Source organism: Serratia sp. NCCP-200 (assembly GCF_059697885.1).
In genome coordinates this window covers 1-57,671 of the sequence record NZ_BAAKUJ010000006.1, presented here as the reverse complement: position 1 = coordinate 57,671, position 57,671 = coordinate 1, and the positions used below count along the sequence as shown (strand labels likewise).

At 55.9% G+C, this 57,671-nt stretch carries 49 protein-coding genes (1 of these 49 running past the window's edge); 25 read left to right on the top strand and 24 right to left on the bottom strand.

Annotated features, from left to right (window positions below; translation table 11 throughout):
* Together AC6HVW_RS18940 and AC6HVW_RS18935 are read left to right on the top strand one after the other, a co-directional pair.
* Positions 1 to 452, top strand: partial view of an isochorismatase family protein gene (locus AC6HVW_RS18940; RefSeq protein WP_071682708.1) — the 3' portion only. 100 nt of this gene lie to the left of the window's left edge; only the last 452 of its 552 coding nucleotides appear in the window; its start codon lies beyond the left edge, outside the window; its stop codon occupies positions 450 to 452.
* A 2-nt stretch (positions 453 to 454) separates the two neighbouring features.
* Positions 455 to 1,372, top strand: a complete 918-nt coding sequence (locus tag AC6HVW_RS18935) for a GlxA family transcriptional regulator (protein ID WP_071682707.1) — start codon at positions 455 to 457, stop codon at positions 1,370 to 1,372.
* Here AC6HVW_RS18935 and AC6HVW_RS18930 read toward each other — a convergent pair.
* Positions 1,369 to 2,361: an acyltransferase gene (locus tag AC6HVW_RS18930; protein ID WP_071682706.1), complete on the bottom strand. Its 993-nt coding sequence runs from the start codon at positions 2,359 to 2,361 to the stop codon at positions 1,369 to 1,371. The two genes, AC6HVW_RS18935 and AC6HVW_RS18930, sit on opposite strands and share 4 nt — an antisense overlap.
* 354 nt (positions 2,362 to 2,715) lie before the next feature.
* Here AC6HVW_RS18930 and AC6HVW_RS18925 point away from each other — a divergent pair, with 354 nt between their 5' ends.
* Positions 2,716 to 3,960 carry an MFS transporter gene (locus AC6HVW_RS18925; RefSeq protein WP_071682770.1) on the top strand — a complete coding sequence of 415 codons (1,245 nt, stop codon included), beginning with the start codon at positions 2,716 to 2,718 and terminating at the stop codon, positions 3,958 to 3,960.
* A gap of 45 nt (positions 3,961 to 4,005) precedes the next feature.
* On the opposite strand, the gene exaC is transcribed toward AC6HVW_RS18925, so the two are convergent.
* The 8 genes from exaC to fdnG form a co-directional block, all read right to left on the bottom strand.
* Positions 4,006 to 5,544 (bottom strand): acetaldehyde dehydrogenase ExaC, encoded by a 1,539-nt coding sequence (gene exaC, locus AC6HVW_RS18920; RefSeq protein ID WP_497569597.1) that lies wholly within the window; start codon positions 5,542 to 5,544, stop codon positions 4,006 to 4,008.
* 211 nt (positions 5,545 to 5,755) lie between these two features.
* Positions 5,756 to 7,597, bottom strand: coding sequence for a selenocysteine-specific translation elongation factor (gene selB / locus AC6HVW_RS18915; protein ID WP_071682704.1), 1,842 nt, complete (start codon positions 7,595 to 7,597; stop codon positions 5,756 to 5,758).
* On the bottom strand, positions 7,594 to 8,985 hold the full coding sequence (gene selA, locus AC6HVW_RS18910) for an L-seryl-tRNA(Sec) selenium transferase (protein ID WP_071682769.1): 1,392 nt from the start codon (positions 8,983 to 8,985) through the stop codon (positions 7,594 to 7,596). Before selA ends, selB begins: the two co-directional genes overlap by 4 nt.
* Positions 8,986 to 9,056: 71 nt before the next feature.
* On the bottom strand, positions 9,057 to 9,707 hold the full coding sequence (locus AC6HVW_RS18905; protein ID WP_071682703.1) for a DcrB-related protein: 651 nt from the start codon (positions 9,705 to 9,707) through the stop codon (positions 9,057 to 9,059).
* A 192-nt stretch (positions 9,708 to 9,899) separates the two neighbouring features.
* Positions 9,900 to 10,829 carry a formate dehydrogenase accessory protein FdhE gene (fdhE, locus tag AC6HVW_RS18900; protein ID WP_071682702.1) on the bottom strand — a complete coding sequence of 310 codons (930 nt, stop codon included), beginning with the start codon at positions 10,827 to 10,829 and terminating at the stop codon, positions 9,900 to 9,902.
* The gene (gene fdoI, locus AC6HVW_RS18895) at positions 10,826 to 11,464 is read right to left on the bottom strand and encodes a formate dehydrogenase cytochrome b556 subunit (RefSeq protein ID WP_021181336.1); all 639 of its coding nucleotides are present in this window, start codon (positions 11,462 to 11,464) and stop codon (positions 10,826 to 10,828) included. Before fdoI ends, fdhE begins: the two co-directional genes overlap by 4 nt.
* Positions 11,461 to 12,372 (bottom strand): formate dehydrogenase subunit beta, encoded by a 912-nt coding sequence (gene fdxH, locus AC6HVW_RS18890; RefSeq protein ID WP_021807291.1) that lies wholly within the window; start codon positions 12,370 to 12,372, stop codon positions 11,461 to 11,463. The genes fdoI and fdxH overlap by 4 nt, the downstream gene beginning before the upstream one ends.
* 12 nt (positions 12,373 to 12,384) lie before the next feature.
* Positions 12,385 to 15,432 (bottom strand): formate dehydrogenase-N subunit alpha, encoded by a 3,048-nt coding sequence (gene fdnG / locus AC6HVW_RS18885; RefSeq protein ID WP_080661084.1) that lies wholly within the window; start codon positions 15,430 to 15,432, stop codon positions 12,385 to 12,387.
* A gap of 173 nt (positions 15,433 to 15,605) precedes the next feature.
* Between fdnG and fdhD the strand changes: the two genes are divergently transcribed.
* The 5 genes from fdhD (at position 15,606) to AC6HVW_RS18860 (ending at position 20,955) form a co-directional block, all read left to right on the top strand.
* Positions 15,606 to 16,433, top strand: a complete 828-nt coding sequence (gene fdhD / locus AC6HVW_RS18880) for a formate dehydrogenase accessory sulfurtransferase FdhD (protein ID WP_039996103.1) — start codon at positions 15,606 to 15,608, stop codon at positions 16,431 to 16,433.
* A 128-nt stretch (positions 16,434 to 16,561) separates the two neighbouring features.
* Positions 16,562 to 17,185: a superoxide dismutase [Mn] gene (gene sodA, locus AC6HVW_RS18875; protein ID WP_186486348.1), complete on the top strand. Its 624-nt coding sequence runs from the start codon at positions 16,562 to 16,564 to the stop codon at positions 17,183 to 17,185.
* Positions 17,186 to 17,431: 246 nt separating this feature from the next.
* Positions 17,432 to 19,354, top strand: a complete 1,923-nt coding sequence (locus AC6HVW_RS18870; protein WP_071682700.1) for a methyl-accepting chemotaxis protein — start codon at positions 17,432 to 17,434, stop codon at positions 19,352 to 19,354.
* A 100-nt stretch (positions 19,355 to 19,454) separates the two neighbouring features.
* Positions 19,455 to 20,126 carry a 6-hydroxyaminopurine reductase gene (gene yiiM / locus AC6HVW_RS18865; protein ID WP_071682699.1) on the top strand — a complete coding sequence of 224 codons (672 nt, stop codon included), beginning with the start codon at positions 19,455 to 19,457 and terminating at the stop codon, positions 20,124 to 20,126.
* Positions 20,127 to 20,175: 49 nt separating this feature from the next.
* Positions 20,176 to 20,955 (top strand): class I SAM-dependent methyltransferase, encoded by a 780-nt coding sequence (locus AC6HVW_RS18860; protein ID WP_186486349.1) that lies wholly within the window; start codon positions 20,176 to 20,178, stop codon positions 20,953 to 20,955.
* Between the two features lie 319 nt (positions 20,956 to 21,274).
* Here AC6HVW_RS18860 and AC6HVW_RS18855 read toward each other — a convergent pair whose 3' ends face one another.
* On the bottom strand, positions 21,275 to 21,637 hold the full coding sequence (locus tag AC6HVW_RS18855) for a YibL family ribosome-associated protein (protein ID WP_024483275.1): 363 nt from the start codon (positions 21,635 to 21,637) through the stop codon (positions 21,275 to 21,277).
* A 67-nt stretch (positions 21,638 to 21,704) separates the two neighbouring features.
* Positions 21,705 to 23,174 carry an aminotransferase-like domain-containing protein gene (locus AC6HVW_RS18850; protein ID WP_071682697.1) on the bottom strand — a complete coding sequence of 490 codons (1,470 nt, stop codon included), beginning with the start codon at positions 23,172 to 23,174 and terminating at the stop codon, positions 21,705 to 21,707.
* A 136-nt stretch (positions 23,175 to 23,310) separates the two neighbouring features.
* Here AC6HVW_RS18850 and AC6HVW_RS18845 point away from each other — a divergent pair, with 136 nt between their 5' ends.
* The gene (locus AC6HVW_RS18845; RefSeq protein WP_021181345.1) at positions 23,311 to 23,919 is read left to right on the top strand and encodes a LysE family translocator; all 609 of its coding nucleotides are present in this window, start codon (positions 23,311 to 23,313) and stop codon (positions 23,917 to 23,919) included.
* Here AC6HVW_RS18845 and AC6HVW_RS18840 read toward each other — a convergent pair.
* The 10 genes from AC6HVW_RS18840 to AC6HVW_RS18795 all read right to left on the bottom strand — a co-directional run bounded on the left by AC6HVW_RS18840 (position 23,916) and on the right by AC6HVW_RS18795 (position 36,895).
* Positions 23,916 to 24,473, bottom strand: a complete 558-nt coding sequence (locus AC6HVW_RS18840; RefSeq protein ID WP_024483278.1) for an MltR family transcriptional regulator — start codon at positions 24,471 to 24,473, stop codon at positions 23,916 to 23,918. The two genes, AC6HVW_RS18845 and AC6HVW_RS18840, sit on opposite strands and share 4 nt — an antisense overlap.
* Positions 24,474 to 24,637: 164 nt before the next feature.
* Complete coding sequence (locus AC6HVW_RS18835; RefSeq protein WP_071682696.1) at positions 24,638 to 25,786, bottom strand: mannitol-1-phosphate 5-dehydrogenase; 1,149 nt, start codon at positions 25,784 to 25,786, stop codon at positions 24,638 to 24,640.
* A gap of 62 nt (positions 25,787 to 25,848) precedes the next feature.
* On the bottom strand, positions 25,849 to 27,765 hold the full coding sequence (locus AC6HVW_RS18830; RefSeq protein ID WP_071682695.1) for a PTS mannitol transporter subunit IICBA: 1,917 nt from the start codon (positions 27,763 to 27,765) through the stop codon (positions 25,849 to 25,851).
* Positions 27,766 to 28,331: 566 nt separating this feature from the next.
* Positions 28,332 to 28,616, bottom strand: a complete 285-nt coding sequence (locus AC6HVW_RS18825; protein ID WP_071682694.1) for a HigA family addiction module antitoxin — start codon at positions 28,614 to 28,616, stop codon at positions 28,332 to 28,334.
* Positions 28,616 to 28,894, bottom strand: coding sequence for a type II toxin-antitoxin system RelE/ParE family toxin (locus tag AC6HVW_RS18820; RefSeq protein WP_059199241.1), 279 nt, complete (start codon positions 28,892 to 28,894; stop codon positions 28,616 to 28,618). The genes AC6HVW_RS18825 and AC6HVW_RS18820 overlap by 1 nt, the downstream gene beginning before the upstream one ends.
* A gap of 267 nt (positions 28,895 to 29,161) precedes the next feature.
* A complete protein-coding gene (locus AC6HVW_RS18815) occupies positions 29,162 to 29,881 on the bottom strand; it encodes a DUF3053 domain-containing protein (protein WP_071682693.1) in 720 nt (239 codons plus the stop codon).
* Positions 29,882 to 30,079: 198 nt separating this feature from the next.
* Positions 30,080 to 32,149, bottom strand: a complete 2,070-nt coding sequence (glyS, locus tag AC6HVW_RS18810; protein ID WP_071682692.1) for a glycine--tRNA ligase subunit beta — start codon at positions 32,147 to 32,149, stop codon at positions 30,080 to 30,082.
* 8 nt (positions 32,150 to 32,157) lie between these two features.
* The gene (glyQ, locus tag AC6HVW_RS18805) at positions 32,158 to 33,066 is read right to left on the bottom strand and encodes a glycine--tRNA ligase subunit alpha (protein ID WP_021181351.1); all 909 of its coding nucleotides are present in this window, start codon (positions 33,064 to 33,066) and stop codon (positions 32,158 to 32,160) included.
* A gap of 283 nt (positions 33,067 to 33,349) precedes the next feature.
* A complete protein-coding gene (locus AC6HVW_RS18800) occupies positions 33,350 to 34,093 on the bottom strand; it encodes a helix-turn-helix transcriptional regulator (RefSeq protein WP_071682691.1) in 744 nt (247 codons plus the stop codon).
* Between the two features lie 813 nt (positions 34,094 to 34,906).
* A complete protein-coding gene (locus AC6HVW_RS18795; RefSeq protein ID WP_071682690.1) occupies positions 34,907 to 36,895 on the bottom strand; it encodes an autotransporter outer membrane beta-barrel domain-containing protein in 1,989 nt (662 codons plus the stop codon).
* Between the two features lie 193 nt (positions 36,896 to 37,088).
* Between AC6HVW_RS18795 and AC6HVW_RS18790 the strand changes: the two genes are divergently transcribed.
* From AC6HVW_RS18790 to ghrB, 14 genes are all read left to right on the top strand, one after another.
* On the top strand, positions 37,089 to 37,661 hold the full coding sequence (locus AC6HVW_RS18790) for a DNA-3-methyladenine glycosylase I (RefSeq protein WP_071682689.1): 573 nt from the start codon (positions 37,089 to 37,091) through the stop codon (positions 37,659 to 37,661).
* Positions 37,658 to 38,104, top strand: coding sequence for an N-acetyltransferase (locus tag AC6HVW_RS18785; RefSeq protein ID WP_071682688.1), 447 nt, complete (start codon positions 37,658 to 37,660; stop codon positions 38,102 to 38,104). Before AC6HVW_RS18790 ends, AC6HVW_RS18785 begins: the two co-directional genes overlap by 4 nt.
* A 76-nt stretch (positions 38,105 to 38,180) precedes the next feature.
* Positions 38,181 to 38,912 carry a MurR/RpiR family transcriptional regulator gene (locus AC6HVW_RS18780; protein ID WP_497569596.1) on the top strand — a complete coding sequence of 244 codons (732 nt, stop codon included), beginning with the start codon at positions 38,181 to 38,183 and terminating at the stop codon, positions 38,910 to 38,912.
* A gap of 176 nt (positions 38,913 to 39,088) precedes the next feature.
* Entirely contained in the window at positions 39,089 to 40,597 is a 1,509-nt protein-coding gene (locus AC6HVW_RS18775) for a PTS transporter subunit EIIC (protein ID WP_071682686.1), read from the top strand.
* 26 nt (positions 40,598 to 40,623) lie between these two features.
* Positions 40,624 to 42,060 (top strand): 6-phospho-beta-glucosidase, encoded by a 1,437-nt coding sequence (locus AC6HVW_RS18770; protein WP_071682685.1) that lies wholly within the window; start codon positions 40,624 to 40,626, stop codon positions 42,058 to 42,060.
* 278 nt (positions 42,061 to 42,338) lie between these two features.
* Positions 42,339 to 42,998 (top strand): OmpA family lipoprotein, encoded by a 660-nt coding sequence (locus tag AC6HVW_RS18765; RefSeq protein ID WP_071682684.1) that lies wholly within the window; start codon positions 42,339 to 42,341, stop codon positions 42,996 to 42,998.
* 118 nt (positions 42,999 to 43,116) lie between these two features.
* Positions 43,117 to 44,124, top strand: a complete 1,008-nt coding sequence (locus AC6HVW_RS18760) for a LacI family DNA-binding transcriptional regulator (RefSeq protein ID WP_021181360.1) — start codon at positions 43,117 to 43,119, stop codon at positions 44,122 to 44,124.
* Between the two features lie 129 nt (positions 44,125 to 44,253).
* Positions 44,254 to 46,380, top strand: coding sequence for an alpha-galactosidase (locus tag AC6HVW_RS18755; RefSeq protein ID WP_497569595.1), 2,127 nt, complete (start codon positions 44,254 to 44,256; stop codon positions 46,378 to 46,380).
* A gap of 82 nt (positions 46,381 to 46,462) precedes the next feature.
* Positions 46,463 to 47,734 carry an MFS transporter gene (locus AC6HVW_RS18750; protein ID WP_071682682.1) on the top strand — a complete coding sequence of 424 codons (1,272 nt, stop codon included), beginning with the start codon at positions 46,463 to 46,465 and terminating at the stop codon, positions 47,732 to 47,734.
* 70 nt (positions 47,735 to 47,804) lie between these two features.
* On the top strand, positions 47,805 to 48,839 hold the full coding sequence (locus tag AC6HVW_RS18745; protein ID WP_071682681.1) for a LacI family DNA-binding transcriptional regulator: 1,035 nt from the start codon (positions 47,805 to 47,807) through the stop codon (positions 48,837 to 48,839).
* A gap of 156 nt (positions 48,840 to 48,995) precedes the next feature.
* Positions 48,996 to 49,754: a sugar phosphate isomerase/epimerase family protein gene (locus AC6HVW_RS18740; protein WP_497569594.1), complete on the top strand. Its 759-nt coding sequence runs from the start codon at positions 48,996 to 48,998 to the stop codon at positions 49,752 to 49,754.
* Positions 49,754 to 50,698 (top strand): sugar kinase, encoded by a 945-nt coding sequence (locus AC6HVW_RS18735; protein ID WP_497569651.1) that lies wholly within the window; start codon positions 49,754 to 49,756, stop codon positions 50,696 to 50,698. Before AC6HVW_RS18740 ends, AC6HVW_RS18735 begins: the two co-directional genes overlap by 1 nt.
* Positions 50,699 to 50,820: 122 nt before the next feature.
* Positions 50,821 to 52,089 (top strand): MFS transporter, encoded by a 1,269-nt coding sequence (locus AC6HVW_RS18730; RefSeq protein ID WP_024483300.1) that lies wholly within the window; start codon positions 50,821 to 50,823, stop codon positions 52,087 to 52,089.
* Between the two features lie 81 nt (positions 52,090 to 52,170).
* Complete coding sequence (gene ghrB / locus AC6HVW_RS18725) at positions 52,171 to 53,145, top strand: glyoxylate/hydroxypyruvate reductase GhrB (RefSeq protein ID WP_071682679.1); 975 nt, start codon at positions 52,171 to 52,173, stop codon at positions 53,143 to 53,145.
* Between the two features lie 3 nt (positions 53,146 to 53,148).
* On the opposite strand, the gene AC6HVW_RS18720 is transcribed toward ghrB, so the two are convergent.
* The 3 genes from AC6HVW_RS18720 to AC6HVW_RS18710 are packed head-to-tail and all read right to left on the bottom strand — an operon-like array spanning position 53,149 to position 53,883.
* Positions 53,149 to 53,346: a hypothetical protein gene (locus AC6HVW_RS18720; RefSeq protein ID WP_021181368.1), complete on the bottom strand. Its 198-nt coding sequence runs from the start codon at positions 53,344 to 53,346 to the stop codon at positions 53,149 to 53,151.
* Between the two features lie 11 nt (positions 53,347 to 53,357).
* Positions 53,358 to 53,645, bottom strand: a complete 288-nt coding sequence (locus tag AC6HVW_RS18715) for a type II toxin-antitoxin system RelE/ParE family toxin (RefSeq protein WP_497569593.1) — start codon at positions 53,643 to 53,645, stop codon at positions 53,358 to 53,360.
* Entirely contained in the window at positions 53,635 to 53,883 is a 249-nt protein-coding gene (locus AC6HVW_RS18710; RefSeq protein WP_021181369.1) for a CopG family ribbon-helix-helix protein, read from the bottom strand. Before AC6HVW_RS18710 ends, AC6HVW_RS18715 begins: the two co-directional genes overlap by 11 nt.
* 187 nt (positions 53,884 to 54,070) lie before the next feature.
* Here AC6HVW_RS18710 and AC6HVW_RS18705 point away from each other — a divergent pair, with 187 nt between their 5' ends.
* Positions 54,071 to 56,137: an alpha-amylase gene (locus AC6HVW_RS18705; protein WP_497569592.1), complete on the top strand. Its 2,067-nt coding sequence runs from the start codon at positions 54,071 to 54,073 to the stop codon at positions 56,135 to 56,137.
* A gap of 134 nt (positions 56,138 to 56,271) precedes the next feature.
* Positions 56,272 to 57,522, top strand: coding sequence for a valine--pyruvate transaminase (locus tag AC6HVW_RS18700; protein WP_186486401.1), 1,251 nt, complete (start codon positions 56,272 to 56,274; stop codon positions 57,520 to 57,522).
* Positions 57,523 to 57,671: the final 149 nt, after the last annotated feature.

Here is a 57,671-nt window from a genome sequence, read left to right as displayed (position 1 = left end):
CGCGCCTGATCACAGGTTGCCAGCAGCAAGGGGTGCCGCTGGTCGACGTGTTCCATGTCTCGCCTGAGGGGCCGTTCTCTTTGGCGTCTGGGTATGTGAAACGCCTGCCGTTTCTGAGCCATCAGGCTGACGTTACGGTGCAAAAGCGAGTGCACAATGCGCTGACTGAATCTGGCCTGGATGCCTGGCTGCGTGAACGCCAGATCAACCATCTGATCATCAGCGGTATCCGCACCGAGCAATGCTGTGAAACCACCACCCGCGTCGCCTCGGATCTGGGTTATAAAGTGACGTTTGTGACCGAAGCCACGCTCACTTTCCCAATGCATCACCCGGACGGCAGCCTCTTTACCCCCGAGCAGTTAAAGCGGCATACTGAAACCGTGCTGGTCGACCGCTTTGCCACCATTGCCAGCGTCGATGAAGCATTGGCGCAACTTTCGCAGGAATAATCATGCCCAAGGCCGTTTACTTTCTGATGCTCCCCAACGTGCTGTTACTGGATGTCAGCGGCCCGGCAGAGGTATTGCGGCTAACCGGGCAGTTCCAGCTGCACTATGTCAGCCCGGTGCCGCAAATTTCCTGTTCCATCGGCATGACCATCGGCCAGCTCGCCCCCTTGCCACAGCGGTGGAACGAAGGGGATATTCTGGTGATACCGGGAGTGGCGGACTCAACGCATTACTTTGCTACCGAGGAAGCAGCTCTGGCACGCAATTGGCTCCAGGCATTGCGCCCGGCTTTGGCCCAGCGGCAGATAGATCTGGTATGCGTCTGTTCCGGTGCGCTGTTGGCCGCCCAGGCAGGATTGCTCGACGGCTATCATTGCACCACTCACCACGCCGTGATCGAGCGCTTGCGCCAACAGGCACCGGCAGCGCTGGTGAAGGAAAATCGTATTTTTGTTGAGGATCGCGGCGTGTTTACCAGCGCTGGCATCACCGCCGGTATCGATTTGGCCCTGCACCTGGTCAATCAGCACTGTGGGGCTGACCGCGCGCTGGAGATTGCCCGTGAGATGGTGGTGTATTTCCGCCGCTCCGGCGACGATCCGCAGCTTTCCCCGTGGTTACGCTATCGCAATCATCTGCATCCAGCCGTGCACCGGGCGCAGGATGTGATGGCCGCCGAGCCGGAGGCCGAGTGGTCGGTCCCTCAAGTAGCGGAGAAAGCCCACGTCAGCAGCCGCCATCTGGCCCGGCTGTTCCGTCTGCATATCGGCCTCAGCGTACGGGAATATCATGAGCAGCTGCGGCTGGCGGTCGCACAGCAACGCCTGCAACAAGGCTACGGCCTGGAAAAAGCCGCGCTAACCGCAGGCTTTTCCTCTGGGCGCCAACTGCGGCGGGCACAGCAGCGCTGGCAGGCTTAAGACACCAGCCGCCGGGTATCCACTTTCTGTAACCCCATCGACAACAGCAGGCTCACGCCAAGCGCCATGCCAAACACCCAGAAGATATCCAGCAGCGGGTAGGCCGGAAACTCCCAGTGGCGATTACGCATCACGTTAACGATCAGGGCGTGGAAACCGTAGATCGCCAGCGAGTGGCGGGAGATCACGCCTAGCCAGCCGATTGGATTCGGCAGGCAGTTTTTGCACCACACCAGCAGCGAGACCGCCGCCACAAATACCAAGGGGCCGGTGTACATATAAAACGTATCGGCAAAGCTGCCGTTGATAAACATCTGGCTTTTGGTGCCACGGATAATCAGTACCACGCTAGCGACAAAGCCCAGCACCGCCAACAGACTGAGACCACGCCGCTGGGTAGCCATCATGCCGATCGCTCGCCCTGCCAAGGCATACAGCAGGTAATAGAAGGTATCGCCAAAGATGTACAGGTTCACCGGTAGTAGCTGGACATTATCCAGGGTCAGCTTGCTGGTATTAGGGTTGGCGATAATCGCCAGAATGACAATCACCCCGGCCAGATAGCGGCCAGAAACCGGTTTGACGCTGATCAGCGGCGAAAGCAGGTAGACCACCGCAATGGCATAAAAGAACCACAGGTGATAAAACACCGGCTTTTGCAGGATGGTACGCAACGAGGGCCAAAAGCCGATACGAGTAAAGCAGGCAATATAAATCAGGGCAATGGCGCTGTAGAACAAAATACAGCAGGTAATGCGGATAAAGTGTTTTTGGTTGGCACTGCGCTCACCAAAAAACAGAAAGCCGGAAATCATAAAGAACAGCGGCACCGAAGCCCGTGAAAGCGAGTTCAATACGTTAGCCATATCCCAGTTATGTTCACCCACAGCCACACCGTTGGCGACGTAGTAGGTGGTAGCGTGGATCATCACCACCATCATGCACGCCAGCGCACGCAAGTTATCTATCCAACCAATTTTATTGCTCATTGCTGCCCGTCAGTTGCCTATAATTCTGTCATATACCCTATGGATTTCGAGCTGCAGCTAGGCGCCCAGCTATCTCATCCCCAGGAGCTTACTTTAGTAAGTGACTGGGGTGAGATAGTGCAGGTAACAACGCTGCAGCTTGAAAGACGACGGGTATAGAGAAATGTTAATCAGAGGTTATAGCTCAGGGGGGCACAGCACAACGCTTAAACGCGCTATTAAGAATGAGCCTAAAATCACCTTATGATTGCCAAGGTGAACAATTGGCGGCAAAATAGCCGCCACAACTCGCTCAGTTTGCGCTCTCCCGCCCTGGCAGTTCCTTATTTCTTCTTTACTATCAGTAAAATAAAAATGAAAACATCATTACCCCCTGCGGCACTTCTGGGCCGACAGGCGCTTTTATTCCCACTTTGTCTGGTGCTGTTCGAATTCGCGACCTATATCGCCAACGATATGATCCAGCCCGGTATGCTGGCGGTCGTGGCCGATTTCAACGCCGGTGTGGAGTGGGTGCCCACCTCAATGACCGCCTATCTGGCTGGCGGCATTTTCCTGCAGTGGCTGCTTGGCCCGCTGTCAGATCGCCGTGGCCGCCGCCCGGTGATGCTGGCCGGGGTGCTGTTCTTTATCGTCACCTGCCTGGCCATTCTGCTGGTCACCAATATCGAACAGTTTATCGTGATGCGCTTCCTGCAAGGGATCGGCCTGTGCTTTATCGGTGCGGTGGGCTATGCCACCATTCAGGAATCGTTTGAAGAGGCGACATGTATCAAAATCACCGCGCTGATGGCTAACGTGGCATTGATCGCCCCGCTGCTGGGGCCGTTGGCCGGGGCTGCCTGGGTTCACGTCGCCTCCTGGCAGAGCATGTTTGTACTGTTTGCCGCGCTGGCCGCGATTGCCTTTGTCGGCCTGTGGAAGGCCATGCCTGAAACCGCCACGCTGCGGGGGGAAGCCTTCTCGGCGGCCAACCTGTGGCGGGACTATCGTCAGGTGCTGGTCAATCGGCGCTTTATCTGTGGTTCATTGGCTATCGGCTTTGCCAGCCTGCCGCTGTTGGCCTGGATTGCCCAGTCTCCGGTGATCCTGATCAAGGGTGAGTCACTCTCGGCGCTGGACTATGGCCTGTTGCAAATCCCGGTGTTTGGCGCGCTGATCCTCGGCAACCTGACGCTGGCCCGCGTGACTGGCAAACTCAGTATTGAACGCCCGATCAAGCTGGGCGCATGGCCGATGCTGCTGGGCCTGCTGCTCGCCGCGCTGGCCACGGTATTTTCCGCCCATGCCTACCTGTGGATGACCGCCGGGCTGAGCCTTTATGCTTACGGCATTGGTTTGGCGAACGCCGGTCTGTATCGCCTGACGCTGTTTTCCAGCAACGTGAGCAAAGGTGCCGTTTCGGCCGTGATGGGCATGCTGAGCATGTCGGTGTTTACCATCGGGATCGAGCTGGCCAAGGTGGCCTATGTCTGGGGCGGTAACGGATTATTCAGCCTGTTCAATCTGGTCAGTGGCCTGTGTTGGCTGATGTTGACGGCGCTGTTCCTCAGCAAACACCGTGGTGGCGCCACTCCCGCACCGAGTGCCACAGTGTAATGGTTAATCAACCCTCTCCCTTTGGGAGAGGGTTGGCGTCAGGGGTCAGAACAGCCCCATCGGTTTCTCAGAGTAGCTCACCAGCAGGCACTTGGTCTGCTGATAGTGCTCCAACATCATCTTATGGGTTTCCCGCCCGATCCCCGACTGTTTGTAGCCGCCGAACGCCGCATGCGCCGGGTAGGCATGGTAGCAGTTGGTCCAGACGCGCCCCGCCTGAATGTTGCGCCCCATCTGGTAAGCAATGTTGCCGTTGCGGCTCCACACACCGGCCCCCAGGCCAAAATCGGTATCATTGGCCAACACCAGCGCTTCATCCATATCCTTGAAAGTGGTCACCGCCAGCACTGGGCCAAAAATCTCTTCCTGGAATACCCGCATGCTGTTCTTACCGAACAGAATGGTGGGTTCCATGTAGTACCCCTGCGCCAACCCGCCATCCAGCGCCTTGCGTCGGCCACCGGTCAGCACCTTGGCACCTTCCTGCTTGCCGATCTCGATGTAGTTGAGGATGGTCTTCATCTGGCCTTCGGAAACCTGCGCCCCCATTTGGGTGTTGGCGTCCAGCGGGTTGCCGCTACGGATGCTCTCCACCCGTTTGATCGCCCGCTCCATAAAGCGCTCGTAGATCGATTCCTGCACGAGTGCCCGGCTCGGACAGGTACAGACTTCCCCCTGGTTGAAGGCAAACAGCGCAAAGCCTTCCAGCGCCTTGTCGAAGAACGAGTCCTCTTTATCCATCACGTCGGCAAAGAAGATGTTGGGTGACTTGCCACCCAGTTCCAGCGTCACCGGAATGATGTTCTGGGTGGCGTAGCCCATGATCTGGCGCCCCACTTCGGTCGAACCGGTAAAGGCCACTTTAGCGATGCGCTTGGAGGTGGCCAGATATTCCCCGATTTCACCGCCTGCGCCGTTGACCACGTTGATCACCCCTGGCGGCAGGATGTCCTGGATCAGTTCCATCAGCACCAACACCGATAGTGGCGTCAGCTTGGCCGGTTTCAGCACGATGCAGTTACCCGCTGCCAGCGCTGGCGCCATCTTCCAGCACGCCATCAGCAACGGGAAGTTCCACGGAATGATTTGTGCCACCACGCCCAGCGGTTCGTGGAAGTGATAGGCCACCGTCTCTGAGTCGATCTCACTGATGCCGCCTTCTTGCGCCCGTACGCAGGCAGCAAAGTAGCGGAAATGGTCGATAGCTAACGGAACGTCGGCATTGACGGTTTCGCGGATCGGTTTGCCGTTATCCCAGGTTTCTGCCGCCGCCAGCAGGTCGATATTCTGCTCCATGCGATCGGCGACCCGGTTAAGCAGGTTGGCACGCGCCTGTACCGACATTTTCCCCCAGGCCCCTTTGGCATCGTGGGCCGCATCCAGCGCCAACTCGATATCCTGGAAGGAGGAGCTGGCCACTTCGCACAGCGTCTGGCCGGTGATCGGCGTCAGGTTGGTGTAATACTCGCCCTGTACCGGCGCCACCCAGGCACCACCGATAAAGTTGTCGTAACGTTTTTTCAGCTTGAGAGGAAACCCGGTGTTTTCAGGCGTGAGGTGACTTGCCGTAGTGGTATTCGCCATTTGTATCTCCTTTTAACGTGGCTGCAACCTTACCGCCCGCAGACGGTAAGCAGGTTCACGGCACCATGGCCGCAGATCAAACTTAAGAAGCGGTGAACGATCTCTAGCCGGAATGATAGGGGTTTATGAGGAGAAATGGCGAAACAATGCTCAAACGCATGAAGGGTGTCACAATCTTTTAAACTGGGTGCAACAATATGCACCCATAATTTCAACCACCAAACAACCCGCGATCCCGTAGCAGATGCTGATTTCCCTTGCGCCGGGTAAAGCCGCTGCGATCGAAGAATTCCAATACCTGGATCGCCAGCTTGCGGCCAACCCCCAGCCGATCGCGGAAATCACCGGCATTGGTGCTGCCTTGCGTGGCGTCCAGCTCGCGGATCATTGCGGCAAACTGTTCGATACGCTGGCTGAGGTAGTAGCGATCGACCACCACGGCGGTGACGTAGCCAAGCTGTGCCGCCTTGCGCAACGCGGCGCGAACGCTGTTTTCCTCTTCGCCCAACGAGGCGGCCAGATCGCGCACCCACCAGGGATCGTCACCAAACAGCGGCTCAATGCGGCTCCACAGCGCCTGTTGCTCGCTGCTGAACGCCAAACCGTGGTCTGGCAGATGCAGCCAGCCGCGCGTATTGCGCAGCAAACCCGCCGCCAGCAGCCGATCGATCATCATAAATACCAGCGGCTCATGCAGCGCCGGTAACGCCATACGGCGCAGACGAGCGCGCCCCAGGCCTAGCTGATCGGCATGTTGCTGATGGTATTCGGCCAACACCTGCAACAGGCGTTGCTCATGCGCTTGCACGTTGGTTGGGGCTAGCGCCATGTCGCCGGAGATCATCAGGGCATAGCCCGCCAGCAGTTCCTGCAGGCCCTCATCCGTCAGTTGCCGTGCCCAGGCAAACGCGGCCAAATCCAGTGCGCCACCCGGCAAACGCAAATCCAGCACCTGCCCATCGCTGGATGCCTGAGCCAGCGCGGTCAGCCAGGCCAGATATTCCGGCTGACGCTTGCCACGTTTCGGCGAGGAGAGCCCCAGCACGCGCGCAGCGCCCAACGTTTGGCGCGCGCTGATATCCCGCAGCACCAACCGATCGTTTTCCACCAGCCACAGCGGACGATCGAGGATCAGCTCCGCCAGGTTATCGGCCAGTAGCGCAATACGCCCGGTGATATGGCTGGCGGCATGGTGAATATGCAGCGACTGCCAGTGCTGTATCGGCGCATCGGCCTCTATCACCACCAGAATACGCTCTGCCGCCGCTGGCGGTTGTTGCGCCAACAGCCAGTCGCCCCGCGTTAGCTGGTCTTTGCTGACGTCACCGCTGATATTCAGCGCAATGCGCTGTCCGGCAACCGCCTGTTCTGTCGCCTGATTCTGCGCATGCAAGCCGCGCACCCGCACTGGCACGTCCGCACCGGTCAGCCACAGCGTATCGCCTACCGCCACGCTGCCGCCCAGCGCCGTCCCGGTCACCACCAGCCCGGCACCTTTGACGCTGAAGGCGCGATCCACTGCCAGGCGAAAACGACGGGATAGTAAGTGCTCACCGGGTTGCAGCGCCAACAGATGCTGGCGCAGCTCATCAATGCCTTCTCCCAGGGCCGCCGCAGTAACAAACACCGGCACATCATGCCAGCCCTGCTGCGCCAATTCGGCCAACACCTGGGTTTGCACTTCGGCGATTCGCGCAGGCTCCACACGGTCGGCTTTGGTTAACGCCACCGTCAACTGCGCTCTGCCGCTCAGGCGCAGGATCGCCAGGTGCTCGCGGGTTTGTGCCATTACGCCATCGTCGCAGGCCACCACCAGCAGCGCATGGTCGATACCGCCAATGCCCGCCAGCATGTTAGCGAGGAATTTTTCATGGCCGGGAACGTCAATGAACCCCAGCACGCGGCCATCGGGCTGCGGCCAATAGGCATAACCAAGATCGATGGTCATGCCACGGCGTTGCTCCTCCGGCAGGCGATCGGCATTGATGCCGGTGATCGCCTGCAGCAGGGTAGTTTTGCCGTGGTCGACATGGCCAGCGGTGGCGATAATCATGCGCTCAGCGCCTCAACCAGTGCGCCCTCCTGTTCCAGGCAACGCAGATCGAGCCACAGTTTGCCGTCGTTGATACGGCCAATGACCGGCTGCGGCAAGCTACGCCACTGCTGGGCCAAGCCTTCTAAGGTTGCGCCCCGGCCATCTAGTGGGGTAAAGGTCAATGCGTAGCTCGGCAGGCGATCTACCGGCAACGAACCGCTGCCAATCTGTGACCAGCACGGCTCACTGCGCAGCTCGAAGCGGCCAGCAAACCGCGGAGCCAACTGGCTTTGCAAACGTTCGGCAGTTTCCTGCATCTGTTGCTGTGGGCGGGTCAGTAAGCGCAAGGTAGGTAAATGTTCTGCCAGTAACTCTGGCTGTTGATACAACCGCAGCGTGGCTTCCAGCGCCGCCAGCGTGATTTTGCCGACGCGCAGGGCGCGCTTGAGTGGGTGCTGTTGCAAACGGGCGATGAGTTCTTTTTTGCCGACGATAATCCCGGCCTGCGGCCCGCCCAGCAGTTTATCACCGGAGAAGGTCACCAGATCGACACCTGCAGCGATCAAGCGTTGCGGCATCGGTTCGGCTGGCAAGCCGTATTGCGCCATGTCGATCAGCGAGCCACTGCCCAAATCGGTCGCCACAGGAATGCCGTGTTCGTGGCCCAACACCGCCAGTTCACTTTCATCAACCGCAGCGGTAAACCCTTGAATACTGTAATTACTGGTGTGCACCTTCATCAACAGGCCGGTTTGCTCGTTGATGGCGGCACGATAATCTTTCAGATGTGTACGGTTGGTGGTGCCGACTTCCACCAGTTGGCAGCCAGCCTGGCGCATGACGTCCGGGATGCGGAACGCGCCGCCAATCTCCACCAGCTCGCCACGTGATACCACCACTTGCTGGCCCGGTGCCACTGCCGCCAGCATCAATAGCACCGCCGCCGCGTTATTGTTGACGATGCAGGCATCTTCCGCCCCGGTGAGCTGGCAGAGCAAATCCGCGATGGCCCGATCGCGATGCCCACGGCCTGCGCCATCCAAATCGTATTCCAGCGTCACGGCACTGCTCATGGCACTGACCACCGCATCCACTGCCGGTTGCGCCAACAGCGCTCGCCCCAGGTTGGTATGCAAAACGGTGCCGCTGAGGTTAAATACCGGTTGCAACGCCGGGCGCTGCTGTTGTTCCAGGCGTGCCTGTAGCGCCTGCGGCCAGTCCTGACACCAGGCGGGCAGCTGTTGCTGCGTCTTGATGGCTTCACGCGCCTGTGCCTGCATCTGGCGCAGTAGTTCGCTGATAAGCGTCTGGCCGTGTCTGGCGACGGCGGGTTCAACCGCAGGATCGCGCAGCAGGCGGTCGATGGCAGGTAACTGGCTGTATAGGTGCTGGGATTCAGTGCTCATGGTCACTCGATTTTTCAGTGTCCGGTTATCGGCAAACTGGCTTATTGGCGTGCCGAGCTAAACCAGTCAGGTTATTTAACCTGCATGGTATCAATAATTCGCTGTACCAGGGCATGATGTAGATCCGGTGTTTTAGCTGGTGTTAACAGCTGCAACGTCACGACCCGTTTATTGAACACCGTCAACACGATGGTGGAAACCAGTTTTTGCCCGTTGACCGTCTGTTCAGTATCCAAACGATGGAACTTCTGCTTACCGACGGTGAAATTCTCTTCTTTGGTTTTCTTGATGTTCTGATAGCGGTCGGACAGCTCGGTAATGATGCTTTGCGTCAGCTCTTTGAGCATCGCATCGCTGGTATTGATCTTCATGTCTGCTGGCGGGATCACTTCCGAAGCGACAGTGCGCTGGCGTGATTTGCTGTCGAGAAACAGCTGAATGGTCGACTTGTCGTCGTTGATGATGCCGCTCAGCTTGGTCTGATCGCTGAAGCCCGGCGGCAGTTCAAAGGTGATTTGGCCTTTTTGCAGCGAGACGTTCAGGCCTGGGACGGGCTTGGGTTCTTCCACCGGCGGCGCTGGAGCTGGCGTTACGGGTTGTGTCACTACCGGTTTTGGCGCGGGGGCGGTGACTTCCGGCTTTTTGCTGTCCTGATTATCGCAGGCTACCAGCCCGGTAAGCAGCACGGCTAGCGCCGCGCCTTTGGCAAGGGTCTTCAACATCATGTCTTCCTTTCGCGTTACGCGTCTTGACGTAACGGTAGCAACTCGCTTGCCGGTTTGCCAGATGTCTAATCCGAAAGTCGCTGCGGCCCCCTCATGCCCCCTCTCGCTAGGGAGAGGGGGCTGCAAAAGTGATGGAGTTGAGTTGAGCAATTACCGTGGCAAGGGTCGAATAAAAAAACCCAACTGTCATTATTCCCCAGGGAACAGGAACGGGTTGATACTGCTGCGCGCAAAGCCTTCCTCTTCCATCTTGGCATCGAGGATAAGCGAAGCCAGATCGTCGGCCACCGCCTCGACCTTCGGGTCCTTCTCCTGATAGAGGATCTTCAGGTAGGTGCCGCAATCGCCACAGCTTTCCGCTTTCACCGCCGCCTGCTCACTTTCCAGTGACCAGTAGTTGAGATCGCCGGTTTGCTCGCAGTTGCTGCATTTCACCCGCACCACGTGCCATTCGCTCTCGCACAGGTTGCAGTGCAGATAGCGCAGGCCGTTCACGGTACCAAGATGCACCACGCTGGAAACCGGGATACTGCCGCACACCGGGCAGAACTGGCGATGCTCGCCGTACTCGGCCCGGGCCTTGCCAGGGATCTGGCTGGCCATCTGCGTCCAGTACAACGACAGCGCTGCCCAAAGGAACGGGGCTTTGTCGCTGCCTACTTTGGCAAACTCGCCTTTCAGCAGGGCGCTGGCCAGCAGCTCCAACTCATGGGACGAGGATTTCTCCAGGTTATCCAACACCGCCAGCACGTGTTCCGGTGCCTGCGGGCGCAGTTCTGCGATCAGCGATGCCAACAGCTTGTGCCAGTGTTCGCTGCGTGGATAAACGCTGATGTCCAACGGCGGCTTGCCGCTGGCGGCGCTCTGGGTCAGTGTTTCGCCGAGATCCAGCTCCAGCGGATTATCGTGGCAGGCGTTGTGCTGCGCCTGTGCAATGCTGGCGGCAAAATTGAGATAGTCACCCAGCGGATGGTCTGCGGCCAGTTGCTGCAGACGTTCGGCTCGGCGGGTATAAAGGCTCTTCAAGTTGGCGAAAAGTAACGGCGGAATAGTTTCCGCCGTTGAAGACTTTTCACGCTGTGCCCCTAACTGCTCTTTAGGAACGATGCGGATACTCATCTGGGTTTGTCTTCCTGTTGTTTCTCGCGGACCTCACGGTACCAGCGCGGGTGATGCTTCTTGGCCCAGGCAGCCGGCACCCAACCTTCCACCATCGCGGTAATGGTGCCTTTTACCCACAACGCGGCGTAAATGTGCACCATAATCACGATGATCAACCCCACCGCTGCCAACGAATGCACCACCAACGCGATGCGGATCAGCGGAATGGAGAAGGAGGGGGCAAAGTATGGCCGCCAGATAACGATACCACTGGCCAGCAACAGCACCAGACTGATAATCGCCGCCCAGAATACGCACTTCTGACCGAAATTATAACGCCCAGTGTCACCCACTTCCTCATTCATGGCGATTTTGTGGATGTTTTTCGCCCAGACGATATCTTCCCGGTTGATCAGGTTATGCTTCCAGTAGCGCAGGAACATCAGCAGGAACGCAACGAACATCAACACCCCGGTGAAGGGGTGAAGGATGCGTGCCAACTGTGGCGTACCAAAGATATTCATCAACCAGTTAAAGGACGGGAACAGGAACCCCAGCCCGCTGATGGCGGCAAAAATAAAGCAGAACGCCACAATCCAGTGGTTAATCCGCTCCGGCGCGCTGTAGCGCTGAATTGGCTTTTCCTTCCTCATTTGCGCGTCTCCTCATCATGATGCTCGTCCTTCGGATCCTGCTCTTCCTCTTCTTCAACGCGGTTTGGCCCCACGCCAACGTAGTGGAAGATACTGGCCGCGAAGGTGGCAGCAAACCCGATGGCAGCCAACGGTTTCCAGACCCCTTTCCAGAAGGTCACCGCCGGGCTGATGGTCGGGTTATCCGGTAAACCGTGATACAGCTGCGGTTTATCGGCGTGATGCAGTACGTACATCACGTGGGTGCCGCCCACGCCTGCCGGATCGTATAGACCGGCATTCTGGTAGCCACGGGTTTTCAGTTCATCGACACGTTCCGCCGCGACATTTTTCATCGCTTCTTTGGTGCCGAAGTGGATCGCCCCGGTCGGACAGGTTTTCACACAGGCCGGTTCCTGGCCAACGCCAACGCGATCGACGCACAGGGTACATTTGTACACCCGGTTGTCTTCTGCATTCATGCGTGGCACGTCGAACGGGCAACCAGCGATGCAGTAGCCGCAGCCGATGCAGTGTTCGGACTGGAAATCGACGATGCCGTTGGCGTACTGGATGATGGCCCCTTCCGATGGGCACGCCTTCAGGCAGCCCGGATCGGCACAGTGCATGCAGCCATCCTTGCGGATCAGCCACTCCAGCTTGCCGTGCTCCTCAACTTCCGAGAAGCGCATCACCGTCCACGATTTGGCGGTCAGATCGGCGGGGTTATCGTAAACCCCGACGTTGTGCCCCACTTCATCGCGGATATCGTTCCATTCAGAACAGGCTACCTGGCAGGCTTTGCAGCCGATACAGGTCGTGACATCGATCAGCTTGGCCACTTCTTCCTGGTGATCGCGCGCGCGCGGTGCCGGGGTGAAGCCATTGGTGGCGGATTTACGAATGATGTCTTGAGATTGCATTGCCATAATTCGTCTCCGTTACACCTTTTCCACGTTAACCAGGAACGCCTTGAACTCTGGCGTTTGCGTATTGGCGTCGCCGACAAACGGCGTCAGCGTGTTGGCGATAAAGCCTTTCTTCGCCACCCCTTCGTAACCCCAGTGGATCGGGATGCCGATGGTGTCCACGTCCTGGCCATTCACCTGCAGAGTCCGAATACGTTTGGTCACCACTGCCTTGGCCTTGATATAGCCACGGTTGGAGCTGACTTTGACCGTATCGCCCTGCTTGATGCCTTTTTTCTCAGCCAGTTTTTCACCAATCTCGACAAACTGCTCCGGCTGGAGGATCGCGTTGAGCAACGCATGTTTGGTCCAGTAGTGGAAATGTTCGGTCAGGCGATAGGTGGTACCGACATACGGGAACTTGTCGGATTTGCCCATCGCAGCCAGATCGTCTTTGAACACGCGCGCCGCCGGGTTGGACACCACGTTCGGGTGCAACGGGTTGGTGCCGAGCGGCGTTTCAAACGGCTCGTAGTGTTCAGGGAACGGTCCTTCCGCCATTTTGTCGATGGCAAACAGGCGGCCCATGCCTTCCGGCTGCATGATAAACGGCCCAACGTCACTGCCCGGTGCGGCGGCGCTGTAGTCCGGGATATCCACCCCGCCCCACTTGGCACCATCCCATTCCAGCAACTGGCGTTTGGCATCCCACGGTTTACCCGCTGGATCCGCAGACGCACGGTTATACAGGATGCGGCGGTTCAACGGCCATGCCCAGGCCCAGCCCAGCGTGTTGCCAAGGCCAGAAGGATCGGCGTTATCACGGCGCGCCATCTGGTTGCCCGCTGGCGTCCAACTGCCTGCGAAGATCCAACAGCCACTTGCCGTGGTGCCGTCATCACGCAGGTGCGCAAAGGTACTGAGTAGTTCGCCTTTCTTCACCAACACTTTGCCGTCTGGATCGAGAACATCCGCCAGCGCCCGGCCATTGCTCTCCATCGCCACTTCTTCTGGCTTCGGATTTTCCGGGGTCAGGTAATCCCAGGACATGTTCAGCAACGGCTCAGGGACCGCACCGCCGTCACGGGTGTACATTTCGCGCAGGCGCATCAGCAGCCCCGCCAGAATTTCACCGTCGTTCAGCGCTTCCCCTGGGGCATCGGCCCCTTTCCAGTGCCATTGCAGCCAGCGGCCAGAGTTCACGATCGAGCCGTTCTCTTCGGCAAAGCAGGTGGATGGCAGGCGGAACACTTCGGTCTGGATTTTCGATGGATCAACGTCGTTAAACTCATCGTGGTTCTGCCAGAAGTTGGAAGTTTCGGTGTTCAGCGGATCGATGGTCACCAGGAACTTCAGCTTGGCCAGTGAGGCCACCACTTTGTTCTTGTTCGGGAACGACGCAACCGGGTTAAAGCCCTGGCAGATATAGCCATTCACTTTCCCCTGCGACATCATCTCGAAATACTGCAGCACGTCGTAGCCTTTGTCCCACTTCGGCAACCAGTCAAAGCCCCAGCTGTTATCTTTCTGCGCTTTGTCGCCGTAGAAGCTCTTCATCATGCTGACGAAGAATTTCGGGTAGTTGCTCCAGTAGTTGACCTGGCCCGGCAGCAGCGCCTTCGGCGTGTTGGCTTTCAGGTAGGTTTCCAGATCGGCCTGCTTCTCGGAAGGCAGCGTCATGTAGCCCGGCAGGCTTTGTGACAGCAGACCCAAATCGGTCAGACCCTGGATATTGGAGTGACCACGCAAGGCGTTCACACCACCACCTGCCATGCCCATATTGCCAAGCAGCAGTTGGATCATCGCCATGGTACGGATGTTCTGCGCACCGACCGAGTGCTGTGTCCAGCCTAGGGCGTAGAGGAATGAGGCCGTCTTGTCGTTGGCGCTGGTTTCGGCGATATATTCGCACACCTTGATGAAATCTTCGGTTGGCGTGCCGCAGATGTTGGTTACCACCTCTGGCGTATAACGGCTGATGTGTTTTTTCAGCAGGTTCCACACGCAGTTCGGATCCTGCAGCGTAGTATCACGCTTGGCGAAGCCATTCTCGTCGAGCTGATAGTTCCAGGTGGTTTTATCGTATTTGCGATTTTCCGCGTCGTAGCCGCTGAACAGGCCGTCGTCGAAAGTGAAGTCTTCCCGCACCAGCAGGCTGGCGTTGGTGTAGGCGTCCACGTATTCGCGGTTAATCTTGTTATTGGTGATCAGGTACAGCAAGACGCCCGACAGGAAAGCAATGTCGGTACCTGAACGGATAGGCGTGTAGAAATCCGCCACGGATGCAGTACGGGTAAAGCGCGGATCGATGACGATCAGCTTGGCTTTATTATGAATTTTGGCTTCCATCGCCCAGCGGAATCCCACTGGATGCGCTTCTGCCGCATTACCACCCATGACAATAATTAAGTCGGCGTTCTTGATATCAACCCAGTGGTTGGTCATCGCACCGCGACCAAATGTTGGAGCAAGACTTGCTACCGTTGGTCCGTGTCAGACACGCGCCTGGTTGTCTACGGCAAGCATGCCGAGAGCGCGACTAAATTTTTGGGTCAGCATACCGGTTTCGTTGCTGGAGGCCGAAGCACACAGCATCCCGGTCGAGAGCCAACGGTTTACCGTTACGCCAGCGGCGTTGGTGGCTTCGAAGTTGGCATCGCGGTCTTCTTTCATCAGTTTGGCGATGCGGGTGAAGGCGTCGTCCCAGCTGATGCGTTGCCACTTGTCTGAGCCTGGAGCGCGATATTCAGGGTATTGGAGACGGCTTTCGCTGTGGATGAAATCCACCAGACCTGCCCCTTTCGGGCAAAGTGCACCACGGTTTACCGGATGGTCTGGATCCCCTTCGATATGGAAGATGCTCTCTTTGGCGTTTTTGGCGCCATCACCAAGGCTGTACATCAACAGCCCACAGCCGACGGAACAATACGTGCAGGTATTACGGGTTTCACGGGCGCGCAGCAACTTGTACTGCCGGGTTTCCGCCAATGCCACCGCCGGGCTAAAGCCCAGTGCAGCTACCGTGGTTCCTGCCATACCGCCAGCGCAGATCTTAAAGAACTGCCTTCTGCTGACCTGCATGGGGGGTCTCCTTTCTCTCTCGTGTTGTCACATTGTTTCAAATGACGCTTTCCCCCTCAAAGCGGGAAGCGCTAAAATCACTATTCTTATGTGGGTATTGGCCAAATGGGCCGCAACGGCGCCGCAATAATACCATAGCAGGCGTAGGGTTGTTACAAACAGGTGCCAGGAAAGTGAACAAAATTAACCAAGAGCAGCCCACAAATGTGAACGCGCTCACGGGCCTGATCCAGGCTCCGGTGTACCAGCGCGGGCAACTGACCACCAAAGAGCAAGATTGGCTCGCCGAAGAGGTGCCGGTCGCGTTGGTGTATAACGGCATTTCTCACGTGGTGATGATGTGTACGCCAAAGGATCTAGAGGCGTTCGCCCTCGGTTTTTCCCTCTCGGAAGGGATTATCGACTCGCCACGGGATATCTTCAGTATAGAGGTTAATCCCACCTGCAACGGCATGGAAGTACAAATCGAGCTTTCCAGCCGCCGCTTTGCCGGGCTGAAGGAGCGCCGCCGGGCGATGGCGGGCCGCACAGGTTGCGGCGTTTGTGGCATCGAACAGTTGGCGGATATCTTCCGACCGGTCACACCGCTGCCCTTTACCCAAACCTTCTCATTGGCCAATCTCGATCGCGCCCTTGACCAGCTACGTCAGGTGCAGAACGTCGGCCAGTTGACGGGTTGTACCCACGCCGCAGGTTGGATCTCACCGCAGGGTGAACTGCTGGGCGGCTGCGAAGACGTTGGCCGCCATGTGGCGCTGGACAAAATGATCGGCATACGCGCCAAACAGGGCTGGCAGCAAGGGGCGATCCTGGTTTCCAGCCGGGCCAGCTATGAGATGGTGCAAAAATCCGCCATGTGCGGTGCCGAGATCCTGTTTGTGGTCTCTGCCGCCACCTCGCTGGCGGTGGAAATCGCCGAGCGCAGCAACCTGACATTGGTTGGTTTTAGCAAGCCAGGCAGGGCAACGGTGTTTACACACCCGCAGCGTATTACCGATTAAGACTTAATCCATACAGTCTGTAGGGCATTGATAATCATTTTCAATATCATTTAATTAATTATAATGCATCATACTGCTTACGCGGTGCTCACATTTTGCGCCGCCCTACACTACTGGAGATGATGATCATGAGTTATTCACTGCCATCCCTACCTTATGCTTACGACGCACTAGAACCGCATTTCGACAAGCAGACGATGGAAATCCATCACACCAAACACCACCAGACCTACGTCAACAATGCCAACACCGTGCTGGAAGCTTACCCTGAGCTGGCTTCGCTGAGCGTAGAAGAGCTGATCCAGGATCTGGATAAAGTCCCTGCAGACAAGCGCACCTTTATGCGCAACAACGCAGGCGGCCACGCTAACCACAGCCTGTTCTGGAAAGGTCTGAAAACCGGCACCACGCTGGATGGCGATCTGAAAGCCGCTATCGAGCGCGATTTCGGCAGCGTAGAGAAATTCCAGGAAGAGTTCGAGAAAGCCGCCGCCACCCGTTTCGGTTCTGGCTGGGCTTGGCTGGTGCTGAAAGGCGACAAGCTGGCCGTGGTGTCTACCGCTAACCAGGACAGCCCGCTGATGGGCGAAGCCGTCTCCGGCGCTTCAGGCTTGCCAATCGTTGGCCTGGACGTGTGGGAACACGCTTACTACCTGAAATTCCAGAACCGTCGCCCTGACTACATCAAGGCATTCTGGAACGTGGTGAACTGGGACGAAGCAGCCAAACGCTTCGCCGAAGCCAAGAAATAATTTGGCGTTCCCCTATGGATTTCAAGCTGCAGCTAGGCGACAAGCTTACTCATCCCCAGGAGCTTACTTTTCGTAAGTGACTGGGGTGAGTAAGTGCAGGTAACAACGCTGCAGCTTGAAAGACGACGGGGATATCTCTGATGATGCCCGCTGATGCGGGTATCTTTTTGCCCATTTCCCGCTAAAGTTTAACCGCTTCTTGCCGATGCTTTGTTCAATTGTCTAACGCCTAAAGAGGGATAAATCATGGCGGCATTGCAAGCTTTGGCAGGAAAAATCGTTCATCTCACCGTAGGTAAAAAGCTCGGACTCGGGTTCTCTCTAATGTTGATACTGGCGATCGTTATCGCTGGTACCGGGATAACCTACCTCAATCTTATCGAATCACGCAGCGACCGCATCGATTTCAGCTATCAGTTAACGGGCGAAATCAGTCAGGCTAAATACACCCGTGCCATGTTTAGCCAAAATTACAACACCGACTACCTTGAACGTAACCGCAAACATATCGAAAACGCGTTGCAACTGGCCAGCCACGCGCAAAACCTGAATTGGGATGCGCAAAGCCGCAAGGATCTGGAGCTTTTGGTGGTGTTGCTGGGTAACTATGAGCAACAACAGAAAATGTTTGCCAAAGCCGTGGTGGATAAAGACGCGGTACGAGCCAGCTGGAACATGTCCGAAGTTCAGGACAGCCTGAGCCAGGTTGAACGTCAGTTGGGGGCTACCGATCTGCAACTGGCGTTTATCCAGTTGAACCAGAAGCTGACCCAGATCCGCTACTATGCCCGTGGCCTGGTGCTGCAACCCAACCGCGACTCCGAAATCCCATTGCTCAGCGCCATCGACGACGCCCGCAGCGCCGCCAACACGCTCAGCCAACGCCTGAACGAGTCACAACGCCCGTTGCTCCAACCTCTGTTGACCGTGCTTGACGAGTATAAAGGCCACATCGCGGCCTACCTGCCCGCCGTTGAGAATGAGATCAAGATCAGTAAACAGCTCGGCGGCTACGCTGACGAGATCGGTACGCTGGTCAATAATTTCATGAAGGATGAGCTGACGCAGACCCATAACAATATCAATACCGCGCAATGGCAGATGGGGATCACCACGGCGATCGCCATTCTTGCTGGCCTGCTGATATCATGGCGTATCACATTGCAGATCACTCGCCCCCTCAACAGCACCCTGGAACTGGCAGAACGCATTGCCAAGGGTGATCTACGCCAGGCACAAACCAGCACTCGCCGTGATGAACTGGGCCAGTTGCTTAACGCCGTCGCCGCTATGAGCCAGAACCTGCGCGATATGATTGAGAAAATCCAGATGGGGGTCAGCCAGGTCTCCACCGCCGCCGGGGAAATCGCTGCAGGCAATACCGATCTCTCTTCACGTACCGAACAGCAGGCCGCCGCGGTGGAAGAAACCGCCGCCAGCATGGAACAGCTCACCGCCACGGTGAAGCAGAATGCCGACAACGCCCATCACGCCAACCAGCTGGCGACCGATGCCTCACAAACCGCACAGCAGGGCGGCAAACTGGTCAGCAACGTCGTCAGCACCATGCGGGATATTTCCAACAGTTCGCAGCGGATCGCCGAAATTACCACCCTGATCAACGGCATTGCCTTCCAGACCAACATCCTGGCCCTGAACGCCGCCGTAGAGGCCGCCCGGGCGGGTGAGCAAGGGCGCGGTTTCTCGGTTGTCGCCAGCGAAGTCCGTAATCTGGCCCAGCGCAGCGCCCAGGCGGCGAAAGAAATCGAAGGGTTGATTACCGAGTCGGTCAACCGGGTACAGAGCGGTACCGCACTGGTGGAAGACACCGGCAACACCATGGAGCAAATCGTCCGTTCGGTCACCCACGTGCGCGATATCATGGCTGAAATAGCCGCCGCCTCCGATGAACAGACCAGAGGCATCGCACAGATTGGTCAGGCCATCGTGGAAATGGATCACACCACGCAGCAAAACGCCGCGCTGGTGGAAGAGTCTGCCGCCGCTGCCGATTCACTGGAAGAGCAGGCTGAGATGCTGCTGCAAAGCGTCTCGGTATTCCGTTTGGCGGACAAGGCTGCACCAGTGGAAACCAAAACCACCCAGCTCAAATCACCATCAATGGCTAAACCGAGCACCAGCGCCGAAGACAACTGGACGACCTTCTAACCCCTCCGCCCGCCCGGTGATTTCCGGGCGGGTTATTCTGTTCCTCCCCCTCGACTCAGGCTATGCTAGACGGCATTAACGAGCGTGAATGGAGGCCAGCATGCACCACCCAGACGTCTATCTCGGTTCGATTCAACCTTATGAAGGTGGCCGCCCCAGCGCTATCGCCAAACGCCTGGTGGAGGGTACGCTGAAGCTTACCCCATTGGGTCTGGCGGGCGATGAGCAGGCAGAAAAAAGCTACCACGGCGGGCCTGACCGCGCCCTTTGCCACTACCCGCGCGAGCATTACGACCACTGGCGTGAACAGTTCCCCGCTCAGGCAGAACAGTTCTGCGCACCTGCCTTTGGTGAGAATATTTCGACCCTCGGCCTGACCGAGCATAACGTGTTTATGGGGGATATTTTCCGCTGGGGAGAAGCGCTGATCCAGGTAACCCAACCGCGCTCTCCGTGTTTCAAACTCAATTACCATTTCGCTATCGACGATATTTCGGTGCTAATGCAGCAAACCGGCCGCTGCGGCTGGCTGTACCGCGTGGTGTCGGCCGGATCGGTCAGTGGCGACCAACCGCTGGAACTGGTGACCCGCAATAGCGACGTTTCCGTCGCACAAGCGATCGGCATCGCCTGGCACATGCCGTTCGATGAAGAGCAATACCTCCGTTTACTGTCGGTCGCGGGGCTGTCGGCCAGCTGGAGCAAAACCATGCTGACGCGCATCACCAGCGGCAAAATCGAAGACCTCAACCGCCGTCTGCTTGGCCGTTAACCGGCGCCAGGCAAAAGACATCCATCGAGCTGGATTAGGGAGTTGCGTTATGGCTACATCACCTCATTCCATTCATCACGCGGCTGCGGCTGGCTATCAGGCCAATGCGGATCGCTATGTTTTAGGTCGTCCGGATTATCCAGCGGAGATCGCCGATTGGCTGCGTGAGGTACTCGAGCTACAGCCCGGTAAGACCGTCATCGATCTGGGCGCAGGCACCGGCAAGTTCACTCCGCGCCTGCTGGAGACCGGTGCCAACGTCATCGCCGTTGAACCGGTGGCGCCGATGCTGGAAAAGCTGGCGGCAGCATTCCCTCAGGTGAAAACGCTGGCAGGTACCGCCGAATCACTCCCGCTGCCGGATGAGTCGGTGGATGCCGTGGTGTGCGCGCAATCCTTTCACTGGTTTGCCACACGTCAGGCGCTGGCGGAAATTCAGCGCGTGCTGAAACCCGGCGGCAAGCTTGGTCTGGTGTGGAATATGCGCGATGCGCGGGTTGGCTGGGTGCGCAAACTCAATCAGATAGTCGATCGCCACGAAGGGGATGCGCCGCGTTTTTATACCGGTGAATGGCGCAGGCTGTTCCCTTACCCGGGTTTTGCCCAGCTACAGGAGCAGGTGTTTATGCTGGGGCATAGCGGAGCGCCGGAAGATGTGATTTATAACCGTGTGCGATCCACCAGCTTTATCGCCGCGTTGCCGCAACAGCAGCAGGAACAGGTGATCGAACAGATCCGCCAGTTGGTGGCAGAGGAAGAGGAACTCCGGGGGAAAGAAACGCTCACGGTGCCTTACCAGACCTGCGCGTTCTTTACGACCAAGGCCTGAGCATGCCCCTCACCCTAACCCTCTCCCACAGGGAGAGGGGACCGATCGAGTTAGGCTGAAAGTAGCGTGACTCTTCATCAGCACCGGCTGATTCACCTTGGTTGAGGGGGCGATCGCGGTTGCTGAGATTACCACCGTTCTCTCAACAGAGCAGGGGCTATCCGCTCCTAAGGAGAGGGGACCGATCGAATTCGTTAATTGCTTTGCGTAATACCTTGCCTTTCTGGTTCTGCCCCCCTACTTTCCGAAGTTACGCGGACTAACTACGCACTCGGGACAGCTCCCTCTCCCTGTGGGAGAGGGTTGGGGTGAGGGGTAATCAGAACGCTTTTTTGGCGTAGCCGGTAACCACTTTCAGGCCCATCTCGCGGCCAAGTGCGGTCATTGGATGCACCACGATCAGGCCACGGGCGCTTTTCTTCAGCGTGCCCATATCCGCCTGCTCTTTCTTGGTGATCTCACGACTGAACGGCAGTTGGCTCAACTTTTGCGCTTCCGCACTCAGTTTTTCCACGCGCACGTTTTTCAGGCGCTCAATCTCGGTCTTCAGCTTCTCTTTTTCTTTGAGATGTTGCGCAATCAGGTCGGTGTTACCCTGCTGGATCACCACGGTGTCTTTGTGGTTCAGTGCGTCCAGCAAATCGCTCAGGCGCTTAATCTCGGCTTTTTCTTTCTCTTTCATCGTCTCTGGCCTGTTTTGTTCTATGGCGTAAAAAATATTTCGCTAGTGTAGCAAAATGCACGGCAGGTTACTCCTCACCTTGCGCAATTCCCGCAGGCAGGCCGCTCATCTCGCAGGCTTTTGCCCCCACCCGCGCCAGCGCCTGGGTGTAACGGGCATTAAATGGATAGCAGCAGGAGAGCCGCAGCCCATTATGATAACGCCCACTGGGAGAATATAGCGTACCGGGCGTCAGGCAGATCTGCTCATCCAGCAACTGATGGAATAGCGCCACCGTGTCCACCCCTGCTGGGAACTCGACCCAGAACACAAACCCACCGGCAGGCTGAGTCGCTCTTGTCCCGCGCGGGAAATGGCGGGCAATCAGCGCCCTGGCCTCTTCCACCTGCGCCGCATAGCGTTTGCGCAAATTGCGCAAATGATGATCGTATCCCCCCGCCTCCAGGAACATCGCCAGCGTTTCCGACAGCAAGTGCGACTCCGACATCGAAGACACCGCCTTCAGCTTGCGCAGCGCCTCACTGAACCGCCCGCCGACCACCCAGCCGATGCGGAAATCCGGTGCCAGCGTTTTGGTGAAGCTGGAGCAAAACAGCACCCAGCCGTCGCTATCGAACGCCTTCACCGCTGGACTGAGCGCGCTGCCAAATTGCAGCTCGGCATACAGCCCATCTTCGATCAGTGGCACTTGATGATCGTTCATCAGGCGTGCCAGCCGTTTTTTCGACGCCAGCGGCATAGTGCAACCCAGTGGATTCTGTATCGTCGGCATAGCGATGACCGCATTTAGCCGTTTCTCCTGCAACAGTAATTCCAGCGCATCCAGCGACAGGCCATGCTGCGGGTCGGTGGGGATCTCCAACGCTTTCAGCCCCAGGCTGGCAAGCAACGGCAACAGGTAAAAATAGGTCGGCGACTCCAACCCCACGCAATCGCCCGGCTTGGTGGTAACCCTGAGCGCCAGTTGCAAGGCTTCCATGCAACCGTGTGTCAGCGTGATGTCACTCGGCTCCAGCAACATGCCCAACGTCATCGAACGCCGGGCGATCTGCTGGCGCAACCTCAGGCTTCCCGGCGGCAAAGCGTATTGGCCAATCAGATTAGGCTGGCGGCGTAACTGTGATGACAACATCCGCCCCAGCTTGCCACCGGGGTAAAAATCCACGGTTTGCGGACAGGCGAGCGACAAATTGGTGAAGGCCGGGTTCTGTTGGGCGGCGAAAACCGTATCGATCAGGGCCAGCACATCATCCGCCGGTTGCTCTACCCGATTACTGGGTGCCGACGCCGTTTTCAACGCAGGCAAGGTCGCCCGCACGTAAAAGCCAGACTGTGGCCGCGCCTCGATCAACCCCCGGTCTTCCAACTGGCGATAGGCTGCCACCACGGTATTGATGCTGACGCTGTGGCTCTGTGCGCAACGGCGCACCGAAGGCAGGCGGCTACCGGGCGGTAAAGTGCCACGATGGATAGCGGCCGCTAATGTCTCCGCCAGTTGCAGGTAGCGGGTTTCGGGGATCTCGTCGAGCAGGGTCACAATTTCTCTCCAGGCTATGGGTACAGTTTGAAATTAGCGTAACTGTAACCATGACAATAGCTGATTTCTGGTTCTGTCACCATCGCCCCACAGCCCTTATGCTGGTGATCACTCCCAATCATGTATGGAAAACCTTATGCTGGACTCTGCTTTTATCAGTTACGTGACCGTGATGTCGATTACCCCTGGCCCCAATAACCTGCTGCTGGCTTCGTCCGGCGTCAATTTCGGCCTGCGGCGTACCTTACCGATGATGTTTGGTATCAGTCTGGGCTGTGCGACACAGTTAGCCCTCACCACGCTATTGCTGGCGTTGATCCTTAACTGGGCCGATACCATCCGCTTTCCGCTGGCGGTAATGGGCTGTGCGTACCTGTTGTGGCTATCGTGGAAACTGTATAAGGCGGCTTCGCCGGATGCTAAACAGCAGGCGCGGCCAATGCGCTTTATCGGCGGAGCCTTGTTCCAGGCGGTGAACCCGAAAGCCTGGCTGATGGCCATCAACGTGGCGATCCTGTTCACTCCCCATGAAGGGGCGACGCTGCATCAAACGCTGTTAACCATCGCAGGCTTCACTGCGGTGAATGTTCCCTGCATCTTGATCTGGGCGTTGATGGGCGATCGGCTACGCCACGCTCTGCGTGTGACCTGGAAACTGCGGTTATTTAACGGCGTGATGGCGGGCTTGATGGCAACAACCGCATTATGGCTGCTGTTTGACGAGTGGCGTGCGCTGATGGCTTAAGGTTTTTGAGCACCGAGCGGGGAGAGCCGGGAGGGCTGCTTGGCGCCGATTTCCGCCAGCAGCTCGGTAATCGACAGCACCATGGTAGAACGCACCATCTGCTGGTAACGCTGGTGTTGCATGGCGATCAACGATTCATCCGCCTCGCCGGGCTGTAGAAACGTGGGGACCGGCGGCAACGCGCTGACGCAGTGAAGCTCACCGAAGGGGCCGAGTATCTCATCATCAATAAAGCGATATTCCGAACCGTCGTGGTTCAGCTCTTCACGCATCGCCATCAGCAGTTCGGCATCTTCGTATTCATGGCGGGAAATCACCCCCAGCCCGTACATCAGCTTCAGACGTACCGAAAGTTCACCGAGCGGCCCGGCACCGGACAACAGAGGTTCTACGGCATATTTCACCGCATAGTCATCTTTACGGAAAACCTGTACCACCAAGACGTTAAGCGCTTCTGCCAACAGCTCGACCGCTGCGATCAGAAAACTGCGCACCGTCTTGCCAGCGTTCAGCTTTTCCAGAACCTTGTTTTCGAATGCCTGTGTCTCGATCATCTTCGCTTTTCGAATCGCATGGGCGGTGTGGTCATTCGAGCGCCTCCCATTAACCACAGGAAGTGAGCCCGAATGGGGGGCAAAGACGCCTTGCCCCCTCACCCTACCCCTTATCCGTGGGGAAAGGGAATGAGTTTGCTTACACTGGTTTGATATCACAGCGTTTACTGCAAGGCGTTATACACAGCAACCGCCTCTTCCACAACCTTGCTGTCGGCCGGTAAACCGGAAATTTGCGCCAGCGCGGCTTTTGGACCCAGTTTGCTCAGCAAGTCTACCAGTTCTTGTGCCTGTGGGTCCTGTTCGCTGCGGTAGCTCATGGCGGCGGCAATTCCCTTGATCAGGTTGGCGTGCGGCAAGCCGTATTCCAACGTTCCCATCAGCGGCTTGATCAGGCGATCGCCCGCGCTCAGTTTGCGCAGCGGCTGACGGCCTACGCGCTCAACGTCATCGTGCAGATACGGGTTTTCGAAGCGGGACAGGATTTTGTTGATATAGGCGGCATGCTTGCCGGCATCAAAACCGTAGCGCTTGATCAGCACCGCACCGCTCTCTTCCATCGCCCCTTTGACCACCTGGCGGATGACCGGATCGAGGATCGCATCACGAATGGTCAACAGCTTGGCGCGCTGGCCCAGGTAGGCGGTGATCGCATGGCCGGTATTGAGGGTAAACAGCTTACGCTCAACAAATGCCATCAGGTTGTCGGTCAGTTCCATGCCGGCGATGGCTGGCGGTTGCCCCTTGAATTGGGTCTGGTCGACAATCCACTCGCTGAAGGTTTCCACCGTCACTTCCAGCGGATCGTTGCTGCCCGCCTCGGCTGGCGGCACGATACGGTCTACGGCAGAATCGACAAAGCCGATATGCTGCTCAACCCAGGCCTGTTCATCCTGTGGCAGCGAGTCGAACACGTGCTGTTTGAGCTGGCTGGTGCCGCGTACCATGTTTTCACAGGCGATGATATTCAGCGGTTGAGTATTGCCTTGCTGATGGCGCAGGATCAGGCCTTTGGCGATAGTCCCGGCAATTCTGGCGAGGATCTGCGGGCCAACGGCGGTCGTGACAATATCGGCCTGGGCTATCAAGGCCACCGCCTCTTCGCTACCGCTGTTGACGGCACTGACGTTATTCACCTCTTCAACGCGCGCCTGCTCACCCACCACATGTACCTGATAGCTTTTGCGTTGGTTCAACGCGTCCAGCACCGTCTGGTTAACGTCAGCAAAAGTCAGTTCGGCGTGCGCGTCGGCAAGCAGTTTGCCAATAAAGCCACGGCCAATATTGCCGGCTCCGAAGTGTAATGCTTTCATATTCCACCCTTTCTTAATGTAGAAAGGTGCAGCAAGCTGCACCCTTTAAAATAATTCTGTTATCAGGCCTTTTTGCCGCCCAGCAAATCCAACACTTCCTGGACGCTGGTGGTATTCGCCAGCCGCTCGATGACGGTTTCATCATCCAACGCATTTGTCAGGCTGGTGATCACCTGGATATGCTCGTTGTTACGCGCCGCGATACCGATAACCAGGCGCGCCACCTCATCCTCTTCGTCACCGAAACGTACGCCCTGCGGATACTGGCAGAACACCACGCCGGTACGCAGCACACGGTCTTTGGCTTCGATGGTGCCATGCGGCACGGCAATGGATTCGCCCAGATAGGTAGAGGTCAGCTTTTCACGTTCCAACATGGCCGGAACATATTCTGGCTCGACATAGCCGCCCTTCACCAGTTGCTCACCGGCAAAACGAATCGCCTGCTCTTTATCAATGGCCTGCAAGCCGAGGAACACGTTGCTTTCACCCAGTTTGAACAGGTTCTGTTCGCTGGCGTCAAAGCTGTCATCCAGGGTAGAGATAACCTTCTGCTCGGTTTCGCTGGTCTTGTTAGCAGCCACCAGGCGAGCGGTCAAATCGCTGTACAGATGGCTGTCCAGGAAGTTGGTCAGCGAGATGTGCTGAGCCTGCGGCGCATGGCGCATCGCACGCTCGGTCAGATCGCGGTGAGTGATCACCAGATCCACATCTTCCGGCAGGCTGTTGATCGCACTATTGGTTACCGAGATATTCTTCAGCCCCGCGTCCGCCACTTTCTTGCGTAGCACGCCAGCACCCATAGCGCTGGAACCCATACCCGCATCGCAAGCCACGATGATTTTACGCACGGTGCTCAGATCGCCGTCTACCGCTGCGTTTACCGCGGCACCGCCTTTAGACTGGGCTTTCATGTCCTGGATACGGCGGGTCGCCTCTTCCAGATCGTCTTCCTCTTTCACTTTTGAGGTTTTCAGCAGGAAGGCTGAAACCACAAAGGAGACCAGGAACGCCGCAAATACCGCCGCCAGGTTAGCGAAGTAGGCGCCTTTTGGCGTCATCGCCAGCACCGCCAGGATAGAACCAGGGGAAGCAGGAGATACCAGGCCGCCGTTCAGCAGGGTCAGGGTGAATACGCCGGTCATACCGCCCAGAATAACCGCCAGGATCAGGCGTGGATTCATCAGCACGTATGGGAAATAGATTTCGTGGATACCACCCAGGAAGTGGATGATCGCCGCACCGCCAGCAGACTGCTTGGCACTACCACGGCCGAAGAACATATAGGCCATCAGCACGCCCAAACCTGGGCCTGGGTTGGCTTCGATCAGGAAGAAGATTGATTTACCGGTTTCCGTCGCCTGCTGGATACCCAGCGGTGAGAAGATGCCGTGGTTGATGGCGTTGTTCAGGAACAGGATTTTCGCCGGTTCAACGAAGATCGAGGTCAATGGCAGCAGGTTGTTGACCACCATGATATGCACGCCAGCCGCCAGCACTTTGGATATCGCTTCGACCAATGGCCCGATACCCATAAAGGCCAGGATTGCCAACAGCATACCGATGATGCCTGCGGAGAAGTTGTTGACCAACATCTCGAAGCCGCTTTTGATCTTGCCGTCGACCCAACGGTCAAAATGCTTGATCGCCCAGCCGCCCAACGGGCCTGCAATCATGGAGCCCAGGAACATCGGCATGTCCGCACCGACGATCACGCCCATGGTGGTGATGGCACCGACCACACCGCCACGCTCGCCGCCCACCAGTTTACCGCCGGTATAACCGATCAGCAGTGGCAGCAGGTAGGTGATCATTGGCCCAACCAGCTTGGCTAAAGTCTCATTTGGCAGCCAGCCGGTAGGAATGAATAGCGCAGTGATGATACCCCAGGCGATGAATGCGCCAATGTTGGGCATCACCATGTTACTCAGGAAACGGCCAAAGTTTTGCACTTTAACCTTGATGTCTGGTGAAAACATAAACACACCCCTATTGTTACGCGCTGACAATAAGAGCGCGCGATAATTGTTGTAACGTTCTAGCCCTGTTGATGCTGTTTGCGAAACGGACTCTACCACGCTCCTTTTACTACGCGAACTTCAAGGAATTTTTGTGATCACCATCACTAATATTGCCCCTATACCCCGGTGTATTTAGTGACACACATCACACTTATCCGGTGTAAAAAAAATACAACGAGAAGACATACCGGCAAAAAACACCTAAAACGTGACTTTAATCACACTTTAAACCTTGATGTTTGTTTTTAAAATGTGACAAGAATCACAATTTATTTTACATCCGACCACCGGGCCGTGGCCTGAAATGACATCTTCCCTGTGAGCATCCACACCGTCGGGAAATAACCATGGCGTGGATGAAAGAAAACTACATTAAGAGATGTGATGAATAAGTGAAGTGTAGTACAGAAGTGCGTGGGAGTATTTTGGTGAGCGTTCAAGGCAGTTGCTCCGCCAAACAATGCCGGGCCAGTGAACGCATCCACCGCCCGGCAGAAATAACCCTACCGGCATGGCGGTAGAGGTCAAGCGGTAACCAAACGCTTTAGCTGCGAAGTATTGACTGCTTTTTTGGCGATCCACAGGCTGTAATTATCCTGCAGGTTTAGCCAGAATTCAGGGGAGCTGCCCAGCACTATGGACAACTTCACCGCCATCTCAGGGCTAACAGCCGCATTCCCTGCGACCAAGCGCTGTGCGGTGGAGGGTGCCACCATCAACGCCCTGGCAAATACGCGGATACCAACACCCAGTTCTTCCAGCGTTTCAGCGATGATCTCGCCCGGATGCGGGGGGTTATGCATAGCCATTAGTGATAATCCTCATAGTTGACGATATAGGCATCACCGTTGATAAATTCAAACGTGATGCGCCAGTTGCCTGTTACGGTTATTGACCACTGCCCGGCACGGTCACCCGACAATGGGTGAAGTTGATAGCCAGGGCGGTTGATATCACTGATGTCCTTTGCTGCATCAATTACACCAAGCCTCAGACGAATTTTACCGATCTGTTGAGTATTGATGCCAGCCGTAGAGCCTTTCTCAAAAAACTGTCGCAATCCCTTGTGCTTAAAACTCTTAATCATAAGAATGCTCCCTCACCCTCGTTGCGCAACACGAAACATCATACAACCTGTTTCGTATTACGCAACATCAAAATATCCGTGAAGAGGTGGGATCGAAGCGCCAGACAGCATGCATGAAGCTTGGTATTCGGTTAATACACTTGAGGAAAGATTAAACCATCGAGAGGTGAGGCGATAAATATATTATATATCAGTAAATTAAAAAGGGCCAAACAAGTTCGACCCCTACAGTTCCAGCAACATTGCCAATCTGAATATTGCTTAACGCTACTGCATTACCGCCAGCACGGTTTTCTGTGCGTTCAGCAAGTCCTGCTGCTTGGCCACCAGATTGGACATCATGGTGTTGTACTGCGTCGCCTGCTGCTGGGTGCGGAACTGCACGCCACCGTTGTTGAAGCTGACCTGATTGCCCTGGGCCTGCAGGAAATCCCCTACCTGTACCAGGTCTTGGACAAAACCGGCGGTGGTTGGGATCGCTGGCATCAGCGCATTGGCCGGTGCGGTAACAATCTTGTCATACGCCTGGTTGTACACCGCTTTCAGATCGTCCGGCTGTTTCAACGCCGCATGAGCGGTATCCGCCTGCGCCTTGGCAGTCTGGATCTGCTGGCCCAGCAGGTTTAACGCGCCGATCGACTGTTGCAGGCTATCGCGCTTGCTCATGTAGTCCTGCGCGGTACGGATCTGATTTACCTGCTCCAGCGCCGGGGTCAGGCTGGCGTCCACCGACTTGGTCAACTGCTGGGAAAAGCCCACCAGAATGGCGTAATCGCTGGTATAAGCACCGAATTTCTGTTTCTGATCTTCGCTCAACGTCGGGATATGTACGCCACTGCGCATGACCGTATTCTGTAAGTAATCAACGAATGCCTTGCGCTGCTCCGGCTCTTTATCGCCGCAGGCGGTCAGTTGTATAACCACCAACAATGCCAACACCGGTGCCAGCCAACGCGCGAAACTTCTGCTCTGGATCCCTACAGCCATGTGACATAACTCCTGTTATAAAGGTGTCTTTTATCGGATTCCATGCCGTCTGCCGCCCTCCGTGCGTCTACAAGAATAGATCAACTGCCAGCGATACGAAATGTGATTGTGCGAGGCTCGCAGAATAACTCACCGTTGCGCGGCCGCCATCAGAGATGAAAAAGCGCCCGCAGGCGCTTTTTCTTGGGCTTTACACCATTATTGCAGTACGGAGATATCCGCGACCTGCAAGAACAGCTCACGCAGCTTGCTCAGCAGCGTCAGGCGGTTCACACGCACCGCTTCATCTTCTGCCATCACCATCACGCCGTCGAAGAACGCATCCACGGTTTCACGCAGTGCGGCCAGTTCAACCAGCGCTTCCTGGTAGCGGCCTTCGGCGAAGAACGGCTCCAGCTTATCGCGCAGCACCACCAAGTGGGTTGCCAACTTCAGCTCGGCCGGTTCTTTCAATACCGAAGCGCGAACGTGGTCCAGCAGCGTATCGTTGGATTTGGCCAGGATATTGGAAACGCGCTTGTTGGCAGCCGCCAATGCCGCTGCTGCTTCCAGCGTACGGAAATGCGTCACCGCTTTTACCCGCGCATCGAAGTCGGCTGGCTTGGTTGGACGACGTGCCAATACGGCCTGGATAGTATCCACCGCATGGCCTTCTTCCTGATACCAGGCGCGGAAACGGCCCAGCATAAAGTCGACAACCTCGTCTACGACCTTGGCGTTGGTCAGCTTGTCGCCATACAGGCGGACAGCCTCTTCGGTCAGGGTTTGCAGATCCAGCGGCAGGTTTTTCTCAACGATAATACGCAGCACACCCAGCGCAGCACGGCGCAGGGCGAACGGGTCTTTATCGCCTTTCGGATGTTGCCCGATGCCGAAGATCCCGGCCAGGGTGTCCATTTTGTCGGCAATCGCCAACGAGCAGGCCACCAACGATTGCGGCAGCTCATCACCGGCAAAGCGTGGTTGGTACTGTTCGTTCAACGCCACCGCCACGTCTTCAGCTTCACCGTCGTGGCGCGCATAGTGCATGCCCATGACGCCTTGGGTGTCGGTGAATTCGAACACCATATTGGTCATCAGATCGCACTTCGACAGCAACCCCGCACGCGTGGCGTGGTTGACGTCAGCCCCGATCTGGCCAGCGATCCAGCCCGCCATGGCCTGAATACGGTCGGTCTTGGCGCGCAGGGTGCCCAGTTGCTGTTGGAACAGCACGGTTTCCAGACGCGGCAGGTTGTCTTCCAGGCGTTGCTTGCGGTCGGTATTGAAGAAGAATTCGGCATCCGCCAGACGTGGGCGCACCACCTTCTCATTACCGGAGATGATTTGCTGCGGATCTTTCGACTCGATATTGGCGACGAAGATAAAGTTCGGCAGCAGTTTGCCCGCGGCGTCATACACCGGGAAATACTTCTGATCGCCCTTCATGGTGTACACCAACGCTTCCGCCGGCACCGCCAGGAATTTCTCTTCGAACTTGGCGGTCAGCACCACTGGCCATTCGACCAACGAGGTGACTTCTTCCAGCAGGCTCTCGCTCAGATCGGCTTTACCGCCAATCTGCTGTGCAGCCAACTCGGCATCACGCTTGATCAAGGATTTACGGGTTTGATAATCCGCCACCACTTTGCCGCGCTCCAACAGGATCTGCGGGTATTGATCGGCATTATCGATGGTGAATTCGGCTTCACCCATAAAGCGGTGGCCGCGAATAGTGCGGGCAGAGTCGATACCCAGCACGGTGCCAGGGATCAGTTCTGCACCCAGCAGCAGGGTCACGGTATGCACAGGGCGGACGAACTGGGTTTCTTTATCGCCCCAGCGCATCAGTTTCGGGATTGGCAGCTTGGACAGCGCGGTGCTCACCATACCGGCCAGCAGTTGCTGGGCAGATTGGCCTGGCACATGGGCGCGATACAGCAGCCATTCGCCTTTATCGGTCACCAGACGCTCGGCCTGATCGACGGTAATACCACAACCACGCGCCCAACCCTCGGCCGCTTTGCTCGGGTGGCCGCTGGCATCAAACGCCTGGGCAATGGCTGGACCGCGTTTTTCAACTTCACGATCGGCCTGCGCAGCACTCAGATCCGCCACTTTCAACGCCAGGCGGCGCGGAGCGGCAAACCACTTCACTTCGCCATGTTCCAGGCCAGCGTTGTCCAGTTCAGCGGTAAAGTTGGCAGCAAAGGCTTCTGCCAGTGAGCGAAGAGCCTTCGGCGGCAGCTCTTCCGTGCCGATTTCCACCAGGAAAGTCTGTTGTGTCATAGCTGCCTCTACTTCTTGTTACACATTGGGAAGCCCAGCGCTTCGCGGGAAGCGTAGTAGGCCTCGGCAACGGCTTTGGTCAGCGTGCGAATACGCAGAATATAGCGCTGACGCTCGGTAACCGAGATCGCCTTGCGTGCATCCAACAGGTTGAAGGTATGAGCAGCCTTGAGGATACGTTCATAAGCCGGCAGCGGCAGCGGTTTCTCCAATGCCAGCAGCGTTTGTGCTTCCTTCTCATACTGCTCGAAGCAGGAGAACAGGAAATCGACATCGGCGTATTCGAAGTTATAGGTGGACTGCTCCACTTCGTTCTGATGGAACACGTCGCCGTAGGTGGTAACGCCCAATGGGCCGTTGCTCCACACCAGATCGTAGACGCTGTCCACGCCCTGGATGTACATCGCCAGGCGTTCCAGACCGTAGGTGATCTCACCGGTGACCGGTTTGCACTCCAGACCACCAACCTGCTGGAAATAGGTAAACTGCGTGACTTCCATGCCGTTTAACCACACTTCCCAACCCAGACCCCAGGCACCGAGCGTCGGGTTTTCCCAGTTGTCTTCCACAAAACGGATATCGTGGATGGTCGGATCCAGACCCAGTTCCTTCAAGGAACCCAGGTAGAGTTCCTGAATGTTTTCTGGCGATGGCTTAATCACCACCTGGAATTGGTAGTAATGCTGCAGGCGGTTCGGGTTTTCCCCGTAACGGCCGTCGGTTGGGCGACGAGACGGTTGCACATAGGCGGTGGCCATTGGCTCCGGGCCCAGTGCACGCAGGCAGGTCATCGGGTGGGATGTCCCCGCGCCAACTTCCATGTCCAGCGGTTGCACGATGGTGCAGCCCTGGCGCGCCCAATAGTCCTGTAGTGTCAGGATCAGACCCTGAAAGGTCTTGGTATCAAACTTTTGCATGTTGATTTCGCACGCGATACAAGTGGATTTAACAGAATGGGTCAGTATACCCGTTGACCGTAAGATATACAGCCAGAATCCCGCAGCAAGTGTCAATCTTCGTGAAAAAATCGCGCTGCGCGGCCAGTTAGGAAGGGATTGAGTCGATAGTTGTTGCCTGAACGAGATTTAGCCCGGCGATAAGCCTCAATGAATAGGGTCGGCCTAAGCAGTGATGTTTAATACTGTTACACCATCCGACATTGATCATCGATACGTTCAAGCCGGAGGCTCTTGGCCACTCTCATTCTCGCTCGTAAAGCACCGGCCTGATGAGCTTCAGTTCGACGCCAAGCCTGATGGCATGTTTGGCATTGGTAACGCCTAATTTTTTGACCACGTTGCCGATATGATATTTTACGGTGGTGAGCTTGATCCCCAGAATCAGCGCGATTTCCTGATAGGACTTTCCCATGCTTGCCCAGTAAATCACCTCATTTTCGCGCTTGGAGAACAGCTCTTTTTGGTTGATTTGGTCATCATCGCTGGTGTTATTCAGTTCGTGATAGAGTGTGGTTAATTTATCATGCACGGTGATTAACAGCATTTGCAGTTTATCTTGGTTCTCTTTGATAACCTCTTCTATATTTTCGTCACAGGCGTCATCCATAAAAAGCGACAGCACCACCAGATTATTATTATGATCGTGCAACACAAACGTATAGCCATTGATGATGTTATAATTCTTGGCCATATCAAAAATATTGGGGTGTTTTAACCCAGAGCCGTTCTTAATATTTTCATCCCAGACGAAGGGAGTCACTCGCCGGGATGTCGTAATCAATACCGGATCGATAAACTGGTAGTTATTTGCGGTATAAAACTCAAACCATTCTGTTTTGTTAGAAATGATGGCGAAATCGGCAGGGTTTATTTTGCTCATGATCGCATAAGCGTACTTTATGCTGTTATACTCTTGTAAGTTTGCTTCCAAATAACTCTTTATGACTGAGTTAATAAATTTATTATTAAAGAATAAACTCGACACGCAAAGTCTCCTTATTGAAATTCCCGTTACAAATTTCAGAGCACAGCATAGAGGTAATATTTTATCATAAAAAAAACAGAAAACTAATAGTGAGTAAAAAAATTCCGTGAGCATTTTAATCAATAACACCATGATGATTTTAATGCTTGATATATTTAATGAAAGAACTGTGTTTTTTAACCACGTTCACTCCAAGACATCAAAGCCTGATTTTTTCACTGCGTTAATAGCAGGTTTACGACAGTCTGCGTGATAAATTTTTAGTTGCTGAAGTGTTTTTAATTTGGTGTTTTTTTGCCAAAATGTTAACATTCGGCAAAAAACAGCGCGTCATATCTGATAATAACTGACTTTCTGATTGCTGATATCGAGTTAAAGCTAAAAAACTAATGATAGGGGCTGAGATTGATACGTTTTTTATATATTTCAGGCACGCAAAAGCACTCCCACTCGTTGATTAGCGAGCGAGAGAACAATTGACAGACAACCTGTTATTTATAATAATGACAACAAAATTTCCCTGGTGTTGGCCGAATTGGCTCCTGATCCTTTAAACGGGATCAGTTTTTTTTATTTAAATCTTTTGCTCTTATGCCGTAACGATAAAGTCTTTTAGGAGCAAATGATAGTTATACTAAAGTACAGTCAGACACTGTACTTTTCAGGTGAAGGACTCGGGAAAGACAATGGCGAACAGGGCTGACAGCCCCGTGTATCAGGTGCTGTCCCGTAATAAGGGTAAGTGTTGCTCCCCCCTATTCTTCCCGGCACCAAACCCTCTGGCACCGGGCAATCAGGATTAAAGCCCCCTCTTTAAAAACGCGCACTGACTCCCACGTTGTACATAAATTGCTCACCACTGCTCAAGCCGCTGGTTTGCGAAACCGTCGCAAACGCCGCCACCCGATCGCTCAACGGCATATTCGCCCCCAAGGTGATATCCATCCAGTTTTTATCCTGGCTGGCGCTGTCGCGGGTGAATGAAGTCTGGGTCGATTTCAATCCACCGCCTGCCCGGTAAACGCCATCACCGAACTGATGCTGATAGCTCACCTCCGCGTAGGGATTAACTACCCCAAGTTGGCTATCCAATCGCCATCCTACAGCGCCGATCTGCGAATGATAGGTCTGATCGTTGAAACGCATGGCCGTACTATTGTCGCCATTCTCGCTATAACCGGAGACGTTGCTGTAATCCCAGGCAAACTGAGCCATCGGCCCGGTGGTGAGATACGAAGCGATCGGGAAGTCATACCCCGCAGTAACGCGTGCGCCCCACTGCTTACCATCAGTATCGCCGGTTTCTGTGCGGGTTAGCGAACCCAGTTGCATACTGCGGTTAATATCGTCGTAATTCACGCTGGCATAGTGCAAATCGGCATTGACCCAACCCTGCTCAAACAGCGTCACTGAGCTGAAGGCCGACAGCAGCACGCCACGCGCCTTATAATCGTAACGGCTGGAAGGTTGCTGATTGTCGTTGGAACCTGAGATCAGCGCACCTATCAGCCACTCATCCGTCAGTTGGTAATCCACGCCCAGCGTTAGGTTATGCGTGGTGGCGTCGCCATCTCCGGCAACCGTATTGGCAGAATAATCATAACGTTGCCCGGCATAGCCGCCGAACACGCCCAACGACCCCTGCGGATTGCTGCTGGTGCGTAGCTGCTGAAAACGGCTGTCCAGGGTAGCACGGCTATCACGCGCGAAAGCGGCGGTTGCCTGGTTGAGTGCCACTGCCTGCGCCGGGCCATCCAATACCGCCTGAATATAATCGGCGATCAGTTGGTGGGCCTGCGGGCTGGGGTGGAAATGATCGGCAAACAGATAAGCCTGCTCGCTGTTAAAGCCAGGCATGGACGAACTGCATACTGCCGAAGAAACTCCCGCAGGGCAGGCCATACCGGCGGTGTTGGTAAAACCAAACTGGCCCGGATTGGCGATCGCCTCGCTGAACAGTTTGTTGACATCTACGCGCACGATATTACCGCCGCCCTGAGCCAACAGGCGATCTTCGCTCTGGTTATAAAAATCGGTAAGCTGGGCCGCCTGGGCGCTGAAACTGTCAAAAGCCTCGCTCAGTTGGGCAGCGATGGCCTGTTGCACCAGGGGATTGCTGCTGGCCTGCTGTGCTGCGGCACCTAAAGCCTGATGGATCGCCTGCTGGCGCGAAGCGTTATCCGGCGTGGCGAGAGTATTAAGCTTGCCGTACGCCGCCAGTATGGCCGCGCCCTGCACTGGCCCCAGCGCCTGCTGGATAATCAGTTCCATCAACTGCGGGGTTGAGCCGATATTGGGTACCGTTGGCACTATCACCGTCCCGGCACCGGCGTTCAATAAAGCGTGCACCTGAGTCGCCGCAGCCAAGGCGCTGGTATATGCCACCTCCGGTGCGGTTGCCACATTCATCGCCGCGGCGGCCAGATCGTTACCACCAATCCAGTGAATATACAGACCGTCTCCGTCGGCTCTGCCGTTAACCCGCGCAAGGTAGCTTTGTAGCTGATCCTCGGTATTGTCCGCCGGGTTTAGCGCCGGTACGGCCACGCCACCACCGGCAGCATAGTTGTAGCCATCGTTATCGGACGCCACCAGCGCGGCACCGATGCGCTGCCCCAGTATTTCGTCATACAGCCGATGTTGGTTACTGTCATAAGTGAAGCGGCCGTTATTGCCGGTATCACTCAGACTGTCGCCAAACACGTACAGTTGATCGTAAGCCTGTGCCGTAGCACTGAGGCAAAAAGCTAACGCCACGGCAAGCACCGTTGGAGTGTGCTTGACCTTTCTTTTCAGAGGCATAAATAGACTCCTAGTCATAAATAGAGGAAATCCTGTTCTTATCGTTGGCAGTTATCGCCATAGCCGTGTAGTAAATATTGCGGGGATTCACATAACGTCAAGTTAACTGACGATAAATCGTGCAAAGGGTTGCCAAGCAGGCTACTTACGGCGATGATTACCTGTAAATAAATACAGCAAAAGGAATCCTCGTATGGCCAACGAACGTTGCGGTTGGGTTACCGCCGATCCGCTATATCTTGAGTATCATGACCAGGAATGGGGCGTACCCACCACCGACGCACGCGAGCTGTTCGAAATGCTGTGCCTGGAAGGCCAGCAGGCCGGTCTTTCCTGGATCACCGTGCTGAAAAAACGTGAAAACTACCGTCGTGCCTTCCACAATTTCGATCCGCAGCACATTGCAGCCATGACCGAGCAAGACGTGGCAACGCTGATGCAAGACAGCGGCATCATCCGCCATCGCGGCAAGATTGAGGCGATTATCAACAATGCCAAGGCCTATCTGGCGATGGAAGCCGCTGGAGAAGATTTTGTCACCTTTATCTGGCAGTTCGTCACCGGCAAGCCGCTGATCAATCACTGGCAGGCGCTTGGCGAAGTCCCAGCCAAAACCGAACAGTCCGATGCCCTGTCCAAGGCGTTGAAAAAGCGCGGCTTTAAATTTATCGGCTCAACCACCTGCTATGCCTTTATGCAGGCCAGCGGCCTGGTGAACGATCATCTTACCGGTTGCTTTTGCCACCCAAAGCAGCGCCAGGCATGATCCGCACCGCCGTTCCAGCCGATATCGAGCCGCTAATGACGTTGTGGCAGGCAAGTACCACCCAAGCCCATCCGTTTATCGCGGCCGATTATTGGCAGCAAACCGCCCAACTGGTGCGTGAAAGCTATCTGCCGCGCGCCAAAACCTGGGTTTATCTGCACCACCAGCAGATCGCCGGTTTTATCAGCGTGCTGGATGAACGCTTTGTGGGTGCGCTGTTTGTCGATGAACGCTTCCACGGCCAAGGCGTCGGAGCAGCGCTGATGGATCACGTGCAGCAACAGCACGGCTGGCTGAGCCTGGAGGTATACGAGCAGAATCTGCGGGCCTGCGCCTTTTACCGCAAGCTTGGGTTCAGTGAAGTACAGCGCCAATTCAACCAGGAGACCCAGGCCCATACGCTGATCATGAACTGGGCCGCAACCGAACTGCGCTACCCCTGAAGAAGCAGCGGGCGGGCTTTGTCATCCCTGCCCGCTTCTGGTACTTTGGCAGCCAACCTTGTCAACGAGATCCAGCATGTTTACCCATATCGCCTTATCCAAGCTCAACGGTCTTGAATTGATGGTGTACAACTACGTCATCAAAAATAAGGACAAGGTCATGTATATGACCATTCGCGAGCTGGCGGACGGTGCCAAGGTCTCCACCACCACGGTATTACGCTTTTGTAAGAAAATGAATTTCAGCGGCTATTCGGAATTCCGCATTCGTTTTAAACTCTTTCTGGAACAGGAAGACAAGCTGCTGCTAACCTCCGGCGTCAGTGAAATTGTCAGCTTCTTCAAGAGTATTAACAATGAAGAGTTTGAACAGTTAATTACGGATGCGGCAGCGCACATTGCCAACGCGGAACGGATCATCTTTGTCGGAGCAGGAACATCCGGCACATTAGGTAAGTACGGCGCTCGTTTTTTCTCTAACGTCGGTAAATTCAGTAATTATATCGATGACCCTTATTATCCCATCAGCAGCGATATGTATAAAAACGCGGTAGCCATTATTTTATCGGTTTCTGGAGAAACGCCGGAAATTCTTAAACTGGCCAGCCAATTTAGCCTGCATAACTGTAAGATCGTCAGCATTACCAATAGCGAATCCTCTTCACTGGCGCGCATGGCGGACTTTAACCTCTCTTACCACATGCCGCAAATCCGCATTGCCAGCGAATACGATATCACCACCCAGGTGCCGGTGATGTATATGTTGGAGGCGATAGGGAAAAAGCTGGCTAAAAGCCTCGGTCAATAATGTTATTAGCTAAAGCACGTTAAATAACACCCTGTTTTTTGCATGTGACAAATCACTATTTTGTCATTTTGTTATATCGTGACATTCTCTTGCCGTTTGCTACTATCCATTTAGAAATCACCTTCGACCTACAATAAAGCCCGATATTTCTGTACCCCACAGATGGAGTTACGTTGATGGCAATTAATTATGCTGACTCGGCAAAAGAGATCGTGTGCCTGATTGGCGGCGATAATAATGTGATTAATGTCACACATTGCGCCACCCGTTTGCGATTTATTTTAAAAGACAGTAGCCAGGCCGATAAAGACACGCTGAAACGCGTCAAAGGCGTTATTACCGTCATCGAGTCCAGTGGCCAATTGCAGGTGGTGATCGGCAACCACGTCGGCGATGCCTATCGGGAAGTGCTGAAGCTGGTCAATATGGATGAGAACGTGGCGGTCAGCGCGCCGAACGTCGGCATCGTCAGCCGCCTGATGGACATAATTTCCAGCATCTTCGCCCCCTTCCTGTATCCGCTGGCAGCCTGCGGGGTGTTGCAGGGGCTCATATCGCTGTTTGCTGCCTTGGGCTGGATGGATCCGGCAAGCGGCACCTATCGTATTCTGAACTTCGTTTCCTGGACCGGCTTCACCTTCCTGCCGGTGATGGTGGCCTTCACCGCCGCGAAAAAATTCAACGTCAACCCGTTCACCGCAGTGATCGCGGCCTGTGCGCTGGTCTCTCCAGACTATATGAACATGCTCACCGCCAATAAAATCCTGTTGGTGAACTCTGCCGATCCGGCCATGCAGGCTTTGATGCAGGAAGCCGTCAATAACCCACAGATTGCCAGGGTGCTGGCCGAGGTGGCCGGTATCCCGATTAACGCCGATCCCCTCACCTTCCTGGGCATGCCGGTGCAGTATCTCAGCTACACCGCCTCGGTGATCCCGATCATATTGATGGTCTGGATCATGTCTTATGTGCAGCGTTTCTTTGAACGCATCCTGCCGCTGGTGATCCGCAACCTGTTCACGCCGATGTTCTGTATCGCGATCATGGTGCCGCTGACGCTGCTGGCCTTTGGCCCGATCGGCAACATGATTGGCGGTGCCATCGGTGGCGTCTATAACACGCTGTATCACCTCAGCCCTTCCATTGCCGGAGCGGTGGTAGGTGCGCTGTGGATGCCGTTGGTCACGCTGGGCGTACACTGGGGGATCACTCCGGTCACCGTGGGGAACTATGCCACACTGGGTTATGACACCTTTACCGGCCTGCAAGCCTCGCCGGTGTTTGCCATGGCAGGTGCCGTGCTGGGCGTCTATTTGAAATCCAAAGACCCAGAGATGAAGCGCGTTTCGCTGTCTGCGGGCATGACCGCCCTGTTTGGCATCACGGAGCCCGCCATCTACGGCGTAGCGTTGCGTCTGAAACGCCCAATGATTTGCGGCTGTGTCGCAGGTGCGGTCGGCGGTTCCATTGCCGGAGCCTTCAACGCGGTGTCATGGAGCTATTGCCTACCGGGGATTGCCGTGCTGCCGGTGTTCTTTAAAGAAGGCCATATGCCGCAGTTCCTTGGCTTCCTATTGTCCATCTGCGTGGCATTTGTGCTTGGTGCGGTACTAACCTATATCGTCGGCTTCAAAGAAGAACAGCCTGTACCAACGGCACCGCTCAACAAGCCTGAAATGGCCTAAATTCATCTATCAAGAGAAGCAAAGTTATGAAAAAACAGTTACCGGATGATTTCCTGTGGGGCGGCGCAGTAGCGGCGCATCAGGTTGAAGGCGGCTGGGATCAGGGCGGTAAAGGCCCAAGCATCGTCGATGTGCTGTCCAGCGGTGCCCACGGCGTCGATCGTGTGATCACCGACGGCATTGAACCAGGCTATCTCTACGCCAACCACGAGGCGGTGGACTTCTATCACCGTTATCAAGGCGATATCGCGCTGTTTGCCGAAATGGGCTTCAAGTGCTTCCGCACCTCGATTGCCTGGTCGCGCATCTTCCCGCTGGGGGACGAGCTGGAACCGAACGAAGAAGGGTTACAGTTCTACGACAATCTGTTTGACGAGTTGCTGAAATACGGCATTGAGCCGGTGATCACTCTTTCCCACTTTGAGATGCCATGGCATCTGGTAAAAGCATATGGCGGCTGGAAGAACCGCAAGGTAGTCGATTTCTTTGTGCGCTTTAGCGAAGTGGTCATCTCCCGTTACCAGCACAAAGTGAAGTACTGGATGACCTTCAACGAGATCAACAACCAGCGCAACTGGAAGACTCCGCTGTTCGGCTACTGCTGTTCAGGGGTGATTTTCACCCAGGAACCGAACCCGGAAGAGTGCATGTATCAGGTACTGCACCATCAGTTTGTCGCTAGCGCACAGGTGGTCAAACTGGGACATGCCATCAACCCGGCACTGCAGATTGGCTGCATGATCGCCATGGTGCCGCTGTATCCGTTGTCCTGCAATCCGGACGACGTGATGTACGCCCAAGAGGCGATGCGTGAACGCTTCCTGTTTGGCGATGTGCATATGCGCGGCTATTACCCGTCCTACATCCTGCACGAATGGGAGCGCAAGGGTTACCACATCCAGATGCAACCGGAGGATGAGCAGATCCTGCGTGAAGGCTGTGCAGACTATATCGGCCTGAGCTACTACATGAGTAACGCGGTGCAGGCAGACTCCATCGGCACGGGCACGGCCCTGGCCGGTTTTGAAGGCAGCGTGCCGAACCCTTATGTGAAAGCGTCCGACTGGGGCTGGCAAATCGATCCGGTTGGGCTGCGCTATACGCTCAACATTCTCTATGAACGCTATCAGAAGCCACTGTTTATCGTCGAGAACGGCTTCGGTGCACTGGATAAGCCCGAGGCCGATGGCCAGATCCACGACGATTACCGCATCGCCTATCTGCGTTCGCACATCGAGCAGATGAAAAAAGCGGTGATCGACGACGGCGTTGAGCTGATGGGCTTTACCCCCTGGGGCTGTATCGACTGCGTGTCCTTCACCACCGGGCAATACAGTAAGCGCTACGGTTTTATCTACGTGGATAAGCACGACGACGGCAGCGGCAGCTTTGCCCGCTCGAAGAAACAGAGCTTCGACTGGTATCGCCGTGTGATCGCCAGCAATGGCGAAACGTTAGCCTAACGGCATCTTATCGGGGCGAAACTCTTCGCCCCTTTGTCCTAAAGATCAACCAATCTTGCATTAATTCAGTTTGTTCTGGTTCCCAAGCGGCGATTTGGCGGCTACCTTCCTGCCTGGCTTACAGGTTTATAATTTGTCACGATTTTTATCGGAACTGCTGGCCAAAAGGTACGTCATAGTTGCGCGGCCCGTTTGGGGCTCGCGGCTGAATGCCGACGATTAGCGCCTCCAGTTTGGAGTAGCGCACGCAGATATCCCTGCTTTTAAAGGAACTAACAATGAAAAAACGCATTGCGATAATTGCTGGTGCGGTAGCCGTTGCCATGACGCTATCGGCTTGTACCACCAACCCTTACACCGGGGAGTCAGAAGCCGGCAAGTCCGGTATTGGCGCTGGCGTTGGCGCAGCCCTGGGTGCCGGTATCGGCATGATCTCTTCATCGAAAAAAGACCGTGGCAAAGGCGCACTGATCGGCGCCGCAGCCGGTGCCGCATTGGGCGGTGGCGCCGGATACTACATGGACGTGCAGGAAGCCAAACTGCGCGACAAAATGAAAGGTACCGGCGTTAGCGTTACCCGTCAGGGCGATAATATCGTGCTGAATATGCCGAACAACGTGACCTTCGATACCGACAGCAGCACGCTGAAACCGGCGGGCGCCAACACCCTGACCGGCGTGGCGATGGTGCTGAAAGAGTATGAAAAAACCGCCGTCAACGTGGTGGGTTACACCGACAGCACCGGAGCCCGTGCGCATAATATGACGCTGTCCCAGCAACGTGCAGACGGTGTGGCCAGCGCGCTAATCACCCAAGGGGTCGCCGCCAACCGCATCCGCTCAACCGGTGCTGGCCCGGATAACCCGATCGCCTCCAATAGCACCACCGCAGGCAAGGCGCAGAACCGCCGCGTTGAGATCACCCTCAGCCCGCTGTAAGCCCACAGTGCGGGGCCTTTGCCCCGCCAGTTCGCATTTCCTGCCCTCACCTCTCCCGCCGGTTCCTCTGCCTGTGTTACTCTCGCTCGGCATCCCAACACCTTCTGTAGAGTGAAATATGTCCCTGAAAGCGATTGCCAAAGCATTGGATCTCTCCGTTACCACCGTGAGTCGCGCCCTGAATGGCTACGGCGACGTGGCCCAAGATACGCGCCAACGGGTAGAGGCTGAGGCAGAGCGTTTGGGGTATCGCCCCAATACCCTGGCACGCCGCTTAAAAATGGGCAAAATCGACGCCGTTGGGCTGGTTTTCCCCTTCAATAACTACACGTTAAGTAACTCTACCTTGATGGAGATGATCGGTTGTATCAGCAATGAGTTGGTACGCCACGAGATCGATCTGCTGCTGGTGGCAGATGATGCGCCCCATCATGCCTTTACTCGTCTGATTGCCAGCAAACGTGTTGATGCGTTGATTGTTGCCCATACGCTAGACAACGATCCGCGTCTGCATGAATTACAGCGACTAAACTTCCCGTTTCTGGCGCTCGGCCGCAGCCAACTGGTGAAAGATTACGCCTGGTTTGATTTTGATAATCGCGCTGGCAGCCTGATGGCCGTGGACTATCTGGTGGCGCTCGGCCACCGGAAAATTGCCTATCTGGGCGAAAATAACCAGCAGTCATTTATCAGCCAGCGCCGCCAAGGTTATCTGGATGGATTGGCCAACCATCAACTGCAACAACGTGACGATTATCTGTGCAGTATCACGCCAAGCCGTCGCGCGGGTTATCTGACCACCCAAGCGTTATTGGCGTTAGCCGATCCACCGACGGCAATCATTACCGACTGCAACGGTCACGGCGAGGGGGCAGCAATGGCGCTTCGTGATGCCGATAAACTCGGCCCCGGTGGAGTTTCTCTGGTGGTGTATGACGGATTACCAGCGGAAAGCCTGCTCGATCTTCCTGTAGCCTCCATCGTCCAAGCCACCCGCGCGGAAGTCGGCCAACAAATCGCACAAATGACTCTTGGCCTGATCCGTGGTGAACCCCTGCAACAATTACAGGTACTGTGGCAACCGGTGCTAAAACCCAACCCTGACGAGCTCCCCCTTACCTCCTGATCGTTTAAAACAACGACGTTTTTTGCCCGACCAGATCACAGATCCGAAACGTTTAGGTTTTAATCCGAAACGTTTCGGATCAATGATGAGGCCACTGAGTTGAGCCAAAGATCGTAAAGGAGTCAAAACATGGAACCCACCATTGTGCGGTTAACCAGCCCCATGACCGACGTCATTGTTCGTTGCCAGCCGTTTGCCGAAATTCTCTATTGGGGCCCTCATTTAAGCGGGTTTATGCCGGAAGATGTCCTGACGCTGAGCCGGGCAGTGCCCAACGGCAGGCTGGATGTCGATGCGCCACTGACGCTGGCGGCAGAATCTGGACGCGGTCTGTTTGGCTCACCGGGAGTGGAAGGCCATCGTGACGGCTACGATTGGTCACCCGTATTCACCACCAGCGAAATCACGCATCAGGACAATCAGTTACTGATCCTGGCAGAAGACCCGCAGGCTGGGCTGCAACTACGCAGCGAACTGCAATTAGACAGCGCCAGCGGCGTGCTAAAGATGCGCCATACGTTGATCAATCATCATGCTGCTCGTTACTGGGTTAACCGATTGGCGTTAACACTGCCCTTGCCTGAGCGTGCTGGTGAAGTGATGGCGTTTCATGGCCGCTGGATCCGCGAGTTCCAACCGCACCGCGTCACCCTGGAGCATGGTGGATACCTGCAGGAAAACCGCCGAGGGCGCAGCTCTCATGAATACTTCCCCGGCATGATGGTAGGTAGCCGTGGCTTCAGCGAGCAACAAGGGGAAGTCTGGGGCATTCATCTCGGTTGGAGCGGCAACCATCGCCTGCGCGCCGATGTGAAAACCGATGGCCGCCGCCTGTTGCAGGCAGAGGCCCTGTATCTGCCAGGCGAGCAGGAGCTGGAAGGCGGAGCCAGCCTAAGCACGCCCTGGCTGTATGCCGCCAGCTCTCGCACGGGTCTGAATGCGCTCAGCCAGCAGTTTCACCGTTATGTCCGCCAGAATATCCTGCACTTCCCTGAACACAAGCCACGTCCCGTGCATCTCAATACCTGGGAGGGCATCTATTTCGACCACCAGCCCGAGTACATCATGCAGATGGCCACCAAGTCGGCCGAACTTGGCGTAGAACGCTTTATCATTGATGACGGCTGGTTCCGTGGGCGCAACCACGATCGCGCCGCACTTGGCGACTGGTATCTGGACGAGAAAAAATACCCGAACGGGCTGGCTCCGGTGATCGAGCATGTTAAACAACTAGGCATGGAATTCGGTATATGGGTGGAGCCAGAGATGATCAATCCAGATTCCGATCTGTTCCGGGCTCACCCCGACTGGGTGCTAGGTTTACCGGGTTATCAGCAACCTACCGGGCGTTTTCAGTACGTGCTCGATCTGTGCAACCCACAGGTCTTCGAATACCTGCTGGAGCGCATGAACTGGCTACTGAGCAATCATGATATCGACTACATCAAGTGGGACATGAACCGCGAGATCGTGCAACCCGCTCACCTTGGCCGCGCCTCTCTGACAGCCCAGACCGAGCAATTCTACCGCCTGTTGGATAGCTTAAGGGAACGCTTCCCGCAGGTGGAATTCGAATCCTGCGCCTCCGGTGGGGGCCGTATCGATTTTGAGGTTCTGCAACGCTGCCATCGCTTCTGGGCCTCCGACAACAACGACGCGCTGGAACGCCAAACTATTCAGCGCGGCATGAGCTATTTCTTCCCCCCGGAAGTGATGGGCTCACACATCGGCAACCGACGTTGTCACGCCACCGAACGTCAGCACAGCATCGGTTTTCGCGGCCTGACGGCGTTGTTCGGGCACATGGGTATCGAACTCGATCCGGTCAAAGAAGGTGACGCCGAACAGCTTGGCTTCGTCCGTTATGTTGCGTTGCACAAATCTCTCCGGCCACTGCTGCATAGCGGCGATGTTATCCGTATCGATCATCACGACCCAAGTACCCAGATTAATGGCGTAGTTGCCCCAGGACAGGAGCAAGCAGTCATTCTGGTCAGCCAGTTGGCAATGCCGGATCACCAGTTGCCGGGTAATTTGCGCATTCCAGGGTTGAGGCCGGATGCACGTTATCGGATCACCCTGCTGGATACCCCGCCGCTGATTCACCAACAGCATGGCGGCCATACCATGCGCCAGTTACCCGCCTGGATGAAACAGCCCTGCGACGTTAGCGGGGAATGGCTGGCACAGGTTGGCCTAGCGTTACCGGTACTGGATCCGGAAAGCGCCATGCTGATCGGCCTGGAACAGCTCTGAGCTATCCCATAGATTTGCAGGTGCAGCGCTCACCACGGCGAGCCGCTGCACACCTAAAGCTCGTCGTGGAAGGACAATCACCATGAACGCCACCGTCTGTACCTATAAAAATAACCGTAACTTCTGGATATTTGGCGCTTTCTTTTTCCTATACTTTTTCATTATGGCCACCTGCTTTCCGTTTCTGCCGATCTGGCTGTCTGAAGTCATCGGGTTGAATAAAACCGAAACTGGCCTGGTATTTTCCTGTCTGTCTCTGTTTGCCATTCTCTTCCAACCCATTTTCGGCATTATTTCCGATAAGCTCGGGCTGAAAAAACATCTGCTTTGGGTGATTACCCTGTTGCTGTTTTTCTTTGCCCCCTTCTTCCTCTACGTCTTCGCACCGTTGTTGAAAATCAACGTCTTGCTCGGAGCCATGGTAGGCGGGGCCTATATCGGATTTGCTTTTTCAGGGGGCGCAGGAGCCGTTGAGGCTTATATCGAACGAGTCAGCCGCAAGAGTGCCTTCGAATACGGCAAGGCGCGGATGTTTGGCTGTTTCGGCTGGGGGATCTGTGCGTCTACCGCCGGGGTGTTATTCAACATCAATCCGGATATCGTCTTTTGGATGGGTTCTGGAGCCGCAGTGCTACTGATGCTACTCCTGATCCTGGCCAACCCGCGTGAAAATCCTAACGCCATGGTCATGGGCAAACTGGGTGCCAATCAGAGTCAGTTCAATCTGAGGATGGTGGTAGCGCTGTTCAGAATGCCGAAGATGTGGATGTTCATCCTGTATGTGGTTGGCGTAGCCTGCGTCTATGACGTGTTCGATCAACAGTTTGCCAACTTCTTCAAAACTTTCTTCAGCTCGCCCCAGCGCGGTACCGAGGTCTTCGGCTATGCGACCACCGCCGGAGAATTGGCCAATGCGCTGATCATGTTCTGCTCGCCGTGGATTATTAACCGCATCGGGGCGAAAAATACGCTGCTGCTGGCCGGCACCATCATGTCCATACGCATTATTGGCTCCGCCTTTGCCACAACGGCACTGGAAGTCATCATGCTGAAAATGCTGCACGCGCTGGAAGTGCCTTTCCTGCTGGTTGGTTCCTTCAAGTATATCACCGCCAACTTTGATACCCGCCTTTCCGCCACGATCTATCTGATTGGTTTCCAGTTTGCCAAACAGGGGGCCGCCATATTCCTCTCTGCCTTTGCAGGTAGCCTGTATGACCGTATGGGGTTCGCCGACACTTACCTGATCCTCGGCTGCCTTGCCTTGGGTGTCACGCTGATTTCTGTCTTCACCCTCAGCAGCCCCGGCAAGAAAATCCAGCCGCAGGCCAAAGCGCAGGAGGCCACCTCCTGACAAGGGTCATTCCCGGCTTTGGGCTTGGTGTGTTAGTCTCCTTGGCATTGAACCGCAGGGGAGATTGGCTGTGAGCAGTGATAAAGCAACGCGTGCCTCAGGGCGCGCCACCATCAGTGATGTGGCAAAACACGCCCAAACCGGCAAAACCAGCGTGTCGCGCTATCTCAATGGTGAACAGCACCTGCTCTCCGACGCCCTCAAGCAACGTATCGATATCGCGATCCAGCAGCTCGACTATCGTCCAAGCCAGATGGCAAGAAGCCTGAAGGGCGGACAAACGCGGCTGATCGGCCTGATCATCGCCGATATCACCAATCCCTATTCCGTCGACGTGATGCGCGGTATCGAAGCCGCCTGCCGCCAACATGGCTTTACCCTGCTGGTCTGTAACACCAATAACGAGATCAATCAGGAACAGCACTATCTACAGTTGCTGAGCAGCTACCGGGTGGAAGGGATTGTGGTGAACGCCGTCGGGATGCGCGAAGACGCGCTCTCCATGCTGCAACAGTCGATGCTGCCGATGGTGCTGATCGACCGTAAAATCCCCGATTTCGCCTGCGATGTGGTGGGCCTGAATAACCACGAGGCCACCGCCACCGCGACGGAGCATTTGTTACAGCAGGGGTTTGAGGCGATCCTGTTCCTCAGTGAGCCGATTGGCACCGTGAATACCCGGCTTGAACGTCTGCACGCCTTTCGCCAGACCATGGCCAAACATCCCGATTTATCCGCCGAGCAGGCTGAAACCCCGCTCAACGACGCCGAAAAGCTGGCAACGGTATTACAGACCTTCAACACCCGCCATCGCGGCATGCGCAAAGCGGTGATCTCAGCCAACGGTGCCCTAACGCTGCAAGTTGCGCGCGCTATGCGCCACCTGGGCATGCAGTGGGGCAACGACATTGGCCTGCTGGGGTTTGACGAACTGGATTGGGCCGAGCTGGCCGGGGTGGGGATCACCACCCTGAAACAGCCCACCTACCAGATAGGGCATGCCGCGTTGGAGCTGCTGGTGCAGCGTATCCAGGGCCTCGATGATCCCGTTAGCGAGCAGCTATTCTCCGGTGAGCTGATCGTTCGTGGCTCCACCCAGCGTTAAGCCACACTCGAATCACCAGTCCTCAAACGACTATTTTTCAGCCAACTCCGTGATTGCGATCATAATTCTGCATGCTGCTGCTTTTCAATGGAACCGGTTCCATTTACCGTGACAATAACAGTCGCGGTGGTGATAGGTCACCTCAGGAGCCAAAAGATGAAGCAACAGATTATTGTAGTAACCAGCGCCTACGGCAACGACAAGGTACAGCAGCTAGGGGGGCAGGCGGCGTTATTACCCCTGATAGCTCAGGCAGGCGCAGACGGCGTGGAAATCCGCCGTGAACTGCTTTCCCCGCAGGAACTGGACGCTTTACCCACTCTGGCAAAAGCCCTGCAGCAACACCAACTGGCCGCCGTGTATTCCTCTCCTGAGTCACTGTTTACCCCACAGCACACCCTGAACCCGAATCTGCCCGCCTTTTTGGCAGAGGCGAAGATCCTGCAAGCCAGTAGGCTCAAACTCGCTTTAGGCCACTACCGGCCAGGCTTTGACTTTACCGAGTTAAAAATCGCGCTGGGGCAATCCGCATTCCAACTGGTGGTCGAGAACGATCAAACGCCAGACTGCGGCATACTGTCGTTGATGAACGCCTTTTTCCATGCGGTGGAAGAGAGTCAGTTGCCGGTCGGGATGACGTTCGATATGGCCAACTGGCATTGGGTGGGGCAAGACGCCCTGGCCGCCGCCAATCTGCTGGCCGCACACGTCGGCTATATCCATGTTAAAGCCGCCACCCTTGGCCCACGCGGCTGGCGCGCCATCGCCCTGGATGATACCGACGGTAGCTGGCGTGAAGTGCTGGCCCGCTTGCCGCAGGACGTACCACGCGGCATCGAGTTCCCGCTACAGGGCAGCGATCTGGAGGCGGTAACCCGCCATTACGTGGATATGTTACGTGGGGAGCAGGCATGATGAGCACGCAAAATCCTTTAGATGTCGTCACGCTGGGTGAAGCCATGGCGATGTTTGTCGCAGCGCAAACTGGCGATCTGGCCGAGGTTGAAAGCTTTACCAAACGCATCGCCGGTGCCGAGCTGAACGTGGCGATCGGGCTGGCCCGCCTGGGTCTGAACGTCGGCTGGGTCAGCCGGGTAGGTAACGACTCGTTTGGCCGCTTTACCTTGCAACAGTTGGCGAAAGAAGGGGTTAATGCCCAGCGGGTCACCGTTGATGGCCGCTACCCAACCGGTTTTCAGCTGAAATCTAAAAATACCGATGGAACCGATCCCAGTGTGGAGTATTTCCGCAAAGGCTCCGCCGCCAGCCATCTTTCCACCGCCGACTTCGATCGTGACTACTTCGCCGGGGCGCGCCACCTGCACCTGAGCGGGGTGGCCGCCGCCCTTTCTGCCGAGTCGCGGGAGCTGTGCCATTTCGCCGCTGCCGAGATGCGCGCCCTGGGCAAAACCATCTCCTTCGACCCCAATCTGCGCCCAGTGCTGTGGTCTAGCCGGGAGCTGATGATCGAACAGCTCAACAAGCTGGCCTGCGCGGCCGACTGGGTGCTGCCAGGGTTAAAAGAGGGCCAGATCCTGACCGGACAATCCACCGCGGAAGGCATCGCCGATTTCTATCTGGAGCGCGGCGTACAGGCCGTGATCATCAAAACCGGGCCAGAGGGTGCCTGGTTTAAAACCGCCGCCGGCGACCAGGCTGCGGTACCCGCGGTCAAAGTCACCAACGTGGTTGATACCGTCGGTGCCGGAGACGGCTTCGCGGTAGGGACGCTGAGCGCCCTGCTGGAAGGCAAAACGCTGCTCCAGGCGGTACAACGCGGCAACAAGATCGGTTCGCTGGCCATCCAGGCCATCGGCGACAGCGAAGGACTGCCAACCCGTGCCGCACTGGCGGAATAATCATTTGCTCCAATGAGCGCCCACCTCTGTCCCTACAACCGAGGCACGCCGGGAGAGCACAAGCCCCAGCGGATGGCTGCAAGCCACCGCTGGTGAGAAGACTCCACTGAAGGGTTCTGCACATGACTAAAGCAACTATTGCGGCCAAACGCTGGTGGTACATCATGCCCATCGTGTTTATCACCTACAGCCTGGCCTATCTGGACCGCGCCAACTTTAGCTTTGCCTCTGCCGCCGGGATTAATGACGATCTTGGCATCACCAAAGGGATGTCATCCCTGCTGGGTGCCCTGTTTTTCCTCGGCTATTTCTTCTTCCAAATCCCCGGCGCCATCTACGCCGAACGCCGTAGCGTCAAGAAGCTGATTTTCTGGTGTTTGATCCTGTGGGGCGGCTGCGCCTCGCTGACCGGCATGGTCAGCAATATCCCGATGCTGGCAGCGATCCGCTTTATCCTCGGCGTGGTGGAGGCGGCGGTGATGCCCGCAATGCTGATTTACATCAGCAACTGGTTTACCAAGTCTGAACGCTCCCGCGCCAACACCTTCCTGATCCTCGGCAATCCGGTCACGGTGTTGTGGATGTCGGTGGTTTCCGGCTACCTGATCCACGCCTTTGGCTGGCGTGAAATGTTTATCATCGAAGGGGTTCCTGCGGTGATCTGGGCATTCTGTTGGTGGGTGCTGGTCAAAGACAAACCGTCACAGGTCGGCTGGCTGAGCGATCAGGAAAAGCTGGCGTTGCAACAGCAACTGGCCGAGGAGCAGAAAGGCATCAAGGCGGTACGCAACTACGGCGAAGCCTTCCGCTCGCGCAACGTGATCCTGCTGTGCATGCAATATTTTGCCTGGAGCATCGGCGTGTATGGCTTTGTGCTGTGGTTGCCTTCGATCCTGCGCAGCGGTATGCAGATGGGGATGGTTGAAGCGGGCTGGTTGTCGTCGGTACCTTATCTGGCCGCCACCATTGCGATGATCGTGGTTTCCTGGGCATCGGACAAGATGCAGAACCGTAAGCTGTTTGTTTGGCCGCTGTTGTTGATTGGCGCGCTGGCCTTCTTCGCTTCCTACGCCATTGGCCCGAACCACTTCTGGATCTCCTATGGTCTGCTGGTGGTCGCCGGTGCGGCCATGTATGCGCCTTACGGTCCGTTTTTCGCCATCATTCCGGAGATGCTGCCAAGAAACGTCGCCGGGGGTGCCATGGCGCTGATTAACAGCATGGGTGCGTTGGGCTCCTTCTTCGGCTCCTGGTTTGTCGGTTACCTCAACGGGGCAACCGGCAGCCCGGCGGCCTCCTATATGTTTATGGCTATCGCGCTGCTGGCCTCAGTGGGGCTGACGCTGATCGTCAAGCCAGCACGTAATGAAGCTCAGCCCCAGGTGGCCTGATCTTGCGAGTGAGGGGCTCAGCCCTTCACTCTCCTGCAATATGTTATGTTGAACATCTCGTTCGCCAGATGGAGTTATTTGATGAAGCCTGCAATCGTGTTGTACAAACGTATTCCTGCCGACCTGCGTGCCAAGCTGGACCAGCACTTTACCGTTCATGCCTTTGACGGTCTGCAACTGGACAACGCCGCCTTCGATCAGGCGCTACAACAGGCCGAAGGCATCCTCGGTTCCGGCGGCAAGATTGACGAAGCCTTTTTGCAACGCGCCTCCAAACTGCGTGCAGCGTCCACCGTCTCCGTCGGTTACGACAACTTTGACGTTGCAGCGCTCAACGCCCACCGGGTGCTGTTGATGCATACCCCAACCGTCCTGACCGAAACCGTGGCCGATACCATCATGAGCCTGGTGTTGGCCACCGCACGCCGGGTGGTCGAGGTGGCTGAGCGGGTCAAAGCAGGGGAATGGCAGGGCAGCATCGGGCCTGACTGGTACGGCGTTGACGTGCATCATAAAACCATCGGCATCCTCGGTATGGGCCGCATCGGCCTGGCGCTGGCACAGCGTGCACACTTTGGCTTTGGCATGCCGGTGCTGTATAACGCGCGCCGTACACATGAAGAAGCAGAGCAACGCTTCAATGCCCGCCGTTGCGATCTTGATACGCTGCTGGCCGAGTCGGACTTCCTGTGCATTACGCTGCCGCTCACCGAGCAAACCTTCCATCTGATTGGCCGCGAACAACTGGCGAAGATGAAGCAGAGCGGAATTTTGATTAACGCGGGGCGTGGTCCGGTGGTGGATGAGCAAGCGCTGATTGAAGCCTTACAAGACGGCACCATTCATGCCGCTGGATTGGATGTGTTCGAGCAAGAGCCGGTCGCGGTCGATTCGCCGCTGCTGAAAATGGCCAACGTGGTCGCTTTGCCGCATATCGGTTCCGCTACCCATGAGACTCGCTACGGGATGGCCGAGTGCGCCGTGGATAATCTGATTGCCGCCTTGACCGGTACGGTCACAGAAAACTGCGTTAACCCGCAGTTGCTGAACAAGTAACCCTCATGAGATGCCAGTTTTACCAACTGGCATCTCATCAAAAGAACCTGTAAGCGTTTCACTATTACGCAGGTGCTTACGCTGTTCGGCGATTTCCCGCAGTGATAATGGACTTTCGTCACTTTCTACCCCATTAATCACAGCCTGACGGACAAACTCATCACTCACTTTCTGGTGTTCTAGCGGGTCGTTGAAAACCATAATAACCTCAGTTACCAGCGTTTCTCCGGCGGTCGCCTTCGTGTATGAAATACTCTAAGAATATGTATTTCCTTATTTTTAATCCGGTAAGGGATCAAGTAAGGGAAGGTTTGCATGACAATTTCTCGGGTCCCCATTACTCGACCAGGTCTTCCTAAAGCAGGTTGCGTAACCAGCAAGTTCACCGAGCAAACCACCTCTTTAGCAAATTTTGTCGCTACTTGCGGATCCTCTTGGTAAAACCATTCATATTCATCATCAAAATTTGTTGCAGCTTTCCTTAGCCATTTAATTTTCATTGCTAATAGTCACCCCCATTTTCTTAAAACGGGCCGCCATTTCATCATCAGATGCAAAGTCACCATTATCGGCTTCAACGATTGCCTGTTGAATTTCAGCAACCTGCCATGCCTCGCGGTTTAAAAAATCTTGTATCGCCTGAGTCGCCAAAAATGATTTCGTTCTGCCGGTCGCTTCTGCTAAGGCTTCAAGCTGTTCACTGAGATCGTCGGATAGCCGAACAGACATCACGCTCATAAGTTTACCTCACACTACAATGTATACATGACAATATAGATTAAAAAACCAACAGCGCATAGTCAAACCTCTCCCCCTTCCCCCTGCGCCCCCAAATTTCTACCGTAGGATGAGGCGATTTTTTCTCCATCCAGCAAACTAGATTACCCTACGATAAAAACGCTTCCTGCCACGAGTAAGGAGAGCCATGAAACGCCTGACCCTTCCCCTGCTGATGCTGCTTTCACCCGCAGCATTGGCCAACTGGACGCTGCAAGGCTTCCCCGCCTTCAGCGAATCCACCAGTGGTTTATTTACCAGCCAGGCAACCCTGGCCAAAGGCCAACTGCCGTTGCGGCTGTATCAGAACCAACAGTGCTGGCAGCCCAGCGACGTGGTTAAGCTGAACCAGACGTTGTCGCTGCAACCCTGTAGCGATAGCGAGCCGATCAGTTGGCGATTATTTCGCGATGGTGATTATCAGGTGCGGATCGATACCCGCAGCGGTACGCCTACCTTGCAGCTCAGCCTGAAGGCCGAACCGGAAAAAACCGTCGCCGCCGTGGCCCGTACCTGCCAACGCTGGGATGGCCAGCCGATCACGATCACGGTGAAGGACACCTTTGCCGAAGGCGAAACGGTGCGCGATTTTTACTCCGGCCAGATCGCCACGGTAGTTCAGGGCCAGGTCACCCTGCAACCGGCGGCCAACAGCGGGGGTCTGCTATTGCTAGAGTCAGCCAATACGCCGCCACAGGCGGCTTTCAACTGGCACAACGCCACGGTCTATTTCGTGCTGACCGATCGCTTTGAAAACGGCAACCCAGCCAACGATCACAGCTATGGCCGCCACGGCGACGGCATGCAAGAGATCGGCACCTTCCACGGCGGCGACCTCGCCGGGTTGACGAAAAAACTGGATTATCTGCAACAGCTGGGGGTCAACGCCCTGTGGATCAGTTCCCCACTCGAGCAGATCCACGGCTGGGTCGGCGGCGGAACCAAAGGGGATTTCCCGCATTATGCCTATCACGGCTACTACCATCAGGACTGGACAAAGCTTGATGCCAATATGGGCAATGAGCAGGATCTGCGTAATCTGGTGGAACAAGCACATCAACGCGGGATCCGCATCCTGTTTGACGTGGTGGTCAATCACGTCGGCTATGCCACGCTGGCCGATATGCAGCAGTTCCAGTTCGGCTCGCTGTACCTGAAGAGTGACGAAGCCGCAAAAACCCTCGGCAAAAACTGGGGCGATTGGCAACCGGGGCCAGGCCAGAGCTGGCACAGCTTTAACGACTACATCAACTTCAGCGATAAGGCAGGCTGGAGCCAATGGTGGGGGAAAAACTGGATCCGCACCGATATCGGCGATTACGACTCACCGGGCTTTGACGACCTGACCATGTCACTGGCTTTCCTTCCGGACATCAAAACTGAAGCGCCTGGAGCCAGCGGCCTACCGCTGTTCTTCCGCCATAAACCTGATACCGCCGCGCGCGAAATCCCAGGAGCCACCACCCGCGATTATCTGACGGTCTGGCTCAGCCAATGGGTGCGCGACTACGGCATTGACGGTTTCCGCGTTGATACCGCCAAGCACGTCGATAAACCCATGCTGGACCTGCTAAAGCAGCGTGCCACCGAGGCGCTGGCAGAGTGGAAAGCGGCTAATCCCAAGCAGGCACCGGATAACGCGCCGTTCTGGATGACTGGTGAAGCCTGGGGCCACGGGGTGATGAAAAGCGACTATTACCAGCACGGCTTCGATGCGATGATCAACTTCGATTTTCAGGATCAGGCCTCGCAGGCGCTGGGCTGCTTCTCCAATATCGATGCCACCTATCAGCAAATGGCGGACAGGCTGCAGGGCTTCAACGTGCTGAGCTATATTTCCTCGCACGACACTCGCCTGTTCTTCGCCAGCGATGCCAAAGGTTCGTTGCCTTTGCAGCAACGAGCAGCAGACCTGCTGTTATTGGCTCCGGGCGCGGTACAGATTTATTACGGTGATGAGAGTGGCCGGCCGTTTGGCCCTACCGGTTCCGATCCTTTACAAGGCACGCGCTCGGATATGAACTGGGGTGAGCTGCAAGGAGCCAAAGCGCCGTTGCTGGCACATTGGCAGCGGCTAGGCCAGTTCCGCGAGCGCCACCCGGCAATCGGTGCCGGTACGCAGCAATCTCAGCAAACGCCTCATTACTATGGCTTTAGTCGCCAGCATGGGGACGATAAGGTGATGGTGGTGTGGGCTGGCGATCGGTCACAATAATTCAGCGTGTTATGCTGTAAAAAGCCCGCCGAGCAACATCTATGCCCGGCGGGTATGATATCAGCCGCATTGCACCCGCTTTTATCTGGCGGTATGGTGGGCGTCTACCCGCTTACAACCATATTGCAGCAGCTATGAATTTTTCACTTTTCGGCGACAAATTTACCCGTTACGCGGGCATCACCCGCTTGATGGACGATCTCAATGAAGGCCTGCGCACACCAGGTGCCATCATGCTTGGCGGCGGTAACCCGGCGCAAATCCCAGAGATGGCCAGCTACTTCAAACAGCTGTGCCAGGAGATGCTCGATCAGGGCAAGCTGACCGAAGCACTGTGCAACTACGACGGCCCACAAGGCAAAGACGCCCTGCTGAAAGCGCTGGCCACCATGCTGCAAGAAGAGCTTGGTTGGCAGATCGAACCACAGAATATTGCACTGACAAATGGCAGCCAGAGCGCGTTTTTCTACTTGTTTAACCTGTTCGCTGGCCGCTACGCCGACGGCACCCGCCGCCGCGTGCTGTTCCCGCTGGCGCCAGAATATATTGGCTATGCCGATTCCGGACTGGATGAAGGGCTGTTTGTCTCTGCCAAACCCAATATCGAGCTGCTGCCAGACGGCCAGTTCAAGTATCACGTCGATTTTGAGCATCTGAACATCGGTGACGACATCGGCATGATCTGCGTATCGCGCCCTACCAACCCGACCGGCAACGTGATCACCGACGAAGAGCTGATGAAGCTCGATCTGTTGGCGCAGCAGCGTGATATCCCATTGGTGATCGATAACGCTTACGGCGTGCCGTTCCCCGGCATTATCTTCAGCGAAGCCACGCCGCTGTGGAACCCGAACATCATCCTGTGCATGAGTTTGTCCAAGCTGGGCCTGCCTGGCTCACGCTGTGGCATCGTGATTGCCGACGAGAAGGTCATTACCGCGCTGACCAATATGAACGGTATTATCAGCCTGTCCCCAGGCAGCATTGGCCCGGCGCTGGCCACGGAGATGATTGAGCGTGGCGATCTGCTGCGTTTATCCAACGAGGTGATCCGCCCGTTCTACAAGCAGCGGGTCGAGCAGACCATCGGCATTATTCGCCGTTACCTGTCGCCGGAGCGCTGCCTGATCCATAAACCGGAAGGGGCTATCTTCCTCTGGCTGTGGTTCAAGGATCTGCCCATCACCACCGAGCTGCTGTATCAACGGCTGAAAAAGCGCGGCGTGTTGATGGTACCAGGCCACTACTTCTTCCCAGGGCTGGAGCATGAATGGCCGCATACGCACCAATGTATGCGCATGAACTATGTGCCTAATCCGGAAGATATTGAGCGTGGCGTGATGCTCCTGGCCGAAGAGGTTGAGCGCGCCCACCAAGAAGCGTAGCCGGTTGAGATTTTGTCAGCAGTATCTTGGGGCTCCGCAAGCGGAGCCCCTCAGATTGATGACAAAGTCCTGGTCGTGAGGCCAGGACTTTGATCTAATAAGGTCAGTGCAAAAAACGGACTGACTGCCATGCTCAAAGAACCTTCTCC

Excerpts from the sequence above, each read along its gene's own strand:
- AC6HVW_RS18720 (WP_021181368.1), bottom strand. The coding sequence starts at position 53,346 with ATGGTTTTCAACGACCCGCTAGAACACCAGAAAGTGAGTGATGAGTTT.
- AC6HVW_RS18785 (WP_071682688.1), top strand. The coding sequence starts at position 37,658 with ATGATCCGCACCGCCGTTCCAGCCGATATCGAGCCGCTAATGACGTTG.
- AC6HVW_RS18750 (WP_071682682.1), top strand. The coding sequence starts at position 46,463 with ATGAACGCCACCGTCTGTACCTATAAAAATAACCGTAACTTCTGGATA.
- AC6HVW_RS18860 (WP_186486349.1), top strand. The coding sequence starts at position 20,176 with ATGGCTACATCACCTCATTCCATTCATCACGCGGCTGCGGCTGGCTAT.
- AC6HVW_RS18925 (WP_071682770.1), top strand. The coding sequence starts at position 2,716 with ATGAAAACATCATTACCCCCTGCGGCACTTCTGGGCCGACAGGCGCTT.
- selB (WP_071682704.1), bottom strand. The coding sequence starts at position 7,597 with ATGATTATCGCCACCGCTGGCCATGTCGACCACGGCAAAACTACCCTG.
- AC6HVW_RS18715 (WP_497569593.1), bottom strand. The coding sequence starts at position 53,645 with ATGAAAATTAAATGGCTAAGGAAAGCTGCAACAAATTTTGATGATGAA.
- AC6HVW_RS18730 (WP_024483300.1), top strand. The coding sequence starts at position 50,821 with ATGACTAAAGCAACTATTGCGGCCAAACGCTGGTGGTACATCATGCCC.
- AC6HVW_RS18905 (WP_071682703.1), bottom strand. The coding sequence starts at position 9,707 with ATGTTGAAGACCCTTGCCAAAGGCGCGGCGCTAGCCGTGCTGCTTACC.
- fdoI (WP_021181336.1), bottom strand. The coding sequence starts at position 11,464 with ATGAGGAAGGAAAAGCCAATTCAGCGCTACAGCGCGCCGGAGCGGATT.
- ghrB (WP_071682679.1), top strand. The coding sequence starts at position 52,171 with ATGAAGCCTGCAATCGTGTTGTACAAACGTATTCCTGCCGACCTGCGT.
- AC6HVW_RS18765 (WP_071682684.1), top strand. The coding sequence starts at position 42,339 with ATGAAAAAACGCATTGCGATAATTGCTGGTGCGGTAGCCGTTGCCATG.
- AC6HVW_RS18855 (WP_024483275.1), bottom strand. The coding sequence starts at position 21,637 with ATGAAAGAGAAAGAAAAAGCCGAGATTAAGCGCCTGAGCGATTTGCTG.
- AC6HVW_RS18755 (WP_497569595.1), top strand. The coding sequence starts at position 44,254 with ATGGAACCCACCATTGTGCGGTTAACCAGCCCCATGACCGACGTCATT.
- fdhE (WP_071682702.1), bottom strand. The coding sequence starts at position 10,829 with ATGAGTATCCGCATCGTTCCTAAAGAGCAGTTAGGGGCACAGCGTGAA.
- AC6HVW_RS18710 (WP_021181369.1), bottom strand. The coding sequence starts at position 53,883 with ATGAGCGTGATGTCTGTTCGGCTATCCGACGATCTCAGTGAACAGCTT.
- glyS (WP_071682692.1), bottom strand. The coding sequence starts at position 32,149 with ATGACACAACAGACTTTCCTGGTGGAAATCGGCACGGAAGAGCTGCCG.
- AC6HVW_RS18760 (WP_021181360.1), top strand. The coding sequence starts at position 43,117 with ATGTCCCTGAAAGCGATTGCCAAAGCATTGGATCTCTCCGTTACCACC.
- AC6HVW_RS18825 (WP_071682694.1), bottom strand. The coding sequence starts at position 28,616 with ATGGCTATGCATAACCCCCCGCATCCGGGCGAGATCATCGCTGAAACG.
- AC6HVW_RS18820 (WP_059199241.1), bottom strand. The coding sequence starts at position 28,894 with ATGATTAAGAGTTTTAAGCACAAGGGATTGCGACAGTTTTTTGAGAAA.
- AC6HVW_RS18870 (WP_071682700.1), top strand. The coding sequence starts at position 17,432 with ATGGCGGCATTGCAAGCTTTGGCAGGAAAAATCGTTCATCTCACCGTA.
- AC6HVW_RS18775 (WP_071682686.1), top strand. The coding sequence starts at position 39,089 with ATGGCAATTAATTATGCTGACTCGGCAAAAGAGATCGTGTGCCTGATT.
- AC6HVW_RS18740 (WP_497569594.1), top strand. The coding sequence starts at position 48,996 with ATGAAGCAACAGATTATTGTAGTAACCAGCGCCTACGGCAACGACAAG.
- AC6HVW_RS18735 (WP_497569651.1), top strand. The coding sequence starts at position 49,754 with ATGAGCACGCAAAATCCTTTAGATGTCGTCACGCTGGGTGAAGCCATG.
- fdxH (WP_021807291.1), bottom strand. The coding sequence starts at position 12,372 with ATGGCAATGCAATCTCAAGACATCATTCGTAAATCCGCCACCAATGGC.
- AC6HVW_RS18845 (WP_021181345.1), top strand. The coding sequence starts at position 23,311 with ATGCTGGACTCTGCTTTTATCAGTTACGTGACCGTGATGTCGATTACC.
- AC6HVW_RS18780 (WP_497569596.1), top strand. The coding sequence starts at position 38,181 with ATGTTTACCCATATCGCCTTATCCAAGCTCAACGGTCTTGAATTGATG.
- AC6HVW_RS18830 (WP_071682695.1), bottom strand. The coding sequence starts at position 27,765 with ATGTTTTCACCAGACATCAAGGTTAAAGTGCAAAACTTTGGCCGTTTC.
- yiiM (WP_071682699.1), top strand. The coding sequence starts at position 19,455 with ATGCACCACCCAGACGTCTATCTCGGTTCGATTCAACCTTATGAAGGT.
- AC6HVW_RS18815 (WP_071682693.1), bottom strand. The coding sequence starts at position 29,881 with ATGGCTGTAGGGATCCAGAGCAGAAGTTTCGCGCGTTGGCTGGCACCG.
- AC6HVW_RS18770 (WP_071682685.1), top strand. The coding sequence starts at position 40,624 with ATGAAAAAACAGTTACCGGATGATTTCCTGTGGGGCGGCGCAGTAGCG.
- exaC (WP_497569597.1), bottom strand. The coding sequence starts at position 5,544 with ATGGCGAATACCACTACGGCAAGTCACCTCACGCCTGAAAACACCGGG.
- AC6HVW_RS18935 (WP_071682707.1), top strand. The coding sequence starts at position 455 with ATGCCCAAGGCCGTTTACTTTCTGATGCTCCCCAACGTGCTGTTACTG.
- glyQ (WP_021181351.1), bottom strand. The coding sequence starts at position 33,066 with ATGCAAAAGTTTGATACCAAGACCTTTCAGGGTCTGATCCTGACACTA.
- AC6HVW_RS18700 (WP_186486401.1), top strand. The coding sequence starts at position 56,272 with ATGAATTTTTCACTTTTCGGCGACAAATTTACCCGTTACGCGGGCATC.
- AC6HVW_RS18930 (WP_071682706.1), bottom strand. The coding sequence starts at position 2,361 with ATGAGCAATAAAATTGGTTGGATAGATAACTTGCGTGCGCTGGCGTGC.
- AC6HVW_RS18795 (WP_071682690.1), bottom strand. The coding sequence starts at position 36,895 with ATGCCTCTGAAAAGAAAGGTCAAGCACACTCCAACGGTGCTTGCCGTG.
- sodA (WP_186486348.1), top strand. The coding sequence starts at position 16,562 with ATGAGTTATTCACTGCCATCCCTACCTTATGCTTACGACGCACTAGAA.
- selA (WP_071682769.1), bottom strand. The coding sequence starts at position 8,985 with ATGAGCACTGAATCCCAGCACCTATACAGCCAGTTACCTGCCATCGAC.
- AC6HVW_RS18705 (WP_497569592.1), top strand. The coding sequence starts at position 54,071 with ATGAAACGCCTGACCCTTCCCCTGCTGATGCTGCTTTCACCCGCAGCA.
- AC6HVW_RS18790 (WP_071682689.1), top strand. The coding sequence starts at position 37,089 with ATGGCCAACGAACGTTGCGGTTGGGTTACCGCCGATCCGCTATATCTT.
- AC6HVW_RS18835 (WP_071682696.1), bottom strand. The coding sequence starts at position 25,786 with ATGAAAGCATTACACTTCGGAGCCGGCAATATTGGCCGTGGCTTTATT.
- AC6HVW_RS18840 (WP_024483278.1), bottom strand. The coding sequence starts at position 24,473 with ATGATCGAGACACAGGCATTCGAAAACAAGGTTCTGGAAAAGCTGAAC.